Origin of the sequence: Streptosporangium carneum (assembly GCF_027922005.1) — a bacterium.
GTDB lineage: Bacteria > Actinomycetota > Actinomycetes > Streptosporangiales > Streptosporangiaceae > Streptosporangium > Streptosporangium carneum.
On record NZ_BSEV01000010.1, the window covers coordinates 29,272 to 86,942 of the forward strand.

Sequence of the window (57,671 nt, forward strand, 5' to 3'; positions counted from 1 at the left end):
CCTCACGCCCTCACGCCCTCACGCCCTCACGCCCTCACGCCCTCACGCCCTCACGCCCTCACGCCCTCACGCCCTCACGCCCTCACGCCCTCACGCCCTCACGCCTGGATGCTCAAACCCAGCCAGCCGCCCGTTCAACCACTTGGCCACCTCGACACCCGACTCTTCCCGCCTGACGGAGTCATTCATGCGCGCCATTCACAACTCCGCCCCCAACTCCCCCCTCAACCACACTGGCAGTTCCCCCGTCCGCCGCCTCACCGCGGTCCGCCGCCTTGGCGGTCGACGCCACCGCCTCATCGCCACCGTCGTCGCCGCTCTGGCAATGATGTGCGCCGTGCTCGGGCTGAGGCCGGAAACCGCGTCGGTGACCGTGCTCGCCGCGGCCAGAGACCTCTCCGGGGGCACGCTGGGGGTCACCGACCTGAAAGCCGTCGCCCTACGTCCGGGCACGGTCCCCGACGGCGCTCTGAGGCCCGGCACACCGATCGCCGGAAAAATCCTGACCAGTCCCATGCGACGCGGGGAACCGCTGACGGACGTCCGTCTTCTCGGTCCCGGCCTGCTGGCCACCCAGGGACCGGGAAGAGTCGCCACCCCTGTCCGCGTCGCCGATCCGCAGACGGCGCGCCTGCTGTCTCCCGGCGACGTCGTGGACGTGCTCGCCGCTCCCTCCACCTGGGACGGCTCCGCTCCCGCCCGCACCGTGGCCGAGGACGTCACCGTGCTGGCCGTTCCAGGAGGCGAGCCGGACCGGGACGCGCTTGTCGTGCTGGCCACCACCTCGACACAGGCTGTGGAACTGGCCTCGGCCCAGGCGGGTGGTCGCCTGTCGATCACCATCGGTTCTCGCGTAAGGTGATTTTCTCAACACTCAGAGTAATCATTCTCTTGTGACGCCGACACACGGGCGGCGGCCAGGAGCCCGGAGTGAGGGGTGGCCATGATCAGTGGATTCAAGAAGTTCCTGTTACGCGGCAACGTGGTGGACCTCGCCATCGCGGTGGTCATCGGCGCCGCCTTCACCGCGATCGTGAACTCCTTCGTCAAGGACGTCCTCACCCCGCTGATAGCCGCCATCGGCGGACAGCCGGATTTCTCCGCTCTCACCCTGCGGATCGGCGCGGGCGAGATCAGGTACGGACTCTTCCTCAACGCCCTGATCTCGTTCCTGATGGTGGCGGCCGTCATCTACTTCCTCGTCGTCCGCCCTTACGAGAGCCTCTCGGCCCGCTTCACCAGACAGGAGGAGAGCGTGCTGCGTGACTGCCCGGAGTGTCTGTCGGAGATCCCCAGGGCCGCCGTACGCTGCGCCAGATGCACCTCTCCGGTCGTTCCGGTCCCATGACGACGCCCGCGGGAGAGGTCGCCGCAGGAAACCTCGCCCCATCGACCTCACACCGGAAATCAGGCACAGTCAGGCTCCGCAACCAGCGGAGCCCCCGCTCCCTGTTCTGTGCGATGCCTACAGCAGAGACCCGAGCTTCGGGTCATACTCCCAGTGCCACGGCTCGAAAGGACTGACATAGGCCCATCTCGGATGCATCCACCCGAACTTCTTGCTGTTGGCCTCCAGCCAGTTGAACTCCGCCGACCGGAACCGCTCCACCCCTCCGCACAGGTCGACGGCGAGTCCGAGGCCGTGGTTGCTGCGGCCGGGGACCGCGGCGAAACCTGGCCTGCGGTAGTAGACCGACTGCTGCTCGGCAAGGTTCCGATAGCTGTCCGTCACGCACATGGGCCTGCCGAACCGCCTTTTGTACGCCTCGTTCATGCTGATGAACGCGAGCGCCGCGTCGCCTCGCAACTCGTTGCCCCGCTGTTGCAGCGGACAGAGATAGGCCTTCGGGATCAGACCGTTGGGAAACTCGTTCAACGAGGCCGCTCTGGTCGGGGCGCATCCCGCCGCGGGGTTCCCGGACTTGTCGACCTTGACCCCCAGCTTCACGAGCGCCTGGGTCAGCGACTTCACAATCTTGGAGGAACGCGTCCTGAGTGTCTCGATCTCGGCGCCCATCTGGGCCTCCGCCAGGAGGTTGCCCGCCCGCAACTCCTGCGCCTCTGCCGCCAGCCGCTCCCGTTCGGCCTGCAGGCGGGCGCCGTCATCGAGAACCTGGTTACGTTCGGCCACAAGCTGGCTGACGTCGGCCATGGCTCTGAGGGTCGAGGCGTCGGAGTCGCCCGACAGGAAGAAAGCCGCGTCGCCGCCGATGGGCCGTTGGTAGAACTGGCTGACCAGGTCCGACAGCGGCTGCCGCACCTGGGCGAAGGCCCTCTCCGCGACCTGCAGCTCTCGCAGCTTGGCGGCGAGCTCCTTCTCCGAGGCCTGGATCTTGGCTCTTCTCTGCTCCAGGGCCTTCGTGGCGGCCTCAAGGTCCTTGGCCGCCTTCTCCGCCTCACGGCGCAGCTCGGTGAGGTTGACGGGTTCACGTAGCCGCTCAGCGAGGTTCGTCGTTCCGGCGAGGGGCGTCGACTCGGCGGCGGCGACTGACCGGGACTCCGTTCGCCCGTGGCTCGCGGCAGCCGCCCCAGGAAAAAGGGAAGACATCGTCGCGACGACGGCGATCAGACCCGCTGATCGACGAGGTGGCACGTTCGACCCCTCCGTTTGCGAACTCGTGACCTGGGTCAGGCACGCACGTTACTACAGCTCGCCGAGTACCTGGGTCGGACTCACTGCAGCCGATATGTGCCGAACACCCCATTTAGCTCTCCTGCCACTCAGGTCGCTCGTCGCGCTTGCTCCTTACAGACCTCCCACAACCAGGTCTCTCGCCACTCACCCGGACAGCCGAACGCCTCGTCCGGCCGCTCAGATCGCGGCGCCTGCCTCACATGCGGCGCCTGAGATTCGCGTGGCACAACCCTCCGTGTGACCGATGGAGGCGTCTTCCCGGTAGACGTGTCAGCCGCGGGAGGCCTCCTGTCCACAGAAACCACCGGCGGCGTCCAGCCCCCGTAGACCCGCTTGGGCCGATAGGGAGGAGGAACGACTCTCGGCTCGAGCACCGCGCCTCGAACCGGCGCGGCCGCGACCGGCAGCATGGCGGCCCCACCCTCAGGGGCCCCGCCTCCCGACACCCCGCCCTCCCCGTCCCCCGCCAGCCCCAGAGGCTCCCCACCTTCCCAGAGCCCCTCCTCCTGCCCGAACTCCCCGAGCTGCCCGAACTCCCCGAGCCTCTCCCCTCCCAGAGACCCGGATCCCCCCTCTTCCCAGGGATCCCCTCCGGTCTCCCAGCGGTCTCCTCCGGCGACGACCCCTCGAACAGCCGCCCGGTATCCGGTGAGCTCCGCCACCAGAAGACCCGCGGCCAGAAGCGCGGGCGCCAACATCGCCCCACACAGCACCAACGGCCGCAGCGCGCGATGCCCCCGTATCCGCCTCCGTCGCCGCTCCATCACAGAGCGCGACCCTAGCCACCCCACACCCCACGACACTCAGCCAGTTGCCGCCCTTTTACCGCAGCTCAGCGAACCAATAACCTGCGGATCGCCAACCAACCCCCCTCCAACCGCACATCCACTCCACACTTTCGCTACTCTTACAGGGAGTCCCTGCCTCCGTAGCTCAGGGGATAGAGCACCGCTCTCCTAAAGCGGGTGTCGCATGTTCGAATCATGCCGGGGGCACTCTTCTGGCCAGCGATCATGCCCTTGACCTGGGTGTGTTCTGCTTCTTGTTCCCTGGCTCTGTGCAGCCGTGTGTCGCCGTAGGCAGTCGCATGTCAGCGACTGTGGGATATGCGCGGGATGGATCTTGGCGTGTTTCCGCAGGTCGGCCCCAGTCGGGCCGACCAGAGCCGGATAGCAGCCGGGACGCCGATCAGCAGCGAGAAGTCAGCCTCACCTAGGATCGATCATCGTGCAGCGACTGGCGCTCTTCGACCTGGACAACACGCTCATCGACTTGGACGCCGCCTTCCTGTTGTGGGCGCAGGAATTCGCCGAAGAGCATCGACTCAGCCGGAAAGCCGTCGACCACCTGATCAAGCTGGACCGCAACGGCCTACCTCATCGTGAGCTGTTCTTCGCCAAAGTGCGCGAGCGGTTCAAGCTCTCCAATTCGGCAGCGAACCTGTGGGCCGCGTACCGCCGCCGTATGCCCCATCTTGTCGAGTGTCGTCCTGAGGTCATAGCCGCGCTGGCAGAGCTACGCGCGCTCGGATGGCGGGTCGGGATCGTCACCAACGGCACGGCGGACAACCAACTCGGCAAGATCCAGCAAACGGGCTTGGGCGATGCCGTCGACGGCTACGCACTCTCGGGCATCGAGGGCATCCGCAAACCCGACACGGGCCTGTTCGAGATCGCCGCAAGGCGATGCGGTGTGAGTCTTGCCGCTGGAGGATGGATGGTCGGAGACCACCCTGTCGCGGACATCGGCGGAGGACACACGGCAGGCCTGCGAACGGTCTGGATCGACCGCGGAGCCGGGGTCGGCCATGAGCATTCTCCGGACTACGTGGTCACTGACGTGATCGACGCGATGGAGATCCTTTGCACCGTCAGCAAATGATCTTCAGAAGGCTGCCGGCCTGCAGCCGGGGCACGGAATCCTGAGCCACAAGCCTCAAAGAGATCTTGATTGGGAAGATGGGCATCATGTCCTCGCATCAGGAGCGACTCCGCGCCCGTTTGCGCACCGCCCCGCTTCAACCTCCACCCACTCCTTGGCAGCCGCTGGCCCCGATAGCGGTGGGCGGCCTGTCCTGTGTCGGATTCGGCAGAGCTCACAGTGGACAGGGTGATCTTTTGCTTGTCGTCTCAAGTAGTGGCAGAGGGCTGTTCGACTGCTCTACAGGTGCCCGGATCGCTCGTGACCCGGCCCCTGACGCCGGCTGGCCCGACACTGACGAACTCGTGCACGAGGGGATCGGTCCGCTGTCCGGCATCACCGTGCCCGTGGCGGGACTGTGGGGAGGCGGTCTGCACACCACCGCACCCGGTGGCTGGGCGGTTGATGTCGTGGCCCCAGACTGGCCCGTCGAGAGCGTGATGCTGTCCTTCGACAGCAGCCCCTATCAAGGCGAAGCCGGCTCGTCCTGGTGGCACGTACATCGGGAGGAATCCTGCGAGCTGCGTGCTGTCGGCTTCTCCCCCAGCGGCAGGACCCTCGTGATCGCCTCAAGCTGCACCCTGACGCTCTTCACTCGATCACCTGGAACAGGATGAAGTTTTGAATACCTCTGGAATGAAAGCCTGTCGGTAGAGTCCTGAGCTTGAGCCGCCGGATCGACTTCTACGACGCCCCTGCCGCACCCAAGCCCAACAGCCTGGTTCCGTCAGTGAACGTCGTGGTCACCAACGAGGCGGGCGAGATCCTGATGATCCGTCGCAGCGACAACGGCAACTGGGCCGTTCCCGGCGGCGCGATCGACCTGGGCGAGTCCCTGCCCGAGGCCGCGATCTGCGAGACGTTGGAGGAGACCGGCGTCAGGTGCGAGATCACTGGTCTTGTCGGAACGTACACGGATCCCAGGCACGTGATTCTCTACACCAGCGACGGCGAGGCCCTGCAGGAGTTCTCTACCGTGCTCGCCAGCCGAGCCGTCGACGAGAAACCAACGCTGAGCGACGAATCCCAGGAAGTGCGTTGGGTGCCGCGGGACGCGGTTTGCTCACTGTCGATGGACCGCTCAATGCGGCTGCGGATCGGCCACTTCCTCGAAGGATCGGGCAAGCCGCACATAGGTTGAGGCCCCGGCTTGCGCCGAGGCCTGGAGGCGAGCATCTATGGGAAGCATTCGCCGAGAGCGTTGCCGATCTTCCCGTTCATCCGTTCCTGCCGGCCCTCCATGCACTTGGCGTACACCCGGTGGAGGACCTCCACGCTGTGCCCGGCTCGTTTGGCTACCTCAGTAGCCGGTACACCCGCATTGAGCCAGAGGGACAGGGCAGCATGTCGCAAGTCATAGGGTCGGGCGGCGAGCGGTGACCTCACCTGCTCATCGGTGAAGACGAGCGCTCGCGCTTCCTGCCAGACGTAGGAGCATGCCGAGTTGGAGTAGGAACCTCCCCTGGTCGTCCGTAAGAGCCAGCCGTCGTCCTCGGTGACGTAGGCGTCGATGTGTTCACGGAGGATGGCGACCAGGACAGGCGGGGTGGGGATCTCCCTGGTTTCCTTCTTCGCCCGGTGCCTGAGGCTGCGCGACTCGTGGGTCTCCGGTCGATCCGGAACATCAGCCACCAGCGCCCGGATCAGCGACAACAGCGCGTACGCCTCAGTTTCCCGATTTCGAGGAGCCGTCCTGCGCCACCGGCTGACCACGTACGACTGCGCGAACTGCATGAAAGACGGTCCGTCGTACCGTAGTCATCATCCCTGTCGGTGTATCAAAGTGGAGGTATGGGGTCAGGTATGGCCCGCACCTCCACTTTCCCCAAGCCAACCGACAAGAGGTCAATGATGCAGAATTCCCGTCACGCCCTTCCTGCGGAAGGTCAGTGGGATCTGCTGACCGAACACGATCTGGAATCGTGGTTCAGCTGCCTGTGGGTAAGCACGGAAGACGGCAACGAGATCGCCCGACGGCTGGGCGTCGATCCCCAGAACGGCACATTGTGCGACTTTCAAACAGCCATGCAATCATACGAAACCAGCCTGGAAGAACTGATCGTATGGGTGGGAGAGCACTCAGCCGGCTGGTCCACCATTCTCACCATCAGCGGCGGAACGGTGCCGCCACGGCTGATAGAGGCGCTGAGCGCAGACGGACAACGCGTACTCGAAGCCTATTATGTGGAAGAGGCCGATCCCGGAAAACTGCTGTACACTTATGACAGGGAATACCGTGGAGAGATATTCCCTCCTTCCTCCCCTGGGGGATGGATGGAGGTCCCTGAGTTCGAGGCGCACGCGAGCGGACTGGAGCTCAGCGACGAAATCAGCGACGCTGAAACCTTTGACCGCTACATGTGCATGGCAGGACGGATCACCGGCCGGTTCATCGACCGTGCCTGGTTCGCATCAACGCGAACCCTGTACCACGTTCCACACGAAGCATGACGTCGATGAACGCGTGAACGAGTTTCTCCAGCACGTCAAGCGGCACTTCGCTCTCCTGGAGGCGGTACCGGCGGGTCCCGCCGGTACCAGCAAGTCCTTCGTGTGCGGCTCCTTCTGCGGGACCGATCTGATATCGCTCCGCGTACCATCACACGCCTGACCAGCGCACAAAGCTCGGGATCGCGGCCCCGCCGTTGACTCGTAACAAAGTGCTCTGGTGATTTGGGGGTGCTCTGTGGCTGCTCTCCTCTGATCCATGTGACAGCAGCGTTGACAGCAACGTCCCCACATGCAGGCTCACGCCGGCCACCGTCCCCCTCTGACCATGATGTCCGCAGCCTGACGAGGGCGATCGCTCCGCCTGAAGAGCGAACGGTCATCCTGCTGACGACCCCACTCGACGGATGCGGGACATCCGCGGGATAATCTCGTAGACGGTGCAGGCTGCACGAAGTGTTTGCACAGCTCAAAGCCCATAAGCTGACCGTACGGTCACCGCTCCCCTAAAGCGGGTGTCGCATGTTCGAGTCATGCCGGGGCACTCTTCTTACCAGCGAAAACCCCGATCCACCTGGGGCTTCGCACGTCTTCCTCTTAACAGCCACAGGTAGCCAGACGCCCCTGCGGGCAGCTGTATGTCAGTGGTCGCGGAGCGTGCACGTGATGATCTTGGAGCTGTTCTGCCAGCTCAGGTCACCCGAATGAGCATCGGCACGGAGCGCATGAGCCAAGGAGGCAGCGCCGGACGGGCTCGGTTCCCGTGCAACGACTGGCCCTCTTCGATCTGGACAACAGCCTCGTGGAGCTCGATGAGGAGTTCCACGTTTGGGCCGTGGAGTTCGCCCAGGGACACGGTCTTGGACACGATGGCGTGAGTCGGCTGATTGGCCTTGACCGTTCCGGCTATCCACATCGCGAAGTGTTCTTCACCAAGACAAAAGATCACTTCGGACTCCCCGGCTCGGTTGACGAACTCTGGAGCCGGTACCGCAGGCGCATGCCGTATATCGTCCGCTGTCGCCCCGAGGTCCTGAGCGGGCTGTCTCACCTACGGGTATCAGGGTGGCGAGTGGCGATCGTGACCAACCGGACGGCGGACAAGCGGTTGAGGAAGATCCGGCGGACGGGGCCGGCCGAGGCTGTGGACGCCATGGCGCTGTCGGGCATCGTGGGTGTCCGAAAACCCGAAACGAGGCTGTTCGAGATCGCGGCCGAGCGATGCGGGATGGCTCTGTCCAGCGGCGGTTGGGTAGTCGGTGACAGTCTCACAGCGGACGTCGCCGACGGACGGTCGGCAGGTCTGCGAACGATCTGGATCGACAAAGGCACCCGGCAGACCAGGAGCGCGAGGCGGACCACACCGTCACCGATGTCCTGGAGGCCATGGAGAGCCTGCAGAGCAGTGATCCTTTGATCAACTATGGTGACCGGCCATGAGATTCCTCATTGTCGGTGGCAGCGGTTTTCTCGGCGGCGAACTCGCCCGGCAGTGTTCGGCGGCCGGGCATGAGGTGACCGCGACCTACCTCGCCCGACCAGGAGAGATCGCGGGTGTTGAGTGGTCGCCGCTCGATGTGCGCCGACGAGAGGACGTCGACGCGCTGGTCAGCGCGTTCCGTCCAGAAGTGGTGATCAACGCCGCGTACCGGCAGGCGGATTGGGCGACCACGGCGACGGGAGCCGCGAACGTGGCTCTGGCCGCCTCTGCGGCAGGTGGGCGGCTGGTCCATGTGTCCAGTGACGCGGTCTTCTCCGGTGCCGCGATTCGCTATGACGAGACGTGCGTCCCCGATCCGATCAGCCCGTACGGTGCGGCCAAGGCCGCCGCCGAGACGGTGGTGAGCGCGATCGCGCCGACCGCGGTGACAGCCCGGACATCCCTGATCATCGGCGACGGCGGTTCCCCACACGAGGCGCTGGTGCACTCCCTGGCCACCGGCAGGGCGCAAGGAGTGCTGTTCACCGACGAGGTGCGGTGTCCCGTGCATGTCGCCGATCTCGCCGCGGCGCTCCTCGAACTCGCCGCGTCCGAGTATCACGGCATCCACCATGTCGCCGGAAGCGATGCGATGAGCCGATACGAGCTGGGGCTGCTCATCGCCCGACGTGACGGCCTCGACGCCGACCGACTGCCTTCGGGCCTGCGAGCGGACAGCGGCGTGCCCGGCCCGATAGACGTGCGTCTGGAGTGCGGCATGACTCAGCGACGGCTTCGGACCAGGTTGCGTGGCGCGCGGCGGTTCCTGGGTGAGGCGCGTCGGTGATCAGTAGCCCGTTGCGCCTGTCCGTCCCCATGCAGCCGAGGGCGGTCGTGTGCAGCCGTAGGTGTGATCACGGAGCACAGACGGGACAATCTTGAGGGCGTTCGCCCACTTCACCGGGCGGTTTCCGGGCGTTTCGGGACCGCTTCGCCGTAGGGCGGGGACGCGCCTCCGAGAAGGTGCTGTTCGGCACTCTCCAGCTGGGTCAGACAGGTCGCATGACAGAGAAATCAGCAGCTGAACGCCCCCTTCCACCGATCGCCGATCGGCAGACCTGGCAGGCGAAGATCGACGAACTCCGGGTCAGGGAGAAGGCCCACACCAGGGCCGGGGACGCCCTGGCCGCCGAACGCCGTCGGCTGCCGATGGTCGAAGTCGATCCGCAGACTCCGCTGATCGGAGCCGACGGTCCGGTGCCGTTGGTCGACGTCTTCGACGGCCGGTCCCAACTGATCGCCTACTTCCAGATGTGGCACACCGGCAGGCCCGCGGCGGAGCAGTGCGAGGGCTGCACCCTCTCCACGGCCCACATCAACGAGTTGTCCTACCTGCACTCGCGGGACGTCAGCTACGCCACCTTCTGTCAGGGACCGTACGAGGAGAGCTCTCGCTATCGCGACTTCACAGACTGGACGATTCCCTGGTACTCGGTGCCGCAGGACGCCGTGGACCGGTTGGTCGCAAACCGGCACTTCGGCATCCTGGTCACCTGTCTCCGGGACGACGACAAGGTCTACGAGACCTACTGGACCACCGGCCGCGGCAACGAACCGATGGCGCCGTCGTACGGACTGCTGGATCTGACCGTCCACGGCCGACAGGAGTTCTGGGAGGACTCGCCGGACGGCTGGCCTCAGCATTGGGGTTCCAAAGGTGGCCGGTTTCGGCTGGACGGCCGACCGACCGCCCAGTGGTCACGGATCGAGGCCGGACGCAACGACGACCTCGGCACCTCACCCGATGATCATCACCAACCGCACCGCCACTGAGTGAGCGTCCAAGAACTCCGCGCTCGACCGGAGCGGCCTTCCGCGTCGAGAGGCGTTCTTCGGCAAGGTTCGGGAGCGATTCGGACCCCCGATCCGGTGCGTCCTTCGGGGCGGGGCGTTCAACGCGCTGTCACCTGCCGAAGCTCGGAGGAAGTGCCCGTGGAAGCGGTAGCCGTCTTGCCCTGTGACCGGCTTGTCCTCGTAGCGGAAGATCTTCGTGCCGTTCATTCCAGCGTCGATTCCTAGATGTTGATCTTCAGATGACCTCGATGACAGCCTGTGGGCGGTGACGGAGGCAACGGGCCCCGCACCGTCTCATCGCTGTTCGGAAGGTGATCGACCCATGCGTTCCCTCGTCCTGTCCGCCGCCGTGGTCTCCACGGTCGCGGCCTTCGGCTTGGCCCTCGCGCCCGCCGCGGGCGCCACCCCGTCCCCCTCCCCTTCGCCTTCCGACTCTCCTTCCGCCTCTTCCAGCGGCGTCGGGCAGACCCCGCAGGGCGAGCAGCACTGCGTGATCCGCCCGAGCACCAGCAAGCGCCCCGTCAACGCGACCTGCTACCGCACTTTCGCCGAGGCCGTCGCCGACGTCACCGGAGGGAGGGTCACCGACGCTCCCGACCCCGCCACCATGACCAGCGCCGACCGCGCCGACCTCGACCGCCGCATCGACGCCGCCAACCGGGCCAACAAGCAAGTGAGCGCGCAGGCGGACGAGTACCCGATCCGTGTCGCCACCGCGTGGGAGCACGAGAATTATCAGGGCTCCAGCATGATGTTCGCGAGCAAGCAGGGATGCTACGGAAACTACAACGTTTACAAGTACGCGGAGCTGGCGTACGGATGGAACGACAGGATCTCCTCGATCCAAACCTTTGAGGGCTGCCGGGGCCTGCTCTACGAGCACACATACTTCGGTGGTTCCTACACCCAGCGGTTCGACAAGCTTGGGAAGCTCAAGGGAATGAACGACCGGGCCTCTTCCGCCCAGATCGGTTGGATGCCGAACGAGTAGGCGCTCGTCGCTCGGCCGGCTGAACGGCCGCCTGTCCCCGCAAGACATCCTGTTCGTGCCGCACACCGGCATCTCCTGGGAGCGCCTCTCCCAAGAGCCGGGGTGCGGCTCGGGCATGACCTGCCGGCGGCGGCTGATCGAACGGAACAAGGGCGTGTCGGAACCGGCCGAACAGGGCCCAGAGGACTGTTCCCGGACCGAGCAGGGCCGAGGGGGTGTGGCGCGGTCACCGCCTGGCCGGCTGGGCGGTGCCGCGCATCGGCCGAGCCCTCTTGATCATGTTGTCGTACGGTATGCCCCATGAGCATCCTCCATGTCCCCAGTGACGCGCTTTTCCCCTGGCGCGACCTTCTACGACACGTGGGCCGGCTGGCCGTTGAGCGTGCGTACGGGGATGACCTCGAACACCTCACAGCTGAGGATTCCCAAAACTGGCCGGGCTCGCCGGGGGCCGCCGAATCCGAGCTCGTACGGCACGAGCAGCGCCTCGGTGTCCGTCTGCCGCCGAGCTACAGGGAATTCCTCCAGGTCACCAACGGCTGGGACGAGTACGGCATCGCCGGTGGCCCCCTGCTGCCGCTCACTGGGATCGGCTGGCTTCGTGATCTCGATCCGGGGCTGGCCGACATGTGGTCATCCCCGGACTGGAAGCCCGTGAGTGTGCCCGATGAGGACTACTTCGTTTATGGGGAAGAGCAGGACACGGTCCATCTCCGGCCGGAGTACCTGCCGGACACTCTCCAGATCGGCGAGTACGACGACGGCACATATCTCCTCAACCCTCACATCAAAACCCCGGATGGTGAGTGGGAGGCGTGGTACCTCGCGCCCTGGCTGGCCGGGGCCGAACGCTGCCGCTCCTTCTGGGATCTCATGAACAGTCAGTTGCGGGAGTACGTAGAGGCTCCGTAGGGACTCCTGTGGTCCGCCGACGACCTCGGCCTCGCCGTGGAAGAACCGGCGCAGGCGCGTCTGGTCGCCGCACTCGTCCCGAACGAGGGCACGAGACGGTGCGTCCCTCGAGTGGAACACCCGATGACCCGCCGTCTGGGCGGCGTTCGCCCGGTGACCAGGCGTTTTTGCTGACCTTCAAGTGAGACACAAGGGCGTTCTGCGACTTTTGGCAATGGATGCCGAGATCGCAGGAGATTTTCTATGGGGGTTCGTAACTTCTTCCCGGCCGGCCGGACGCGCGGGCAGACGACGCCGTTTCTGTCGTACGCGTCCGGACTGGGAAGGGGCCTGGAGACCATGCGGCTCGATCCGCGGGCCATCGGGGAGACGAAGGAGATCTCACGGGGAGAGAGGGTGCACTTGCACGGGCCCGTCGAGACCACGCTGGATCCGGAGACCCGGGTGGAGCCGCCGCGCTCCCGGCGAACCGCCTGTGTGGCGTACTCGGATGTCCTCGAAAAGGACGACGAGAAGGCGACCTTCGTCCCGCCGGCGAGCGGAGAAGCCGAGACGTCCGGCGGGACCACCGCGGCGTCCGGCGGGACCACCGCGGCAGACGCCTGGCAGGGTCTCAGAAGCCGTGCGCCTGCCCGGCCGAAGACGGCTGCCATCGCTGTCTTCACCGCGGGCGCCACGATCGCACTCGTCACCCTGGTCGCGTTCGGCGCCGCGCTGGACCAGGTCTGGCTGATGCCCCCGCTCGTCGCCAGCGCCGCTCTGGTCTTCGGCGCGCCGACTCTGCCGCTGGCTCAGCCGCGAAGCGTGATCGGCGGTCAGCTGCTGGCGGCGCTCACCGGCTTCGCCGTACTGGCCGTCGCCGGCTCCTCCATCTGGGCCGCCGCCGTCGCCGGCGGCCTGGCCCTCGGGGTCACGGCCCTGACTCGTACGCCGCACTCGCCCGCCGCCGCCACCGCGACGATCGTGGTCGCCCAGCAGCAGCCCTTGGTGCCGTTCCTGCCGATACTCGTCGCCGCGACCGTCGTCCTGGTGATCTTCGGCATGCTCATCGGACGCAGCGGGGTGACACCGCGCTACCCCACCTACTGGTGGTGACGACCACCGACGCCGAAGATCCTGAGTGCCTCCGCCGCCGGCGGAAACCCAGCCCCGATCTGCCGGGTGAAGCATGCCGGTCGTCCACCGCGCCGCCATGGAGTCATGAGACGACGCTTCAGGTTCGGCCCGGCGGCCGCCGCCCCCACTCGCTGAGCCGCAGCTCCTGATCGCCACGGTTGTCGGCGCAGGCCACGGCCCGCACCGCCGCCTCCCGTCCTGGTCCGACGAGCCACCGAGTACGGCGAGCTGTCTCCTCAGCTGCCGTGTCCCCGGGGGAAACGGCCTCGGAGGTCGTCGCTCGGGGTACGTTGGGGCCGGTGAGGGATCAGCGCGCGGGGTTCGCACGGACGGAGTGTGGCCGCGGGACGAGCAAGGAGACGGCGCCCGGGCGACCGGACGCCTCGGGCAGGACGGCGGGCACGGACGTGGGGACGAGCACACGCGTGGGCGGGTGGCGTGGGAGGCCGGTGGTCGCCTCGCTCGTCGGCCTGACTGTGGCGATCTCCGGCTGTGCCCCCTCGCAGGGGGCCGCCTCGCCGGTCGCCCCCGCGCGGACGGTGACACAGTCGGCTCCCGCGCAGTCGGCGACACCGTCGGCGAAGGAGAAGGCGGAGGAGAAGGAACCCCCGCGTCAGGCCCCGGCCCTGCCCGCTCCGGACGAGGCGATCCCCAAGGACCCGGCGCAGCTGGCCCGTTCCCTGTCCGGCACCGTCACGGAGCTCCGGCGCGCCGTGGACGACTGGAGACGCGAGGGAGACCCCGCCAAGGGGCAGCCGCCCGAGGCGGTGGTGCTGCTGGCCCTGCACCAGCAGCGCGTTTACCGCTACCTCGCCCGCAACCCGAAGGTCGCCTCCCGCACCTACGCCAAGCTGCCGAAGGCCCTGGCCGGGCAGGCGAAGGACAACGTGACAGCCGCCAGGAACCTGCTCTCCCTCGTCCATCCGGTCAGCAAACCGGCGAAGTTCCGCGTCCAGCCGCCCGAGCCCGCGGATGTCCTGCTCGGTCACTTCCGGCACGCCGAGCGCCGGTTCGGCGTCGACTGGGAGGTGCTGGCCGCGGTGATGTTCGTCGAGACCAAGTTCGGCCGGGTGAGGTCGCCGAGCTACGTGGGCGCGAAGGGGCCCATGCAGTTCATGCCGGGAACCTGGGCCGCCTACGGCATGGGCGGTGACATCCAGGACACCCGGGACGCCCTGCTCGCCGCGGCGAACTACCTGCACGCGTCGGGGGCGCCGCGTGACTACCGGCGCGCGCTGTACGCCTACAACCACTCCCAGGCGTACGTCGACGCGGTGCTGCTGCACGCGGGCCAGATCAAGAAGGACATCAGAAACTACTACGCCTACTACAACTGGCAGGTCTTCGTGGTCACCACCCGCGGCGACCGCCGCCTCACCGGCCCCTGACCTCGAGATCGACGCCACCCTTTCCGGCACGCGGCACGCGGCACGCAGCACGCGAGACGCGGGACGCGTACGGGTCGGCTGACGCCTGGGGAGCGGTCCTTCAGCCCGTACGGCCAGGCGCGGGGAAACTCACCAGGCGCGTGCCATAGGGAATGTCCGCGGCGACCGGAGTGGCGGCTCCCGTGTCCACGTTGACGCGGTAGTAGTCGCTGGGCCCGTAGCCGATCGTGCGGATCACGAACTCGTCCGCGCTCGCCCACCCCTCGAAGCTGTCGAACTTCGCTGTGGCGGGCAGGGCCATGTCGCGTCGTCCGGTGCGCTCACCGTGCCGGATGAAGCCGTTCCTTTTGTCGTCGACCTCCAGCGCCGTCCTCCCGTCGGGGGAGATCTCCACGTCGAACTCGTCGTCCTCGGCTTCGAACACAAACCGTTCCCTGCCGTTGAGACCGACCGCCGCGGCATGGGAGGGGCCGGTGAACAGGAGACTTTCCGTGGTCGTCGACCATCCGGACAACGATCTGAGAAAGCTGTCGGCGGGAACCCGCCGGAGGGCGCCGTCCCATACATAGAGGAAATCGTTGAGGTCGGCGTCATAGGTGTCGACGGCGAGCCGCCTGCCGTCCGGGGAGAAGGCGAAGCCGCCTTCGCGTCCCGTCACCACGGTGGTCCTCCCCGACGGGAGGTCGACGATGACGATCTTGTCGCGCTTCCGGCTCCGGTAGGCCAGCCGGTGGCCATCCGGGCTGATCGCGAGATCCTCCTCGGCGTCCTCGACGAGCAGCCGCTCGCCGGTCTCGGTGACCGCCACCCAGACGCTCCCCTCGGGAAAAGCCGCGGGGACGACGCTTGTGTCTCCCCGCTCGTCGAGGAAGGCGTGCCGGACCGCGGCCCGCGTGGGAAGGCGCAGCGGAGTCGCGCGCTCGGAGAAGGGGATCCGCGCCAGGGCGGGCCAAGACTCGGACGGCGAACTGAAGGACAACGGTGAGCCGGGAGACATGAGTGAGACGACGAGGAGGGTGAGCAGGACGGCGAGTGCGAGGCAGACGAATACCGGTCCCCACCTGCCGCCGGGCTTGCGTTCGCGGGGTTCCGGCAGGTCCCCGGTCATGGCCTGGAGTTCGGCGGCCAGGCTCGCGGCGTCCGTGCCCAGTGTGAGCAGCCCCTGCCTCTCCGCGCGTCGTACGGACTTCCTGCTTCGTCCGCACAGGTAGGCGGTCTCCTGCTCGGTCCGTCCGTCGTGGTGCAACGCGACCAGTACGGCCCGCTGCGTCCGGGACAGGCCGTCTCCCCAGGCGGGGTTCGGCCAGCGGCGAAGGCGGCTGAGGAAAGACCGGTAGAGCGTGAAGAACCCGTCCTCGCTGTGGCGGATGTTCGCCCTGTCCGCCATGCGGTCGGCGTATTCGGTCGGCCCGCCGAGCAGCGACGCGGTACGGCGGATCCGCTCGTCCCATTCGGACATCAGCGGACCTTTCCAAAGACGACGGTCGAGGAGTAGGGGATGCCGGTCGGGGTCTGTTCGCCTGTCGTGGCGTCGACGGCGACGACGTCGTCGTCCCGTGCCACCAGGGTGTCGCTGTCTGCCCACATGAGAGGCTCGAGCCCGGCCGGAAGGCGTTTCACCAGGCGTCCGGTGGACGTGTCGAAGATCGAGAAGCCGTCGAAGCCGATGTACCGGCGCAGGTCCGGTGAGAGGTCGCGTACCGCCGTCGGCGGGCGGAAGGGGGTCGCGGCGCCGTCGGAGCGGATGGAGACCGCCTTGTCGGCGTCACCGTTGCAGGCAGCGTTCCCCACCAGCCTGTCATCGTCGAGCCCGTACACGAAGCACACCCGGTCCAACGTTCTGGTTCGCCCCGTCTCGAAGTCGGTGACGAAGGTGCGGCGGTTCGCCCTGGTGGACACGGCGAAGTGACGGCCGTCGGCGGAGCTGACCACGCTGGTGATCCCGACCAGCTCCTCGGCCGTCAGCACGGGGGTGATCGGGCGCGCGGAGCCGCCGCGAAGGTCCGTGGCGAGGTATCGGAGTTGCCTGACGTCCAGGTAGGCGACACGGTGACCGTCGGGGCTGATGTCGATGGGGATCACCTGCCGCCCGCCTGGTGAGGGGGTCCGGATGACGCTCACAGCCGTTCGCAACGTGACGTCCACGCCGAACGGCACGTGCAGCGTCCAGCCCGCGCACGTGACCACAACCTCTTCGTAGGCGGGTTCGGGTTCGGGGGCGAAGAGGCCGAGCATCGAGTCTGCGCACTCGGGCGACGACGGCTCGCCGTACGTGATCGCCTGGAAGGTGAGGCCGGTCGCCCCCTGGCAGGCGATCAGAGCACACAGAAGCAGTGCGACGGCGCCCCATCTTCTGGCGATTCTCCAGCGCGCGAGCTTTGCCCACGAATGTGCCACGAACCGAGAACATATCCCTGCTCGCGAACCGCCGACAAGGCCATTTTCGCGACCTCCGAGCCGCCCTCGAATTGAAGGCGGAGTTTCTCGGGCCCTCCCGGGGAAGGCGGCCGGGCCTCGGCGGCGATCGTCCAGGTCAAAGCGTGAGTCATACCTGTCAGGCCGAGACTTCTCCTTGCCGGGGAACGGGATTTTTCACCGCGTCCTTTTTCCATACTGAAAGCGACGGCCTGGATTAGACATAATGTGGGTGTGCTGAGATTCGTGCTCGACGCCCTGCTCGGCAAAGGGGCCGCGGACGACAAGACGCCCTCCGAGTCCGGTCACCTCACCGACGAGGCGGTGATGGTCTACATCGTGGCCGTGCTCACCGATGCCAGAAACGAGATCGGCCGCGCCGACCAGAAGGCGGCCGCCCTCCTGGCGGCCTCGGGCGTCGGCGTCGGCGCCCTGATCGCGGGTCTGCTCGGCGGCCAGTGGTCGCCCACCCGGCTGCCGGGCTCGGTGCAGTGGCTGTGGTGGGTCGGCATCGTCCTCTGCGCGCTGGGCGTCCTGTCGCTCGGCTTCGCGATCTACCCCAGGTCGAGCCGCGGAGCGGCGCGGATCGTCCGCCGTCGAGGAGTCTTCCTCGGTGACTTCGCCTCGGCGGTCAAGGCGGAGCTGGGCCGGGCGAAGCTCGGCCGCGACGCTCGCGTACGGATCGAGCTGGTCGTGAGTCAGGTGGAGCATCTCGCCTCAATCGTGGACGTCAAGTACCGGCACATCCGCCGGGGGATGCTTCTGCTGCTCGCCGCCATCCTCTGCTGCGCGTCCGCCGTCGTCCTGGCCCCGCTGCTCGTCTGAGCCGCCGCCCCACTGTCCGTCCGAGCCCTGAGCCTCCCTGGTCCGTCTGTTCGGGTCCCGGCTCGGCCCGTCCGGTGCGTGCGACCGCTCGCACAGCGCCGCGAACCGGCTGTCCAGTCGTAGAGGGTGACAGCGGATGAGGCTCCACAGGATCACGGCGTAGGGACCGTGGAGGTCGGCCCGCGGGACCAGCGCCTCCTCGTCGCGCGCGCCGATCAGACCGGCGACGACGGCCTGGTCGTCCGCACCCGCCTGCAGCGCGCATTCGTGCGCGATGGCGCTCCACCGCCTCCGGTGGCGGCGCAGCCGTCGCCGAGCCCTTTCGCGGTCGGCCCGCACCTGCCGGAGCGGCCGTGCGGTGGGCGCGGACGGGACCTCCGCCCGGATGAGCTCGCCGAACCGCATCCGGCTCAGGAAGAACACCGCCAGGACGACGAGTGTCAGAACCACGCCGCACGCCGCCACCGGACCGGACAACCCTTCCGCGTTCAGCCAGAGCGCCGTCCACCCGGCGCACGCGGCCGAGCAGGCGAAGAACATCACGTCCGCGGGCATGACCCCGGTGGAGCCTCTCCGTCCGGCCCGTGAAACGGAGGCGAGTGAGGCGGAGGCAGGTGAGGCGGAGGCGAGCGAGGAGGAGGCGGGTGCGGCGGAACGCTCACCCCGCGACGGGCGGCCGCTCCTTTGGACCTTCGCCCACAGCAGGCTGTGACCTCCGCCCGCCCACGAGGCGGAGGAGATGAGCGTGAGAGCGAGCAGCGCGCCGCAGAGGGCGGCCAGGGCGGCCGGAGTCACCTCCGCGAGAATCCTCAGGGACTCCCAGGTGAGCAGAGCGGCCAGGAGGGTCGCGAGGAGCGCGTACTGCCAGGTCTCCGCTCTGCGGTGCAGACCTGGTCTCCTGACCGGCCGCGCCGCCTCCTCGCACGCCGTCCCGAAGTCGTCCAGGGCCCTCGACGCCGCGTCGAAGTCCTCGGCCAGCCTCTCGCCTTCCTTGACCAGCCGCCAGCGACCGTGTGGGACGCCCGCCCGCGGCGCCGCCGACGGTTCGCGAGCGGTCACCTGTCCTCCTCGGGAGAAGCCTCGGGGGACGCCTCGAGGGATGCCTCCGGGGACGCCTCCGGGGACTCGGGGAGACTCCCTGGGAAACTCCTCGCAAGACCCTCCGGGGACTCCGGGAAACCCTCCGGAAAGCCCTCAGAGGACTCTGGGAAACCCTCCGGAGAACCCCCCGCAAGACCCTCCGAAGACTCGGGAGAACCCTCCGGGGAACTCCTCGTCCAGCTGAGCTGTGCCTCCAGCCTTCTCACCAGGTCGGCGAACTTCTCACGGGTGGTCACGGGATCGAGTTCGACGAGCGTGCGCACGGTCTCCGCGAGCGGTCCGCGACCGGGTTGGGGCTGGTGGACGCCCTCGAAGATCTGGTACGGCAGGCCGGCCGCGGCGAGCCACTCCGCGGTCGGCGTCGTCGCGATGTCGCCTTGGGTGAGCGGTTTCGGCGGCTCGGGTCCGGCCTTCCCGTGCCGGAGCCTGGCGGGAAGGATCACGTCGTACCACGGCTTGGCCAGTTCGGCCCTGATCACGCTGGCGACCTCGTCATGGCATGAGCGCAGGTCGCGCCATGTGTGCTCGTAGGCCGACACCGCCTTCTCCACGTCGCCGCTGAGCGCCGTGGCCCTGGCCGCGGCCCGTTCGAAGGCGCGCTCGGCTCCGCGCATGTTCTCGTGGTGCGGACGGTGGATCAGCGCCTCGAGGACGACCACCGTCGCCGCCAACACCATGATCAACAGCAGGACCGCCCAGTCCGGCGGCACGGAGACGATCCCTCCGGCCTCGTCGGCCGCGAGCTGTCCCCTGATGTACGCCCACAGGGCGTAGACAGCGAAGATCAGCAGAGGGAAGGCCAGGAGTGCCAGGGCTCTGCCGAGGGTGCGCAGGACCCTGGGACGCTCGTCGGCGGACGCGGGACGCCGCCGGGCGTTGGTCAGCCGTGCGATCGGGTCGGCGAGGATCCGGCCCGCGGTGACCAGGCTGACGGCCAGGACGACGGCGGCGACCAGTCCGACGCTGCGCTCCAGCAGTGGCGCGTGCAGCTCGATGTTGAGCAGGTCGAGAAAGACCCGCTGGAAGAAGTACGCGTCGAAGATCGCCACGAAGACGATCGTGGCCAGCGTCAGCAGGCGCAGCCACCGGGGGGCCGGGCCACGCTCGTGGAACGCCGCCGAGGCGAGCGCCCGGTCCGCCTCGATGAGGGCCTGCCTGGCCCGGAACACCATGCCGCCGTCGAGGAAGACCTTGAACGTCCTCAGCGCGTTCTCGGCGTTCGCCTTTCGCTGCTCCACCGCCCCGCGCTGGCGGCTGAGATATCCGTGGTAGTCGTTGAGCCGCCGCGTCGCGCTCTCGCTCGCCTCGGTGAGGTGCGTCATCTCACCGTTGTCCAGCACGTGGGGCGGGCGTCTGTCCAGCAGGCTCCCGTACACCACCTGCTGGTGCAGTCCGCAGGTGCAGCCGTGGTGGCACGGCAGGATGACGGCGTCGGGGGTGATCCCGGACCTGGGGACCACTTCGCCGTTCACGATGGTCGTCTCGTCGCTCATGTCTGCTTCCCGTAGACGATCTCGACCCGCCGGTTGGCCTGCAGGCATCGGTCGTCGGGCGTGCCGCCGGGGAACTCGTCGGCGCACTTGAGCCGGGTCTCGCCGAGTCCGACGGACTCGGTCTCCGCGTCCGCCACGCCTTTGGTGACCAGATAGTCCAGTACGGCCCGCGCCCGGCGCTCCGACAGGCTCTTGTTGTAGGCGGCCGAGGCACGGGAGTCCGTGTGCCCGATCACACGGGCGACGGAGCGTTTCGCCCGCCTGGTGACGGCGGCGATCTGGTCGAGGACCGCCCGCGCCCGGTCGCCGAGTGCCGCGGAGCCGGTGGCGAACAGCAGTTCCGAGGGGATCTCCAGCCGGTCGCCCTTGGTACTGATCTCGGGGAAGACGACGTCGGGATCGTCGACGCGGTCGATCTCGCCGGTCACGTCGGAGGTCTTGCCCGGCGGTTGGACGCAGGTGGAGGCGTTCTCGGTGCGCAGGGAGGCGCAGACGTCACGCCAGAACCCTTTGAGCCATTCCGCGTGTTCGCTCGCCAGCGGCCTGCCTGAGGCCTGCATGCCGATGCCGTACAGGCTGACCCGCACTCCCTCCAGGCTGTTCAGGCCCTTGGCGTTCCCGCACGCCCGCAGGGCGGCGCCTGGCTCGTTGCCCTCCTTGAGGATCTTCCGCAGGTCGAGGCAGCCGGAGTTGGACAGCCCGTCGGTGATGACGACCAGCCGCCGGTGCGGCACGGCGGCCCGCGCGAGGATCTCGCCGCCCTGGGCCAGCGCGCCCAGCACGTCCGTGCCCTCGGCCATGGGGGTGCTCCTCCAGGTGGCGCTGACGGCGGCCGCCACGCAGTCGACCACGGACTCCTCCTGCGCGGCGCGCCGGGCGTCGCCTCCGGAGGCGTACGGCAGGGCGGCGTCGACCGCCTGCCACCCCGTCTTGGGTGAGGCCCCGTCGAACGTCCCGATGGAGACGAGCCGTTCGCCGTCGGCGGTGAACTCGGGCCCGATGGCGTCGGCCACCAGTGACGTCACGTCGGCCATGCGGCCTGTGACGCCCCGGGCGGGCGACGCGGAGGCGGAGACGTCCACGAGGAAGACGGTCTGCGAGGTGACCTGCCTGGCCGCGTCGCCTCGCTTCGGGCGGTTCAGCCAGGCGCACCGCTCCTGTCCCGCGCCCTTCTGGGCGGGAGCCGTCACGGTGCACGCGCTCACGGGCAGGCAGGCGAGCGCCAGCGCCGCGAGCGCCGCCGAAGTCCTAGAGCGCATAGTCGTCCTCCGTGGGGTCGCCGTCGGACTCGTCGTCTGGCCGGTCGTCGTCGGACTCGGTCACCGTCCCGACGTCGAGCGGCTTGGGAACCGGCACTCCCAGGTGGCGCAGCAGCGCGTGGAGCGCCGAGTCGCTCTGGACGATGAAGTCGAACTCGTCGAGCCGACGCCGTTCGATCACAAGGTCGCTGAGGTTCTTGAAGAGCTGGTTCGTCTCCGTGACGCGCTCCTGGAGCATCACCTCGAGCGTCGCGGCTCCGCTGATCTCCGCGTCCTCGGCGAGGGCCATCGCGTACGGGGCGATCCAGGTCGCCTTCTCCGTCTCGACGTCTCCCACGCCGCGCAGCGACTCCAGCAGGGTCTCCTGCCACCGGTCCCTGAGGGTGCGGATCTGCTCGACGTAGACCTCCCGGATGTCGCCGTAGTTGTCCAGCAGGAGCCGCTCGTGCCAGAGCTCCTGCAGGTCCTTCCGCACGGGCTCGCACACGTCGACCCAGACGCGGATCGCGCACTTCACGTCGCCGTCGTTCATGCAGTTCACCAGCTCGCGCCCGATGGCCTCCTCGACCTCGGCCGCGCGGTAGGGGGGATACCTGCGGCCGATCGGGCGGACGCGCCGTTCGATCATGTCCTGCGCCTCGGCGCTGAGCTCCTTGATGCTCTTCTCGATCTCCCGCGTCCTGTCGGCCATCGCCTTCCTGTCCGCGGTCGCGTCCGTGTGCCAGTCGCATCGCACGCGCACCGTGAACGGGAAGGCGTCGCCCATGGCGGGGGTCGTGAAGGTGAACTCCTGCCGTGACTTCTTGACCACCACCCGGGAGAGCTCGCTGCGGGGCGGCATCGAGGGAAAGTCGTCGCCGAGGTTGAGGAGACGCCTCGCGCCTTCCCACTGGGCGCTCCACCACGCCTTCGTGAAGGGCTTGCGCCACCAGGAAGTGGTTCCCGGGTCGGAGGAGTCCCACCCGGAGGGGGAGGTGGTGTCCCCGCGTCGCCTCCTCTTCGGCCGTTCGGTGCTCATGTCGTCTCCTTTCTCCACCTTCTGGTCCACATCTGTCGGTAGACGCCGAGGCGTCCGCGGAGCGGCTCGAACTCCGCCAGGCGCTTCAGGAGGTCCTCGAATCCGGGCCTCAGGTCGGCGTTCCTACGGCTGCTCAGCTCCCACCTGCTGAGCAGCTGCCACGCCACCTTCAGGGAGTCGCGCTCGGTGCAGGCCATGGCCCACAGGAGCGCCAGCATCTCGGCGTCGAGGAGGCCGGGCTCGTGCGCCTGACGCCACTGGATGTCGAAGACGGCGGACGTCCTCTCGGCGGGGGTGGCGCGCAGCCGGGCCAGCCTCACCCAGGTGCGGGCGGCCCGGCGGCGCATCGGAGCGAGGACCGTCCAGTTGGTGATCTCCTCCAGCACCTTTCCGTGCAGTCCCTGGAGGTACATCTCCGTCAGCGCGCGTTCGACCAGGCTCGCGAAGTTCTGCCGGGGGTCGGCGGCTCCGATCCGGACGCCCCTGATCGCCTCCTCGGGGAAGGCGGTGGCGATGTGGGTGCCGTACGAGCGGATGGCCACGGCCTGCTTTCCCAGCTCGGTGGACCTCGCCCACCTGCGCAGCAGGGCCCGGACCTGCTTCACCCTGTTCTCGTGGGCGCGTCCCTCCTGCCAGGAGATGACCAGGGCCTCGAGAAGCCAGGCGGCGGCCCGATGGACGTCCGGGTTCTCCGACTTTCCCCAGGGCTCGATGACCTGTTCCCTGATCACGTCGAAGTCGTCGGCCGCGATGACGGCCAGTGACTGCGCGTAGCGCACCTGGACGACCTCGCTTCCGGGGTTCTCGCACAGCTCGACGAGCCACTTGATGAGCGGGGCGCGCGCGTGGTCGTAGTCCGTCCAGGCCACCCAGAGCAGTTCGCGCGCGAGGCGCGGCTCCGGCATGTGCACGTACACCTTCGACTCGGAGCCGGTGACGAGCTTCACGTGTTGCAACCGGTGCGGCAGCGGTTCGGCGAAGACTCTGCGGCCCGCGTTCCCGACCGGCCGCTCGACCTTCAGCAGCAGGTCGGCCAGACGCCGCGCGGCGGCGACGACGTGCGTCATCGGCATCCGGTCGAGGACGGCGGTGGCCAGCACGTACGCCTGGTGGACCGGCGAGCCCGCCTCGTTCGGGACGGCCAGCAGCTTCCTGGCCTGTTCGATCAGGTGCGCCGCCCGGCGTTGGAGGATCAGCCGGTCGAGGTCCTCGGTCTTGCCGAGCTGGTGCCAGTCGCAGATCGTCTGAGCCAGCCGGGCCGCGGTCGACGGCGCGACCGTCCTGTCGTCGACCAGTTCCCTGTGCCAGGCCGCCGCCTCGGCGCTGCCCTCCAGTGTCTCGGAGATGAGCCGGTCGGCCAGGGCGAGGGACGCCTCGGCGACACGCGTTCCCGGCTCGAACAGCAGGGCCGCCACATGGTGGCGCACCACGGTGACGGGGTCCGGCGGAACGTGCTGGACCAGACAGTCGCGCACCCAGTGCTCGGCGCTCTGCTGCCTGACGAGGACCACCAGGAAGGCCTGTTTCTCCTCCAGGCGTTTGACCAGGTGGGCGAGCTGCGCCTCGCTCAGGTCGTACGGCCACTGCGCGTCCGTGGCGTCGACCAGATGCCCGCCGTCCTGGATCAGCCCCTCGATGACCGCGGTCAGCCCGCCCGCGCCGTCGACGACGTTGACCGTCCCCGGTCCGTGGTGGAGCGCGACCACGGCCGACGACCTGCGACCGGTGCGCTCGCGACCGTTGAGGAAGACCAGCCTGCCGTGCCCCGTGAGCAGCAGGCGAACCCTTTCGTCGGAGTCGGACGGCACGTGGACCCGGACGCAGTCGTCGATCTTGTCCGCTCCGAGTGAGCCGCTGACGTGCGCCTCACGCCGGGCCGAGACGCCGCCGGAGGCGAAGTAGCTGATGTTGTAGACGTCGCGGCCGACCCAGTCCCGCCCGTACCACTTGTTGGCGCGCATCCGGCGGGCGATGTCCTCCACCGCGCGGTCGTGCAGGGACTCCTCCTCCTCGGTGGAGGTCCTGGGGGCCTCGCGCCGTTTCTGGCCGCGTTCTTTCTGCTCCTTGCCCGAAGGGGACTGCCGCTGGGGCGGCATGCCGGGGGGCGGCTGTTCGGCGCGCGCCGCCTTCAGCACGGGCGGGCGGTTGATGGCGGGCGGCCCGGCGGGCGAGGGGGCGGAACGGAGGCCGGGCAGCCGCGGTACCGGCTGCTCGGCGGGCGCGAGGGCCGCGGGTGTCCCGGGGGTCGCGGACGGGGACGCCGTCGCGTCCGGCTCGGGCGGCTGCGTCGGCGGCTCCGCGGGGGGCGGCTCGGGGGGAGGTCCGTTCTCCTTGCTCACCTGCCGCCCCCGTCCCACCGTCCGGGGTCGTGGAGGTTGTAGGCGTCACGGCCGACCACGTCCCGCCCGTGCCAGTCGCCGCCGACGTGCATCACGACGCCCCCCTCCGTCTGCTTGGGCGCGGACCCGTTCTCCGCGGGCGCGGGCTCGTCCCGTCTTCCCGGGGAGTCCGTGCCTTTTCCCGCCCGGCGTTCCCTGCGGCACGGGACGGTGATCCAGGCCTCGGCCGCGAATCCCTTCTGGGGGATCTCCACGGACACCCGCCGGAAGACGTCGGCGGGCAGGTCGTAGAGGTCGTGCTCCACGATCACGTCCTCGTAGATCCGCTGGGAGACGACGAGCGCGAGCAGGGCGTCGGGGTCGTCGTCGAGCGCCTTCCTGAGCGGGGGCGCGTCCCTCAGCCTGCAGACGGTCACCACGGCGCTTCCGGCGAAGCCCTTGCCCGCGACCAGTGTGAGCCCCTCGTGGATGGCGACCCGCATCCGCAGCCGGGCGTCGTCGGCCAGGGGCCGGTTGATCCTGTGCAGGGCCGCGCCCAGTGACCGGACGAGCGTGGGCACGAAGTGCGACTCGTTGATCCCGGGCGGCAGCAGCGCCAGCTCTCCGTCGCCCTGGTCCTGGGTGAGCCACCTCTCCCTGCCCAGGTCCGCCGACAGGTTGTCGAGGATCTCCCTGAGTTCGTGCTGTGCCCTGTGCTGCTCGACGGCGATGCGGGAGCTGTATCTCTCGAGATCGACGGCGACGCACACCCTCCGGATGGCCTGCATCCTCTCCTCCACCGGTCCCTCCCTTCTTCGACGTTTCTTCGGCGCTTCTTCGAGGTGCGATTCTCCAGATGTGCACTGGAGTTTCGGTTGAGGCGAAAGTCGGCAAAAAGTCGGTGAATCGCAGAGTAGGTCGCGGCGGTGCGGCGGGACGTCATCGCACGATGGGATCCGGCGGATTCGAGACGAGTCTCGTGCTGGAGGACGGGTGGATCAGTCGGCTCCGGCCAGCGCGGTGAGAGCGTCCAGGTCGAGGATCAGCAGTTTGCGGTAGCGCGTCATGACGACGCCCTGGTGGCGGAGATCGGCGAGCGCGCGGTGCACCGCCGGCTCGGAGGCCCCGATGATTCCCGCCAGTTCCGGCTGGGTCAGCGAGACGGTGATCTCGAACCCCTCGCGGGTCTCCTTCCCGTAGGAGCCGAGCAGTTCGATGAGCACCCTGGCCAGGCGTCCCTTGACCTCGTGACCGCCGAAGTCGACGCGCCGCCTGGTCGCCCATCTGAGCTTGGCGGCCACCACGCTCCCCAGGGCGATGGCGGTGGCGGGATGCCCGGTGAGGAACTCCCGGAGGTCCGCGGCGCCGATCCGGTTGGCGACCACGGCGCCGACCGCGGTCGCCGTCGCGATGCGCGGCGCCTGGTCCATCGCGGCCAGCTCACCGATCACGTCGCCGCCGACACGAATGGCCAAAAGGGCGGTCCGCCCGTTCTCGGTCACGGCGGTGATCTTCACGCAGCCGTCGAGCAGAAGCAGAACGAACGTCGAGGTGTCGCCTTCGACGAGCAGGGACTCGCCCGCGCCGTACTGGCGCAGCGCGCCGAGGTTCAGCAGGGCGCGCCGGTCCTCGAAGGGGATGCTCCCGAGAAGGCTGGCGGGGGGCCAGGGTCTGTTGAGGAACCGATCTTGTCGGCCGTGTGACTCGGATGATGGGTGTGTCGCCATCTGTCTCCGCCGCATCGCTATGGTGACCATGCCGAACGTGGACAAACTTCACGCTCGGCATCGGAGTGAGGCCATTACGGTGACCGTATGTGCGGCATGTTATGGGAATCACCGGGACTTCACACGTCTCAAATTGAGATAGATAGGCTCACTATTCCATATCTGCGCGTACCGAAATAGCAGATGTCGACGGCCCGAATCAATTTTCGCCGGACGAAACCAGCTATGAATCTGGTTATCCCCTCAACCGAGACATGAAAGTCACCCGCGGGTCGTCGCACGGCGGATCTCCGACGTCACGTGGGAAATCATGGGAAATCATGAGAAGGAGTCAGCGATGACCGTCGAACGGATCGGCCCGCCCCTGATCGCGGGTGAGCGCGAGATGCTGCGCGCCCACCTCGACTACCACCGCGCGACGCTCGCCATGAAGTGCGACGGTCTCTCCGACGAGGACCTGCGCCGCCGGTCGATGCCGCCCTCCGCGCTGTCGCTGCTCGGCCTGGTGCGCCATATGGCCGAGGTGGAGCGCGCCTGGTTCCGCCGGACGATCGACGGGGAGGACATCCCGCTCGTGTGGTCGGACGAGGGCGACTACCAGGTGGCCTACGACACGAGCGCGGCCACGGGGCCGGAGGCGTTCGACGCCTGGCAGACGGAGATCGGGCACTCGCGCCGGATCGAGGAGGCGGCGGAGTCGCTCGACGTGACGGGTCATCAGCCCAGGTGGGGCGAGGACGTGTCACTTCGGATGGTGATGTTGCACCTGATCCACGAGTACGCCCGACACAACGGGCACGCCGACTTCCTGCGCGAGGGAATCGACGGCACCGTGGGCGCCTGAGACGGACCGGACGGCGTTCCTCGCGAGAGGCCGGTCGCGCGGAGCGCGGATGAGGGTGCCGACCAGCGCGGAACCTCCGTACGGCGGCGCCGGCCTCGCCCTGGGGGCCCGCCCGGGTCCGCTGGCAGAGGGAGTGACGATCACCCTCGTGACGGACGTCCCGCCGTGGCACGCCTGCCTAGCCTTCTCGGTGAACGGATCGCACCGGGTGATCCGTCCAGCAGAAAGGCAGGGATACGCATGGGCAAGTCGCGTACCACGCTCGACGACATCGCGGCGCTCGGCCCCGAGCTCGACGAGGGCCAGCTCCTCCAGGTCAACGGTGGCGTGCGGAGCCAGGTCATCGTGATCCACGGCGGCCACACGCACACCTCCGGCGACAGCAACTGACGCGCCGCGGGGGCGCGGACACCGCGCCCCCGCCCGGGAGCCGCAGCGATGATTCTCGTTCTGACCTCTGACGGAGACGAGCACGCCGACCGGGTGGTCGACATGCTCACGGCCTCGGACGCCGACGTCGCCGTCTTCGACCCCGCCTCCTACCCGACCGCCGCCACCCTGGAGATCGGCCACTCGGGGGACGGCTCGACCCGCAGGACGCTCGTCGCCGACGGCCGCGAGGTCGTGCTGGACGAGCTGACCGCGCTCTGGTACCGCAGGCCGCTGCCTCCGGTCGCCGACCCGCGGGTCACCGCCCGCGCCCACGTCGAACAGGAGTGCCTCGTCGTCGCGGAGAGCCTGTGGGACAGCCTCGACTGCCTGACGGTCCCCGCGTCCAGGCCGGTCATCGACCGCGCGGCGCGCAAGCCGTACCAGCTCGAACAGGCTCGCCGCCTGGGCTTCGAGCTTCCCGCGACGCTGATCACGACCGACCCGGAGAGCTTTCTCGACTTCTACGACCGTCACGAGGGGCGTGTGATCACCAAGCCCGTGCACGGCAACCAGCTGGAGGCGGGCGGAGAGCGGTTCGGCCGGTTCGCGGCGCCCGTCTCCCCCATGGACCTGGCGCACGCGGACGCGCTGCGGCTGTGCCCGGTCATCGTCCAGGCCTACGTGCCCAAGCGGGTCGAGGTGCGGGCGACCGTGGTCGGACGGGAGGTCTTCGCCGCCGAGATCCACTCCCAGGTGAGCAACCACACGCGTCACGACTGGCGGCACTACGACCCGGGCGCCACCCCCATCAAGCCGCACGAGCTGCCCGCGGAGGTCTCCGCGCGGTGCGTGGCGCTGGTCGAGCGGCTCGGGCTGACCTACGGCGCGATCGACCTGATCGTCACGCCGGAGGGACGCCACGTCTTCCTTGAGATAAACCCGAACGGCCAGTTCCTGTGGATCGAGGCCGCGACCGGGCTGCCCATCGGCGCGGCCGTCCGCGACCTGCTCATGAGCGGAGTGAAGTGATGGCGGACGAGCGGATGCTGGCGGAGGCGCTCGGCGTGCTCAGCGGCGGCTCCCCCGAGCGGGACCTGGCCGCCTTCAGGGCGGAGCACCCCGGCGTGCGGGTACGGCTGGTCCGGCAGCGTGAGGAGTACGACGGCTCGATTCAGCACGCCCTGCTCATCAAGAAGGGCGACGGCGCCACGATCTCCCTGTCGTGGTGTCCCGAGCGGGAGTTGCCCTGGCCGCTGCGCGGCGTGCACCGGGCCGGCGAGCACCTGCTGCTCCGGGTCAACGGCGTCGAGACCCCGGTGGCCAGGGCTGTCGCCTGCCTGGACTTCATCTGGGACGAGAGCAGGCTGGCCGACCGCCTCGTGACCGACAGCCTGGTGCGCGAGGCGATGGAGGAGGCGTGGGAGCCGCTGACCGACGCCGAGCTGCAGGAGGCGATGAACGCCTTCCGCAGGGCGCGCGGGCTGCTGACCGGCGCGGAGACCAGGGCCTGGATGGAGCGCAACCGCATCTCCCACCACGAGCTCGAGGAGCTGGTCTCGGTCGAGGCGTCGATCGCGCGGCTCCGCTCGCGGATCGCCGCGGAGAGTGTCGAGGACTGGTTCGCCGAGCACGGCCGCGACCTCGACGTGGCCCGCGTCGCGAAGGTCGTCCTCGTCCCCGGGGCCGTCCTGTCCTCGGCGGATCCCGCCGGGTTCCTCGAAGGCGTGGAGCGGGCGTTCGCGGACGGCGCGGCCGTGCCGGGCGAGGTGTTCGCCACCCTGCGCAGGCAGGAGCTCGGCCCGGAGACGGCCGACGCGGTGTTCTCGGCCGAGCCGGGGACGGTCGTCGGCCCCTTCCCGACCGAGCGGGGCGACCTGATGATCAAGGTGCTGGCGGTCGAGCCCGCCGTCCTCGACGACACCGTCCGCGACCTGGCCGAGCGAAGGATCTTCGCCGAGTGGGTCGAGCGGCGCAGGAGCACGGCGAAGGTCGAGTGGTTCTGGGGCACCGCCGAGCGGACCGGCGCCTGAAGCCCGGCTCTCCCGCCCCCGCGCTCCCGGAACACGCGGCATGGAACACGAGCCCGGAACACGGGGAGGTCAGGGGCGCAGAGCGGGCGAAGGGACCGGGCGGGCGAAGGGGCAGGGCGGTCAGGGGCCCGGCGGCTGCTGGGCGGACTCGGCGCGCCGCCGTAGCTCGGCGTTCAGGCGCAACGCCTCGTCCAGCTGGTCCTCCAGGACGATGATGCGGCAGGCCGCCTCAAGCGGGGTGCCCTGGTCCACCAGCTGACGGGCGCGGGCGGCGAGGCGGAGCTGGTAACGGGAGTATCTGCGATGGCCACCCGAGGAACGGAGCGGTTCGATCAGCTTGGCGGCCCCCAGGCTGCGCAGGAACGCCGGAGTGACGCCGAGGATCTCCGCCGCCCGCCCCATGCTGTAGGCGGGATAGTCGTCGTCGTCGAACTTGTCGGACAGCGCTGATCGGGCTGGTTCCATCGCACCTTCCGTGACGCGTGCCAGGGCCCCGGCGCGAAAGCACCGGGGCCCGAAGAGTTCAACACCATCTACCGGCTATTTTGCCGGTTTTCCTTCGCCGCACACACCCACGGGAAAGACTGGGTGTGCGGGAATCGCGTATGAGTAACCGGAGACCACCTTCCAATCCGTGGAGCTGCGGTACCCGCGCAGCGAAACCGAACCGCGGCGGGCGATCATCGTGGCGTCCAACTCCCCTTTCCTCTGGATGGCTCTTCGTTGGTCCTTCGTGCTGTCACAAGCGCCTTGGGGTCGCTCGCGCCGGTGCGGAGGATGCCCGCCTCCTCGCAGGTCCCGCGCACCCGCCGATCCTCGGTCGGACTTCACATGACCAGTTCGGCATCTGCCACATGCGGTTTTCTCCGCCTGTGGCACTACAAAGGCTACTTACGCCATAGTCGAATGTCTACTGTCGCCACGACAGATTTGGGCCGGCCGCCGGATCGCCCCAACCCAGGCGGCCGCGCCCCTCAAGGCCCGGAGCCGCCTGCCCGACTCGACGGCGCACCCAAAGGGAACTTTGTCCTGATTTGATTGGCGTTTCATTTCCAGGGAATGTCAACCACCCGCCAGGGAGTCTCGGCGACAGGACAGTGGACGGATACGGTCAGCTCATGTCTCAGCGCAGCATGCCGCACGACGCCGCCTCATGGGCGTGCCCGCACGGGCAGGACGCCCGCCGAGGTTGTGCGAACTGTTACGAGGAGTCGGTCGACCCGGGCCTCGCACTGCCGTTCTGGGACGCCCTCGCGTGGTTCACCAGCGAGCGGCCGATCCCCATCAGAACCCTGCAGGACGCCCACAACCACAGCCGGCGCTTCGCGCTCGACCAGCCGTCCGCGCCGCTGGTCTACCTCCTGAGCGGAGAGACGCGTGCCCGCGACGGAGTACAGGCCGTCGCGGGCCTGGTCGGGTTCCTCCTGCACAACCGGCACGTGGTCACCGACTTCACCGTGACCGAGACCAGGGCGACGCCCAGGGCCCGGACCGGCGGCACGGCCCGCCAGACGGATGTGTGGCTGCACCGTCGAGGGCCCTGAGCACCCGGCCTCGGCGTCTCCCCTCGGGGTGCCCGGCTCCGGTCAGGCCGCGGCTCCGGTGCGGCGGGCCTCAAGGGTCTGGGCGCCGACGAGGTCGTCGGGAAGGGCGTCCGGCGTCTCGGCGTCGAACCGCGCCAGCCGCCGCACCCGCAGCGACCCCACGACGACCAGTGCCATCCCCAGGGCGCAGACCCAGTACAGCAGGCCGATGCCCCGCCCGGGACCCACTCCGATCACCGCGCCGACGGTCGGGGCGAGCACCCCGCCGGGGGCCAGCATCGGGTCGAACAGGGCCGCGCCCAGCGGGGCGACCAGCCCCATGCCGATCGGCAGGGTCGACCAGGCGACCAGGGTGTTCAGCGCGAAGACCCTGCCGTGGTAGCGGTGGGGCACCTTGATCTGGACGATCGTCGAGTAGATCGCGTTCATGAGGGTCAGGAAGTAGGTCAGCGTGAACGCGCCGACGCCGATCGTCACCAGTGACGGGCTCAGGCCGGTGACGACGCTTCCCACGGCCATGGCCAGCGTGGTGACCAGGACGCCCAGGAATCGCCGCCTGCTCGGCCCGCCCCAGATGGCCATGGTGAGCCCGCCCAGCAGCACGCCGAGGCCGCTCACCACCGATATCCGGCTGACGTCCGTGAGGGTCGCGAAGGAGAGCACCAGCGGGGAGACCAGCAGCAGCAGGGGCGAGAGGAACAGGTTGAGCACCGCGAAGAAGCCGAGGATGGAACGCAGGCCGCGCTCCTTCCAGGTGTAGGCGAACCCCTTGGCGATCTCGGTGCTCAGCGGCTCCCTCGGCCTCCAGGGCAGGGTGTCGGGGAAGCGGACGAGGATCACGACCGCGATCGCGAAGACGTAGCTGGCGACGTCGAGGGCGACGATGCCGCCGAGCCCGATCCAGGCCAGCAGGCCCGCGGCGATCAGCGGGACGATCAGCTGGGCCACACCGCCCGTCATCTGGGTGACGCCGATCGCGTGGCCGAGGTAGTGCTTGGGAACGAGTTGCGGGACGGCCGAGCCGAAGGCGAGCCGCTGGAAGCTGCCCGCGATCGACAGCGAGACGACCAGCAGGTAGACGTGCCAGAGCTGGAGGTCGCCGAACAGGATCAGCCCGGCGAGCACGGCCTGGTTGGCGGCCGAGGCGCAGTCGGCCAGCAGCAGCACCCTGCGCCGGTCGCCCCTGTCGACGATCGCGCCCGCCAGGGGCGAGATCAGCAGCCCGGCGAGGTTGAGCACGGCCAGGATCGAGAACTGCGCCAGCGAACCCGAGTCGACCAGGACCGTCAGCGGCAGCGCCCACCCCGTCAGCGCGGAGCCGATCATGGATATCTGCTGGCCCGCCGCGACGACGAGGAAGCGTCCCATGCTGGGTCTGACGGCCGGGGCGTCGGAGCCCGGTCCCGGGGGCGTCGCCGTGCCCACCGCGTGCACCCACCAGGTGTCGGCGGGCCCGCGCTCAGGCGGCGCGTCGAGGCAGGTGTGGAGCTGCAGGATGTCGGCCAGTTCCTCGGCCCGGTAGCGCAGGAAGAAGTGTCCGCCCTCGTCCAGCACGACCAGGGCCGTGGTGTCGGTGAGGAAGCGCCATTCCTCGAAGCGCTCCTCGTAGAAGTCGGTCGCGGGGTCGCGCTCGCCGATCACCGAGATGATCGGGGCCCGCAGCCGGTCGCGGTCCGGGGTGTCGAACAGGTCGGTGAAGTACTTCTCCGCCGCCTTCGAGTCGTGACGCATCGTGCGGACGATCCGCTCCGCCACCCCCGGATCGAGCTCCTCCAGGTCGATGCCCCTGGCCTTGAGCCGGTTGATGTCGGTCTGGCTGCGGCTGAGGTTCCCCAGGTCCCCGAGGCGCGACAGCGTGCGCATCAGCCCCCTCGGCCTGGCGAAGGGGAAGATCGCTCCGATGTAGACGGCCTCGACGTCGCGGCCCGCCGCCTCGACCCGGCGGGCCAGCTCGGTGGCGAGCGCCGCCCCGACCCCGCAGTGCCCGTAGATCACGACGGGCCCCTCGACGGTCCGCAGGATCTCCTCGGCGCAGCGCCTGGCGACCTCGTCGAACTCCTCCGGCTCCTCGTCCAGCCCGACGTCGTTGCCGGGGATGCCGACCGCGTAGAGGGCCTGGTCCTCGGGGAGGGCGTCGGCGAGGGGCTGGTAGACGATCGCGCTGCCGGAGCCGTACGGCACGCAGACGTAGGCGCGCGTCGGCACGCCGCGGCGGGGCGTGAGCCGCTGCAGCAGCGGCCTCGGCCCGTCGGCGGCCGGTCCCGCGACGAACCCGGCCAGCTCGCGCACGGTCCGGTAGGAGAACAGGTCGACGAGACCGACCTGGTGGCTGCCCTCGGGAAGCGCCCTGCGCAGCTTGGCCACGACCTGGATCGCCAGCAGCGAGTTGCCGCCCAGGTCGAAGAAGTCGTCGTCGACGCCCACCCGCTCGACGGACAGCACCTCGGCCCAGACGTCGCAGATCGCCCGTTCCGTGTCGGTGCCGGGCTCGACGTACTCGGCGGCGGCGCTCTCCGGCGCGGGCAGGGCCTTGCGGTCCAGCTTGCCGTTCGGGGTCAGCGGCAGGGCGTCCAGCGTGACGAACAGCGAGGGGATCATGTAGTCCGGCAGGACGCCGCGCAGGGCGGCCCGCACCTGGGAGACGTCGGGCACGGCGTCCGCGCCCGCGTCCTCGGCACCGGCGGCGTCCGCGGCGAGGTAGGCCACCAGCCGCCTGTCCCCCGGCACGTCCTCCCTGACGATCACCGCGGCCTCGCGCACGCCCGCCCGCTCCCGCAGCGCCGCCTCGATCTCGCCCAGCTCGATCCGCAGGCCGTGCAGTTTGACCTGGTCGTCGAGGCGGCCGAGGAACTCGATCGTGCCGTCGGGCAGCCAGCGGGCCGCGTCGCCGGTCCGGTAGACCCGGTCCGCACCGAGCGGGAAGAACCGCTCGGCGGTCAGCTCGGGCCGTTCGTGGTAGCCGAGGGCGACGCCGACCCCGCCGATGTGCAGCTCGCCCGGAACGCCGACCGGAACCGGACGGCGGTGCCGGTCGAGGATGTGGAGCGCGACGTTCTGGATGGGCGCGCCGATCGGCACGCTCGTCCTGCCCGCGAGCGCCTCGGCGGTGCACTGCCAGGAGGAGACGTCGATCGCCGCCTCGGTCGGGCCGTACAGGTTGTGCAGCTCGGCGGCGGGGAGGGCCTCCAGGCAGCGTCTGGCGAGGTCGACGGGAAGCTCCTCGCCGCTGCAGACGACGCGCCGCAGGGACGTCAGGCGTCCCACGTCCTCGGCGAGGAAGAGCGCGAGCATCGAGGGAACGAAGTGCAGTGTGGTGACGCGCTCAGCGGCGACGAGGTCGCGCAGGTAGGCGGGGTCCCGGTGCCCGCCCGGCTCGGCCAGCACCATCCTGGCTCCGGTGATCAGCGGCCAGAAGAACTCCCAGACCGACACGTCGAAGCCCGCGGGCGTCTTCTGCAGGACGGTGTCCCGCGCGGTCAGGCCGTACCGTCGCTGCATCCAGTCCAGGCGGTTGACGATGCCGCGGTGGCTGTTCAGGACGCCCTTCGGCTTTCCCGTCGACCCCGAGGTGTAGATCATGTAGGCGGCCGTGCCCGGCTCGCCCGCGGGTTCGGGAGCGGTCGCGGGCAGGCCCTCCCAGAGGGCGGGATCGTCCAGCGGGAGGACCACCGCGTCGCTCTCCGGCAGACGCTCCGCCAGGCGCGTCTGGGTCAGCACCACGGGGGCGGCGGCGTCGGAGAGCATGAAGGCGAGCCGCTCCGCGGGATAGTCCGGGTCGAGCGGGACGTAGGCGGCCCCCGTCTTGAGCACGCCCAGCAGCCCGACCACCAGTTCGGCTGAGCGCTCCGCGCAGACCGCGACCAGCGTTCCGGCGCCGACCCCGAGCGCGCCGAGCCTGTTCGCCACCCGGTTGGCCCGCTCGTCGAGCTCCCGGTAGGTCAGGGACACCGGCCCGCCCGCCGGTCCGGCCCCCGTCCCGGCCGCGGATCCGAAGGTCACCGCGACGGCGTCGGGCGTCCGCGCCGCCTGGGCCTCGACGAGGCCGTGCAGCGTCATGTCCGAGGGGAAGGGACGGGCGGTGGCGTTCCACTCCTCGGTGACGAGGCGGAGCTCCGCCTCCTCCAGCAGGGTCAGCTCGCTCACCGGCACGTCGGGGCGCGCGACGGCGTCCCTGAGCAGGGTCTCGAAGTGGCCCGCCATACGGCCGACGGTCGCGGCCTCGAACAGGGCCGTCCGGTAGGTGAAGGCGGCGGTCATGCCGCCGTCGGCGCCGGGGACGAGATAGAGCTCCAGGTCGTGGCGGGACGAGCCGGGCGGCATCGTGAAGTCGGTGATCTCCAGGTCACCGCCCGCTCCCGTGTCGGGGGCGAAGTCGTGCATGGAGAAGAGCGTGTCGGTCAGGGGTTGCCTGCTGGGGTCCCTGGGCACGTCGAGGGCGTCGACCAGCCGGGCGAACGGCAGCTCCTGGTGGTCCAGCGCGTCGATCACGACGTCGCGGGTGCGGGTGAGGAGATCGGCGAAGCCGGGGTCTCTGTCGAGCCTGGCCCGCAGTACCAGGGTGTTGACGAACATGCCGACCACGTCCTGCAGACCCGCCTGGGTGCGCCCGCCGACCGGCGTGCCGACCGCGACGTCCCGCTCACCGCAGTAGCGCGCGAGCAGCACCTGGAAGGCGGCCAGCAGCGTCATGAACGGTGTCGCGCCGTGCCGCCTGCCCAGCTCGGTGAGCGCGGTGACCAGCTCCGGGTCGAGTCGGTGCACGTGGGAGGCGCCGTCGTAGCTGAGCAGGGGCGGGCGGGGGCGGTCGGCGGGCAGCTCGACGCGGGGCAGCCCGGCCAGCTCCTTGCTCCAGTAGGCCAGCTCGCGGTCGAAGGGACGCTCGCGCTGCCAGAGGGCGAAGTCGCCGTACCGGACCGTGGGCGCGGCCGGCTCCTCCCTCCGGTAGAGCGCGAACAGGTCGGCGAACAGGAGCTGGGCGGAACGGCCGTCCGCGACGATGTGGTGGACGAACAGCGCCAGGACGTGGTCGTCGGCCTGTCCGTGAGAGGAGTCCGCTCCGTGGGAGGAGTCCGCTTCGTGGGAGGGGTCCGCTCCGTGAGAGGAGTTCGCTTCGTGGGAAGGGTCCGCTCCTTCGTCGGAGGGGAGGCGGATGAGCATGGCGCGCAGCAGCGGCCCCTCCGACAGGTCCAGCGGCCTGCCGCTCTCGGCGTCGATCAGCTCGGCGGCCTCGGTCTCCGTCGCGGCCTCCGCCAGCCTGAGCGGCACCGGCGCGGAGGGCACCACGTGCACCGCGGGCCGCCCGTCCTCCGTCGCGGGGAATCGGTGCCTGAGGCTCTCGTGCCTGTCGGGCAGCAGGGCCAGCACGTCCCGCAACCGGTCGGTGTCCAGCGGGCCGCGCAGCCTCACCGCGACCGCGATGGTGTAGGTGGCGCTTCCCGGCGTGAAGTGCTCCATGAACCACAGGGGCTCCTGGACCGGGGAGAGCGGCGGCGACACGCCGTCCGGCCTGCGCGGGATCGCGGGACGGCTCGGGGCGACTGTCTTCAGCCTGCGCCTGAGCAGTTCCCGCTTGGCCTCGGAAAGATCGGCAGCGGACACGCCATCCCCCTACGACGATGTCTTCACGACCCCCGGGAAAGGCGCGGTGCCGGAGACGAGGCCGCGGCACGCTCCCGCTGAGTCCCGGAAGCTGTCGGAGCGCACGCCGCTGTGCGCGAGAACAGTGAAGCAGTTTCTGGAAAGAAACTTTTCTGATCAGTTGGGTGCGTCAGTCTGGCACGCCCCCCTCAGGAGTGGCAAGGTCCCAGGCTCCCGCGCCGCCCGAACCCGCCCCGCCACACCTCGCTGACGTGCGGTTTCGTACGGCGCAGCCCCCCACCCCCGCACGGCCGGGCTTGCGACCCCGCGAAGTTCCGTGGAACACTTCGGCCCGCCCGTAACAGTAAAGGACCTTTCCAGATATCGGGGGAAAGGCATGAAAACCGGCCCGCTCTCCTACGGCCAGGAACGGCTGTGGTTCCTCAACCGCCTGGATCCGCAGGACCCGTCCTACAACACCTCCTACGTCTACCGCCTGCGCGGAGAGCTCGACGTCCCCGCGCTGCGAGCCGCCTTCACCGCCGTGGCCGCCCGGCACGACGCGCTGCGCACCCGGTTCACCGAGCTCGAAGGACGGCCCGTCGCGGTCGTCGAACCGCCCTCGCCCGTCGAGGTCGAGGTGGTCGAGGCGGCCTCCGTCGAGGACGCGGAGCGGATCGTCAGCGCCCGCACCAACGTCGCCTTCGACCTGTCGGAACGCCCTCCCCTGCGGGTCACCGTGGTCCGGCTGGGCCCCGGCGACCACGTCCTCTGCGTGACGTCGCACCACGTCAACGTCGACGGCTGGTCCTTCAACGTGTTGCGCGCCGAGGTGGCCGAGCACTACGCGGGCCGGAAGCTGCCCGCCGACCTCCCGCCGCAGTTCAGCGAGTACGTCAGGACCGAGCGCGCCGACGACGCCGACCTGGCGTGGTGGACGGGGCGGCTGGCGGGGGTCCCCACGCTGGAGCTGCCCGCCGACCGTCCCCGCCCCGCCCGGCGCGGCACGGCGGGCGGCGAGGTGCGCTTCCCCATCGCCCCCGACCTCGTCTCGGCCGTCTCCGAGCTGGCCAGGAAGTCCCGCTGCACGCCGTTCATGGTGCTGCTCGCCGCCTACCAGGTGCTGGTCTCCCGGCACAGCGGCCAGTACGACTTCTGCGTCGGCACCCCCTCCTCGGGACGGAACCGCACCGAGCTTGAGGGGATGATCGGCTTCCTGTCGACGACGATGGTGCTCCGCTGCGACCTGTCGGGCGACCCGACCTTCGCCGAGTTGCTGCGCCGTACCCGCCGGTCGGTCCTGGAGTCGCTGGGCCACGCCGACGTGCCGTTCGAACGGCTGGTCGGCGCTCTGGGCGTGGAGCGGGACCTCAGCAGGACGCCGGTGTTCCAGACCATGTTCGCGCTGCACACCCATGGCGAGCACAACACCGGCCTGGCGGGCCTGGATGTCGCCCCGTTCCCGCACGGCTGGCACCCGGCCAGGTTCGACCTCTCGCTCGACGTCCACGAGGAGCCCGACGGGAGCCTGCTGGGCGTTCTCATCCACAGCGAGGAGCTGTTCGACCGCGAGAGCGCAGAACGGCTGGCAGAGCGGTACCTGCGGCTGCTCGCCTCGGCGGTCGCCGATCCGGGGCTCCCGGTCGAGCGTCTGGAGCTGCTGCCCGAACGGGAGCGGGTCCTGCTCGAGCAGTGGAACGACACCGCCGCCGAGCTGCCCGAACTCACCGTCGTCGACCTGTTCCTCGAACGGGCGAACGCCACCCCTGACGCGGTCGCGGTCGTCTCGGGCGAGACCACGCTGACCTACGCCGAGCTGGCGAACCGGGCCGCCGCCCTGGCCGAGCGGCTCACACGTCGCGGCGTCGGGCGCGGCTCACTGGTCGCGGTGCGGATCTCCCGCGGCCCCGCGATGCCGGTCGCGCTGCTCGGCGTGGCCATGAGCGGCGCCGCCTACCTGCCGGTGGACCCCGACTACCCGCAGGCCCGCGTCGCCTACGTGATCGAGGACTCAGGCGCCTCACTGACCCTCACGGACGCCGACCTGAAGGACCTGGTCTCGGCCCCGACCGGCGTGGAGGCCGCGGAGACCGGGACCGGAGGCGGCACGGGCGACGCCGGGGCCGGTACGGTTCCGATCCCGGCCCCGACCGGCGTGGAGGCGGCCAAACCCGGGGGCGGTACGGCGCCGATCCCGGGAGGCCGTCCCGGAGGAGCCGGGCCGGACGACACCGCCTACGTGCTCTACACCTCCGGATCCACCGGCAGGCCCAAGGGCGTGGTGGTCCCGCACCGCGCGCTCACCAACTTCCTGCTCGCCATGCGCTCACTGGTCGGATCGGAACCCGGCCACGCCTGGCTGGCGCTCACCTCCCTGTCGTTCGACATCTCCGCGCTGGAGCTCTACCTCCCGCTCGTCACCGGCGGCCGGGTCGTGGTCGCGGACGCCGAGACGGCCAGGGACGGAGCCGCGCTCGCCCGCCTCGTCGTGGAGCGGGGCGTGACCCACGTGCAGGCCACCCCGTCCGGCTGGCGGGTGCTGCTCGTCGGCGACCTCCCTCCGGTCGTCGCCCTCGCCGGAGGCGAGCCGCTCCCGCTCAGGCTCGCCACCGAGCTGAGGTCACGGGTGAGCAGGCTGGTCAACGTGTACGGCCCGACGGAGACGACGATCTGGTCGACCGCCTGGGAGGTGCCCCGGGAGCCGGACAGGATCGTCATCGGCGCGCCGATCGCGAACACCACCGTCCACGTGGTCGGTCCCGGCGGCGCGCAGGCGCCCATCGGGATCCCCGGCGAGCTGCTCATCGGCGGGACCGGCGTCGCCACCGGCTATCTGGGCAGGCCGGAGCTGACCGCGGAGCGCTTCGTCGACCACCGGGGGGAGCGCGTCTACCGGACCGGCGACCTGGTCCGCCTGCTCGGCGACGGCACCCTGGAGTTCCTCGGCCGCACCGACAACCAGGTCAAGCTCCGCGGGCACCGCATCGAGCTGGGCGAGATCGAGTCGGTCCTGGAGGCCGCCCCCGGAGTCGCGCAGGCCGTGGTGACCGTGCGGGACGACGCGCTGGTCGCCTTCGTGGTCGAGACGACCGCCACCGAGCACACCCCGGCCGACACGGTCACGTCCGCCCAGGCGGACTCCAGCCCGACCGCGTTCGAGCCGGTCCGTACGGCCGAGGCGGCCCGTACGGCCGAGGCGGCCCGTACGGCCGAGGCGGACGACGTGACCGCGGGGGTGCGCGAGCACGCCGCCGGGCTGCTGCCCGGCTACATGGTGCCGAACGTGATCGTCGTGCTCGACGCCCTGCCGCTCACCCCGAACGGCAAGGTCGACCGTAACGCGCTGCCGTACGCGCCGATCGCGAGGAGCGTCCGAGTCCCGCCGAGAACCCCGAACGAGCGGCTCGTGGCGGCGGTCTTCTCCGAGGTGCTCGGCGTCGCGGACGTGGGCGCGACCGACGACTTCTTCGTGCTGGGCGGCCACTCCCTGCTCGCGACCATGGTCGCCTCGCGGTTGCCGGTACGGATCCCGGTGCGGGAGGTCTTCCTGCGCTCCACGGTCGAGGCGCTGGCCGGGCTGCTCGACGACGCCGACGAGGGGAAGACGGGGACGGGGAGCGGGGGTCCCCGTCCCCGAGGCGCCGGGGTGAGCGCCCCGCTCTCCCACAGCCAGGAACGACTGTGGTTCCTCAACCGTCTCGACCCTGACGACGCCGCCTACAACATGTGGGTGGTGCGGCGGCTGCGCGGCCCGCTGGACGCCGCCGCCCTGGGACGGGCGTTCGACGAGGTCGTGGCCAGGCACGAGACGCTGCGCACGCGCTACCCCGAGGTGGACGGGACTCCCGTCGCCGTGGTCGAGCCCGCCGGACCGGTGCCGATCGAGACCGTCACGGCGGAGGACGGGCACGGTGTCGAGAGGCTGGTCGCGGAGCGGACGAACGCTCCCTTCGACCTGACCTCGGGGCCGCCCCTGCGGGTCACCCTGGTCGGGCTCGGCGCGGACGACCACGTGCTGTGCGTGGTGCTCCACCACATCCTGGGCGACGGCTGGTCGCTCAACGTCATGCTGGACGAGCTCGCCCGCCTCTACTCGGGGCAGGAGCTCGCTCCGCTCCCGCTGCAGTTCGGCGACGTGGCCCTCTGGGAGCGGGAACGGGAGCCGGAGCACGAGGAGTCGCTCGCCTACTGGCGGGAGCGACTCGCCGACCCCGTGCCGCTCGACCTGCCGACGGACCGGCCGCGTGAGACCGCTCGCGCCAGGAGGGGCGCCTTCCACAGCTTCAGACTTCCCGCGGAGGAGGCCGACCGGCTGACCGCGATGAGCAGGGCGCACGGGGCCACGCTCTTCATGACGCTGCTCGCCGCCTACCAGGCGACGCTCGCCCGGCACAGCGGAAGGGACGACGTGCCGGTCGCCACCGTCACCGCGGGACGCAACCGCGTCGAGCTGGAGACGATGATCGGCTATCTGAGCGACGTGGTCGTGCTGCGCGGCGACCTGAGCGGGGACCCGACCTTCGCCGAACTGCTCGAGCGGACCAGGGACACCGTCCTGACCGCCTTCGCTCACCAGGGCGTCCCGTTCGAACGGCTGCGCGTCACGCGGGATCCCTCGCACACGCCGTTCTTCCAGACGATGGCGATCCTGCACACCCAGGACGGCGGCGCCGAACCCGTCTTCGCCGGGCTGGAGACGGAGCCGTTCCGGCACGGTTTCGAGCAGATCAAGTTCGAGCTGACGCTGGAGGCCTGGCAGGACGAGCGCGAGCTGTACGTGGTGCTCTCCTACGACGCGGAGCTGTTCGACGCGGCCACCGTCGCCGCGCTCGCCACCCGTTTCGAACGGCTGCTCCGCCGCGTCTCCGCCGACCCCGGACGGCGTCTGGAGCTGTGCACCGAGGAGGACGCGCGACGGCTGCGCGCCCTCGGGGAGGGACCGCCGCTGCCCGAGGCGCCTCACGTGCCGGACCTGGTGGCGGCCGCCGTACGGGCCCGTCCGGACGCCGTCGCGGTGGCCTGCGGGCCGGCGACCCTGACCTACGCGGAGCTGGACGCCCGCGCCGACGAGCTGGCCGGGCTGCTGCAGGCCAGGGGGGTGCGCGCGGGGGACGTCGTGGGAGTCTGCCTCAGCAGGTCTCCCGAGGCGGTCGCGGCGCTGCTCGCGGTCTGGCGGGCCGGGGCCGCCTACCTGCCGCTCGATCCCGACCATCCCGTGGAACGGCTCGCCTTCACGGTGCGGGACAGCGCCGCCTCGCTCGTCCTCACCTCGACGAACCTGAGCGACCGGCTGCCCGAGGGCGTCCCGGTGGTGCGCACGAGCAATCGGCCCTGTGAGCCGGAGCCCGTGCCGCGCGACGCCGCCGCGTACGTGATCTACACCTCCGGGTCGACCGGGACGCCGAAGGGCGTGGTGGTCGAGCACGACGGGCTGGCCGCGCGGGTGGCGTGGATGCGCGAGGCGTACGGCCTGCACCCCGGCGACCGGGTGGTGCAGTTCGCCTCGCTGAGCTTCGACACCCACGCCGAGGAGATCTACCCGACGCTGGCCGCCGGGGCGCGCCTGGAACTGCTTCCCGACGGCGGCGTCACCCTGCCCGACCACCTGGACGGGGTGACGGTGCTGGACCTGCCCACGGCCTACTGGCACGCGCTGGTCGACCAGATCGACGAGATCGCCTGGCCCGACACACTGCGCCTGGTCATCCTGGGCGGCGAGCAGGTGCACGAGGCCGCGGTCACGCGCTGGCGGGAGCGCTTCGGCGACCGGGTCAGGCTGGTCAACACCTACGGCCCGACCGAGGCGACGATCATCGCCACCGCGGCCGAGCTGGACGGCTCCCCCGGACGGCCGCCGATCGGCGTCCCCGTCGGCGGCACCCGGGCGTACGTGCTCGACTCCGCGGGACGGCTCGCGCCGCCCGGCGCTCCCGGTGAGCTGTGCGTCGGCGGCGCGGGAGTGGCGCGTGGCTATCTCGGCAGGCCCGAACTGACCGCGGAGCGCTTCACGTCCTTCGGGGAGGACCGGATCTACCGGACCGGCGACCGGGCGCGCTGGCGGGCCGACGGGCGGCTGGAGTTCCTCGGCCGCCTCGACGACCAGGTCAAGGTCAGGGGCTTCCGGATCGAGCTCGGCGAGATCGAGTCGCGGCTGCTGGCCCACCCCGGCGTCGGCCAGGCGGCCGTCGCCGTACGCGACGACACCCCGGTCGGCTACGTCGTCGGCGACGCGGACCTCGACGAGCTGCGGGTCTTTCTCGCGGAGACGCTGCCGCCGTACATGGTCCCGCACGTCTGGGTGCGTCTCGAACGGCTGCCGCTCACCGCGAACGGCAAGGTGGACCGGGCCGCGCTGCCGCTGCCCGACGCGCGACGGGAGGCGGAGTTCGTCCCGCCGCGCACCGACGCGGAGGAGCTGGTCGCCAAGGTCTTCGCCGAGGTGCTGGAACTCGACGCCGTCGGCGCCCACGACGACTTCTTCGTCCTGGGCGGCCACTCGCTGCTGGCCGTACGGGTGATCGCCACGTTGAGGGCGGCCGTCGAGCTGGACGTCCCGATCCGCACGCTGTTCACCCACGCCACGGTCGAGACCCTCGCCGCGGCGGTCGAGGAGCTGCTCGTCGCCGAGCTGGACCAGCTGTCCGAGGAGGAGGCCGCCCACCTGGCCCGGGACCTCTGACCCCGCGCCGGACCGGCACACGCGCCCCCGTCGGTCCGGCGCGGCACATCACCACGGCGAGATGACGAGCCCCTGCAGCAACAGTCCCGTGAGGGCCTGGGCGGCGAGCCATCGACGCCCGGGAGCCGCCACCGCGGCGAGGACGATCCAGACCGCGTACGGCACCCAGATGCGCTCGACCTCCCCCCTCGTCACCCCGCTGAGGTCGAGGGCCAGCACGGCCACCGCCGCCGCCACGACCAGCGCGCGAACCCCCGGCGGAGTCCTGGCCAGGCCGACGGCGGCCGCGGGACCGGTCAGCAGGGCCAGCACCGCGACGTCGGCGACCAGGAAGTAGAAGTAGGGCCTGGCCGCGCCGGGATCGACCGACCACTCCGCGTGGGTGGCCAGCACCCCTGACGGCCACAGGAAACCGCTCGCGGCGAAGGCCGCCGTCACCGCCGCCGCCCCGGCCAGGCAGGCGAACACGGTCCCCCTGGGGATCCGCGCGGCGAACGCGGCGACCAGCGGGATCAGCAGGTACGGCACGAGCCCGTAGCTGAGATACGGCAGCGCCCCCAGCAGCACCCCCGCTCCGGCCCCCGCAACGATCCCCGCCCTCGACGGATCTCCGGACCCCAACGCGATCCCGGCCCGCGACGGGCCCCCGGCCCGCGGCAGGGTTCTGGCCCGCGGCGCGATCCCAGCCCACGGCAGGGTTCTGGCCCGCGGCGCGATCCCAGCCTTCGACAGGGTTCCGGCTCTCGGCGCGATCCCAGCCTTCGACAGGGTTCCGGCCCGCGGCGCGATCCCGGCCCCGCCTCCGAGCACCAGCAGCGCCACGCCCCAGGCCCCGACCCCGGCGAAGAAGGCGTCCATGCTGGTGGCGATCCACACAGAGGTGGGGGTCAGGGCCAGGTACGGCAGCGCCGCGCGGGCGGCCTCCTCCCCCGCGAGCCGCCGGACGGTGAGCGCGACGGCGACGGTCGCCGAGCAGCCGACCGCGACGACCAGCAGCGCCGCCCAGAACGGGCCGGGCAGCCCTGCCCTGGCCAGGGCCCAGACCACCAGCACGGGCAGCGGCGGATGTCCCCTGACGTGCGCCGGGTATCCGTGGAGCCGTTCGACGAAGGAGTCCAGCCAGCCGAGCGGGTCGTCCGCCACGGCGGGCAGGACGGCCGGATACTCCCCGGGGTTGGTGAACGGCCTGGCCAGCCCCTCTCCGGAGACGGCCAGCGACACCGTCCACGCGAGTGCCGTGCCGTACGCCACGAGCAGGGCCTGCCGGAAGCGCAGGCGCGCGGTGAGCGCGGGGAGCGTCGCGACCGCGAGGACGGCGAGGGCGAGGGGCGGCAGGAGCGTGATCGACGGCGTGCGGAAGTGACCGTGGAAGGGCGGCAGGTGGTCGATGCGCAGCACGCCCAGCCCGTGCAGGACGGCCCCGGCCGCGCACGCGGCGACGATGAGCGATCCCCAGACGGCGAGCGCGACCGGGATCCGGCGACCGCCCGCGTCCCCTGTCTGGCCGGTTCCGCCTCCGCCGGTCGCGGCACCGGTCGTCGGGCCGGTCGCGGTGTCGGGGGTCAGGTCTCCGGCCTGCTGCAGCGAGTTCACGACCATCTACTTACAGCAGGCCTGACCTGTGTTTCCTTCCCGGAAGCACCATCACTCGGTAAGGGTTGGAGGCGTGGTCCGGTACGGCCCTGCCGAGCCGTACCGGAGTTCGACGGTCACCTCCCCGAGACGTCACCTCGCCGGGGCGGTCACCTCTCCACGGTGGTCACCCTCTCGGGGCGGTCACTTCTCCGAGGTGTAGCTGGCGAAGAAGCGCTGCGGGGTCAGGGCGAGGGCGTTGTAGCACTTGACGCCGCCGACGACGGCGTCGTTGGGCGGGGTGGCCCAGACCTTCAGCAGGTTGCAGTACTCGGGGCCGGGCCCGAACGCGGTCACCTGGACGTGGTCGCGGAGGTAGCCGACCTTGGGGAAGGTCACCTCACGTCCCGGGGCGGAGTTCTTGATGGTGTTGGTCGCGCCCTGGGAGTTGAAGTTGATCCCGGCGGGCGCGGGCGCGTAGGGGCCCGCGGTGGTCGGGGCGGTGTCCAGGGTGTAGCCGAAGTGCTTCGGCGGCGCGGCGGCGCCCGTGATCGCCCGCTGCCGCTGGTAGCTCAGCGTCCATCCCGTCCTGTAGGGCGTGCTCGTCGCGTCGTGGCAGATGACCTTGACGGTCTGCGCCCCCGCGGCCGAGCTCCATCCGCCGACCTTGCAGCGGGCGGGCTTCGCCCGGTCGACGGCGGTCACCTGGAGGCCGCCCTCGGGCCCCGTCGAGCCCAGGCCCGGCAGGGTGACGGTCCAGGTCCCGACGCCGCCGGCGGCGACGGTGTTCGCCGCGCCTGCCGAGTTGAACTGCGTGGCGACGGAGGAGCCGTTGAAGTGCACGTAGCCCAGCGCCTGCGGAGCGGGCAGCAGGCCGCTGCTCTGCTCGAAGACGATGGTGAAGGGGACGAACGCCGGGGCTCCGCCGTACTTGTAGCACTGGACCAGCGCGATCTCGTCGGGACCGGACGGGGCCCAGGTCTGGAGCTGGCACCATTCGGCGTTCGGGGAGACGGCCGTCACGTGCGCCACTCCGCCGGAGGTCGCGATGCCGGGGAAGGCCACCTTCACCTGGCCCGTCGCCCCCGAGGAGACGGTGACGGTGGACGCGGACGACCAGCTTCCCGCCTGGTGGGCCAGGGTGGGAACGCCGGAGAAGACGTCGACGAAGGCGAATCCCCAGCGGTCAGGGACGGCCGCCTGGGCGCTCGTGGTCGCCGAGGCGAGCCCGGTGACGAGCGTGACGATGCCGCAGAAGACTCCGAGGAGCGCTCTTCGTAACCGGCGCATACGATTCTCCATCCATTCTGGGGGGTGTTACGGCCATATATGGAGCGACACCGGTCAACCCGGTGGTTGTATACGTCGGGCATGCCAATGCAGACGTCGCATATGGACGTCACATATGGATGGAAAAGAGCCGGTCGCATCGCCTCTGGATTATTGATAACCCATTCACACCCCGGCGAGAAGACCCAAACCGCCAGATATCATCCTTTTCTTAAACCGGTAATCCGTCGGCAGCGAACAGGGAAACCTTTTACGTCAACTTCTGATATAACTCCGTGAAATCCCATCACGGCATGGCCGGGGAAAGGCGTCTCGCGAGCCCCTCCAGTCCCCCCTTGATCATTTTTCCGTACGGATCGTCGCCGAGCGCGCCGACCGCCGCCAGACCGCGCTCCAGATGGTCGCGCGCGCTGTCGAGTTCGCCGAGCCTGCGATACGCCTCACCGAGGTTGAGGTGCAAAGACGGATAGAAACCGGCCACGGAGCCCGCGACGCCCGCCTGCGCCGCACGTTCGTCCGTGACCTGGTCCGCCGCCTCGAGTGCCCGCAGGTCCCACTTCAGTTCCTCCCGCACGTCGTCCTGGACGTCGGCCATCGAGTGGGCGAGCGCGCAACGGTGAAGCGCGTCGCCCGCCTCGCCGATCTCGTCCCAGAGCTCGGCGAACAGGCGGCGGGCCGCGTCGCGTTCACCCCGATGGCCGAGTTCGACGCCCTGGCCGATCCTGGTCATGACGGCGTCGGGCATGGTCATGGCGATCTCCTTTTCGAAGTCGGCGACGTCTCCGACGAATGAACGCCTCATTCCGAAGGGCGCCCTTTTCGAAGGACGGCGTTTTTCCGGGTGGGTGACGCCCTGTGGTCCCCCTGTCGCGCCTCAGTTCCGAAGAGAGCGCGGAGGCTGGGCGTCCAGGGCGTCCTGAACCGTGGAGAAGACCGGAATGCGCGTCACCAGTCCGGTGATCCACAGGATGCGCGTCGCGCCGCGCTCGGCCGCCACCATGGCCAGCCAGCCGTCCTCGTCGAGGGCGCGCCTCCAGCAGGTGACGATGAGGCCCATCGCCCGCGAGTCGAGCAGGTCGAGTCCCATGAGGTCCAGGACCATATACGGGCCGAACGCGGCGAAGACCTCGTCGAAGAACCTGGTGGCGGGGACGTGCAGCGAGTGGTCGAAGATCCCGTTGATCACCACGATGCCCGCCGTCACCCCGTCTCGCGCCGACAGCTCCGCTTCGAGCGTCTTCAGGTGAAGATCCGTCATCAGCCGTACCGCCTGACGTGCGGCGGGGGCGCGGGCGGCGACAGGGTGCCGGTGACCTGGGCGATCATGAGGCAGGTGTCGTCCGTCTCGTTGCCGGGGACGACGGCCTCCATCGCCGCCGTCAGCCGGTCGCCGGCGGCGATGGAAGGCTGTCCGAGCGCCGTGACCAGTGCCCCGCTCAGGAGGTCCAGTCCCTCGTAGAGATCACGTCCGCGCTTCTCGATGAGCCCGTCGGTGAACATCGCCAGCAGGTCGTCCGGCCTGAGCCGTACGGTGCCGCAGGTGTAGGAGGCGTCGTCGAAGACGCCGAGCAGGACCCCGGGATGGAGCAGGCGCTCCACATGAGTGCCCCTGGCCAGGAGCATCGGGGGGTGACCGGCGTGCGTCCAGCGCAGAGTGCGGTCGGCGGGGTGGTAGCGGGCCACGAGGGCGGTCGCCAGCACGTCGGGCCGCAGCTTGCACAACAGGCGGTTCAGCGTGGTCAGGATCTGCGCCGGGTCGTGGTCGGCGAAGGCCAGCCCGGTGATCGCGTGGCGCAGCTTCGCCATGGCGGAGGCGGCGGCCAGCCCGTGGCCCGCCACGTCGCCGACGGCGAGCAGCACGTCGCCGTCGGCCAGACCGATCACCTGGTACCAGTCGCCGCCCAGGTAGGCCGCCGTCTCGGCGGGCTGGTAGCGCGCGGCGACCCGCAGCCCCGGCAGGACGTGGGGCTCCTCCCGGACCGGCATGATGACGTTCTGCAGGTCGGCCGTCAGCCGGTTCTCCTCCTCCAGACGCCGGTTGGCGGCGGCGAGGTCGTCGGCCGCCCTGCGCCGGTCGGTGACGTCCTGCATGATCCCGTGGATCTCCAGCGGCCTGCCCGCCACGTCGTGGACGGCCTCCGTCGAGACGTGGATGGTGCGGACGCCGTCTCCGATCCGGACCCGGACCTCGAACTCGTGCGGCTCGGGGCTGTTCGCCCACTCGCTCTTGGCCCGCTCGATGACCGGCAGGTCGTCGGGGTGGACGAGAGCGGAGTACTCCTCCAGCGTGAGCGGCCCCTCCGCCGGGTCACGGCCGTGGATGAGATAGAGCTGCGACGACCAGACGATCTCCCCGGTGACCAGGTTCCAGCGCCCCCAGCCGAGGTTGCCGAGACGCTCGGTGCGGGACAGGAGCGCCTCGAGCCGCAGAACGGCGTCGTCACGGGTCCAGGAGTTGAGCAGGCCTCCGGACAGGCGCGCGATCCGCAGACTGTAGAAGGAGCGGTGCGGGACGCCGTCGGTGTCCTCGACGTGCTCGTATCCGCTCAGGCACTCGGTCTCGCCGGTCTCGAGCGCTTGCAGGAAGGCCTGCCAGAGCGGGGTGCCGACCACCGAGGGGTAGGCCTGCCGGGTGCGCACGCCCACCAGTTCGGCGCCCCGCCTGCCGTGGATGTCCTCGGCCTCCGGGGTCGCGGCGAGATGGAGGAAGTCGACGACCGTCCCCGCCTCGTCACGAAGGGGCACGGCCCAGCTCGCCGATCCCGGCATCACGTCGAGCATGACCTGGATGTCCGCCGCGGCCTGGGAGAGGCCGGGATCGACGGCGACGTGGAAGGGGTCAGCGGCGGAATCGGGACCGGGGCCGGGATCGGCGGCGAGGACCGGATCGGGACCGACGGCAAGGGCCGGATCGGGACCGACGGCGACGACCGGATCGAGACCGGCGGCGACGGCCGGATCGGGACCGGCGGCAAGGGCCGGGGCGGGATCGGCGGTGCCGGCCGGGGTGGGACCGCAGGCGACAGCCGGATCGGGACCGCAGGCGACGGCCAGGGCGGGATCAGCGGTGCGCGGGGCCTTCGCGAGTTGCCCGCGCGGGAGCGGCGCGGCGGGAACGCCCCTGTTCAGAACGTCGGCCCCGCCGTAGGGCAGCAGGTCGGCATCGTTTCCTGATTTCAGGATCGTGTCCTTCCGCATGGCCGTACGTCGGCGCGAGATCGGGCGGGAAGCCCGCAATGAGCATGTCAGATCGTGAAGTAGACCCGCACAGTGGTGCCGCCCTCGCCGGTGTGGACGCGGACGAGGTCGCTGAGGAGGTTGGTGACGAGCAGGCCTCTGGAGCCCCGCTGGCGGGGGTCGACGGGCCTGCGCCCCGCGAGGGGGTCGGTGATGTGGCCGGCGTCGCTGACGTCCATCACCACCTGGCCGTTCTCGGCCCAGATGCGCAGCACCCCGTGGCCGCCGCCGTGGTCCAGGCTGTTGGCGGCCAGTTCGCTGGCGATCAACCGCAGGTCCTCGAGGCGCTCGCCGGAGAGTCCCGCGTCGGAGGCGTGCCCGGCGACGAAGTCTCGGAGGTGCATCAGGGCGCTGTCTCCGAAGGAGAGCGTGGCGGCGTCCCGCGGGTCGGGCAGCGGGCGGTTGTGGTCGTGGATGACGCGTTCGGGGGCGTAGGCGTCGCTGAGGCGCAGGCCCGCGCTGTCTATCACGACGGGATGGGTCATCTCCGCGTCCTTGACGATCTCCGGGTCGAGCCCCTCGACGTCGTAGGGACACAGGATGGTGACGGCACGGCCGGGAAAGGCCAGGTTGATCAACGCCTCGTGCTGGACGCACGCGGGATACTCCGTCACCGAGCGTCCCGGCCAGATCGGCTCTCCGATGATCCGCACCCTGCGGTCCGCGTGGCGGTCGGCGAAGGCGCGCAGGACGCCGGGGATGATGCGCCCCGGATTGCGGCCGGCCTTCGTCATGTCGACGAGGTGCACCTCGGAGGCCGCCTCGCCCAACTGGGTCCGCAACAGCCGGAGGTTCCGTTCGGGCACGGCCACCGCGACCGGCTCACCCGCTGTCAGCCCCCCGCGGATGAACGGCAGGGTGGCCTGGAGGTACTCGTGAGTCCCCCGGTAGAACAGCGCAGGATGGACGAACGGATCCAGATCGGCCGTCACGGTGGCCATCATGTCTCCACTTCGATCGGAGAGGGGAACGACCCGATCAAGGCGAGTACGGACCTCAGACAGTAGGGCGGATGGTGCAGGACGACTTTCTTCCCCGTGGGAAGGCTGTACGCCGCCTCCGCGAGCAACCATGTTCCCCGGACGTCGATGAAGGTGAGGTCGGAGAGCTCGAGGTGCATGTCGCGGCCGACGACGACGAGTTCCTCCAGCGCCTGCTCCCAGGGTTTCCTGGTCGTTCGGTCGATCTCACCGCTCACCCGGAGACCGCCGGGCCGCTGGAGCGGGATGATCCGGAGCGCGTGGGAAAGCTGCAGGGGAACATCGGGCACTGGAGCGTCGGGCCTGGCGGCCGGAGGCGGTCTGGGCGATCTCTGCTCTGGCCGAATTGCCATGGCGACACAGTCCTGAAGTAGAGGATGGACAGCATCCAACGTACCCCTTGCCGACTTTCGAAGCGAAGTCGATGAGCATCATTGGCGACGAGAAAACCGCTCTACCTGCCGTTCTCTGACATTTCCCACTGACGGGGCCTCGAGAATTCCCGTTACGACGTCTCCTGAACCGTCACCTTTTCCCGTCTCGCCCTTCCCCGGGCTCTCAAGCGCCTCCTGAGGGTTTCCTCCTGGTAAGCAGGGATTGCGGCCTGCCGTACGAGCCTCGTATAGGACAAAATTACGGCCATGCGGATCCTGATCATCGGCGGAACCCGGTTCGTCGGACGACACATCACCGAGGCCGCGATCGCGGCCGGACACGAGGTCTCCCTGCTGCACCGCGGGCGGACGGGGGCGGACCTGTTCCCCGGGGCGGAGCACCTGCGGGCCGACCGCAACGCGGACCTGTCGGTCCTGAACGGCCGAAAATGGGACGCGACGATCGACGTCAGCGCCTACCTCCCGGCGCAGGTCGACTCCCTCGCCGACGCCCTCTCCGCGGGACGTCCCGCCTCCCCTGCCGACACGCCCTCGGCGGAGCGAGCCGACGCCCCCTCCGAGGAGCGAGCCGCCTCCTCCTTCGCGGGGCGGTACGTCCTCATCTCCAGCACCTCGGTCTACACCGCCCCGTTCTCCCCCGGCTTCGGCGAGGACGCGCCGGTGGCCGAGATCGAAGGGCCGGTCCCCGGCGAGGTGACCGTCGAGACCTACGGCGCGCTGAAGGTGCTGTGCGAGCGGGCCGCCGTCGCCAGGTTCGGACCGGAGACGCTGATCGTACGGCCGACCTACGTGATCGGCCCGCACGACCACACCGGGCGTTTCACCTACTGGGTGAACCGGATCGCCGCGGGCGGCGAGGTCCTGGCCCCCGGCGACCCCTCGGACCCGATCCAGGTGATCGACGGGCGCGACCTGGCCTCCTGGATCATCGCCGTACTGGACGGAACGAACACGGCGGATACAGCCGAAAGCGCGGCGGGGACGGCCGAAAGCGCGGCGGGGACGGCCGAAAGCGCGGAAAGCGGGACCGGACACCGTGCCGGAACGACGACCTCGGGAACCTTTCACGCGGTCAGCCCCGCCCCGCCGTTCTCCTTCGGCGACATACTGGAGACGATCCTGGCGGAGGTCGGGCCGCCGGGAACCACCCTGACCTGGGTCGGCCAGGACTTCCTGCTCGCCGAGGGCGAGGACGGCACGTCGCTGCCGCTGTGGTCGGAGGGCGACGGCTGGATGGCCGCCAACGCCGCCAGTCCGGCCGCCGCCAACGCGGCGGGACTCAGCCCGCGCCCGCTGCGCCGGTCGATCCGCGAGATCCGCGAGTCGGAGTCGGCCTTCTCCGTCGGCGTCACGATCACCCCGGAGCGGGAGACCGAGCTCCTGGCCAGGTGGCACTCCCGCTGACCTGCGGGTCAGGCGGGGGGAGCGCCCCCTCCCTCGTGGTCAGTCCGCCAGGTCCCTGGCGACGTTGTCGAGCCGGTCGGCCAGCATGTCCAGTTGCTGGTCCGTCGCCGTCTCCCCGCCGAGGAACTCCGTCAGCTCGTAGCGCCGCGCGATGATCAGCGGTCTGTGATGGTCGTTGATCTCCCCGTCGGGCAGGACCATGCAGTCACCCTGGACGAACACCAGGGTGGCTCCGGGGTCGGGCGCTTCCAGCAGCCGCCGGACGCATTCCCTGTCGATGAGTCCCATGTCCGCCCCTCCCGTCTTCGGAGGCTTCCACGGCGGGCCATACCCCGCCTCCCGGTGCGCTAACGACGGCGCGCCGAAACGACGCGGGTCGAACCGGCGGCGTGCTGAACGGGCTGAGCAGGATGGGCGGGCTCAGGGGGCTCAGCGGGGTCAGCGGGGTCAGCGGGCTGGGCGGAATGGGCCTGATGGACGAACCGCGTGACCCGGACCCCCTCCAGCGCCAGGCCACGCGGTTCCGTCCGCCGTCCAGCGTGGAGCGACTACGGGCGGACGACCGGAGCTCATCGCTCCGATGACAGGGATTCGTAGCCGTTCCCCTGCCGGATTGGCCCGGCGCGGACCTTTCTCCCGACCGGTCACAGCCCCCTCCCCAAAGGGGGATAAATACGAGTGAGTGAGCTACTCACTCATATAGGGTGATCAACGTGATTTCGACCTCCCCCCGCGCCGCTCCCCTCCCACCGGACGAGCGACGTGCCGCACTCATCGCGTCCACCCTGGCGCTGGTGCTCGCCCAGGGTCCCGACGTCAACACCAAGCAGATCGCCCAGGCGGCCGGGGTGGCGGAAGGGACGATCTTCCGCGTCTTCGCCACCAAGGACGAGCTCGTGAACGCGGCCATCTCCAGCGCCTTCGACCCCTCCCCGCTCCTGCACGACCTGACGGCCGTGGACCGCGCGGCCTCGCTGGACGCCCGGCTCGTCGCCGCGGTCGAGATCCTGCAGCGTCACACGGCATGCGTCTTCCGGCTGGTGGACGCGCTGGTGATGAGGAGAGCGGCCGCGACCGGCCGCAAGGCCCAGACCGGCCGGGACGCCGCCGAGACCGGCGTCGAAACCGGCGTCGACGGCGGACCCGGGCCAGGTCAGGGCGACCCCGAGGCCTGCCGCGACCACGGAGTCCTGCCGGACTCGCGCGCCGCCGAGCTCCAGCGCATCCGCGCGACCCAGCTCGACCAGCGCGTCGTCATCCGGCAGGCGCTCGTCAACCTGATCGAACCCGATCGCGACCGGCTGCGGTGCACGCCCCAGGAGACCGCGCGCCGCCTGCAGCTGCTGACCATCGCGGGCAGCCATCCCCGGATCGTCGAGGACGACCCGCTGACGCCCGAGGAGATCGTCTCCACGTTGCTGGACGGAATCCGCCTGCGCCCCGGCCACGACACGCCCGCCCCCGCTTCCCCCCGGGACGCCTCCCACCCCGAGGCCCCCGTACTCGACCTCCCAGACTCGGGCACCCCGGGCCTGGACACCCCGAGTGGAGATCCCCCATGTTGAGTCGGCTGTTGCGCGTCCACCTGCGCCCCTACTCGTCGGCGCTGACCGCTGTGGTGGTGTTCCAGCTGGTCGGCACCATGGCCTCGCTGTACCTCCCCAGCCTGAACGCCGACATCATCGACCGGGGCGTCGCCACCGGCGACACCGGCTACATCCTGTCCAGCGGGGCCTGGATGCTGGCCGTCTCCCTCGTGCAGATCGCCTGCTCGATCGCGGCGGTCTACTACGGCGCCCGCGCGGCGATGGGATTCGGGCGGGACGTCAGGGCGGCCGTCTTCCACCGGGTCGGCGCCTTCTCCGCCAGGGAGGTCGCCCAGTTCGGAGCGCCCTCGCTGATCACCCGGAGCACCAACGACGTGCAGCAGGTCCAGATGCTCGTGGTGATGACCTGCACGATGCTGGTGGCCGCGCCGATCATGTGCGTCGGCGGCGTCATCATGGCGTTGCGGCAGGACATCGGCCTGTCCTGGCTCATGCTGGTCTGCGTTCCCGCGCTGCTGGTGTCGATCGGCCTGATCGTCTCCCGGATGGTCCCCCAGTTCCGCGCGATGCAGACCCGGATCGACGTGGTCAACCAGGTGCTGCGTGAGCAGCTGACCGGCATCCGCGTCGTGCGCGCCTTCGTCAGGGAGCGGGAGGAGACCCGCCGCTTCGCCGAGGCGAACGACGCCCTGACCGCGACGGCGCTGCGGGTCGGGCGGCTGACCGCGCTCATCTTCCCCACCCTGATGCTGATCCTCAACGCCTCGAGCGTCGCCGTGCTCTGGTTCGGCGCGGGCCGCGTGGACAGCGGCGAGATGCAGGTCGGCGCCCTCACCGCCTTTCTCATGTACCTGGTGCAGATCCTCGGCTCGATGATGATGGCCACCTTCATCTCGATCATGATTCCCCGCGCCGCGGTCTGCGCCGAGCGCATCAACGAGGTGCTGGACACCGAGTCGTCGGTGGGACCGCCCTCGGATCCCGTACGGCAGGTGCCCGCCCGCGCCGAGCTCGAGCTGCGCGACGTCGGGTTCCGCTACCCCGGGGCCGCGGCGCCGGTGCTGTCCGGCGTCTCCTTCCGTGTCTCCGCGGGACAGACCACCGCGATCATCGGCAGCACCGGGGCGGGCAAGACGACGCTCGTCTCCCTGGTGCCCCGCCTCTTCGACGCCACCTCCGGCACGGTCCTGGTCGACGGCGTCGACGTCCGCGACCTCGACCCCCAGGTGCTCTGGGGGCGCATCGGCCTGGTGCCGCAGAAGCCGTACCTGTTCACCGGCACCGTCGCGAGCAACCTGCGTTACGGCAACCCCGACGCCACCGACGAGGAGCTGTGGGAGGCGCTGGAGGTCGCGCAGGCCCGCGACTTCGTCGAGGCGATGCCCGAGGGGCTCGACGCCCCCGTCACGCAGGGCGGCACGAACGTCTCCGGCGGCCAGCGACAGCGCCTCTCGATCGCCAGGGCGCTGGTCAGCAAGCCCGAGATCTACCTGTTCGACGACTCGTTCTCCGCCCTCGACCTGGCCACCGACGCCCGGCTGCGCGCCGCGCTGCGCCCGCACACCGCCGAGGCCGCCGTCGTCATCGTCGGCCAGCGGGTCTCGACCATCGCCGACGCCGACCAGATCGTCGTCCTCGACGACGGCGTGGTCGTCGGCATGGGCACCCATGACGAGCTGCTGGATTCCTGCCCGACGTACATCGAGATCGTCGAGTCCCAACTGACCGCGGAGAGGGCAGCATGAGCGAGCGTCCGGTGACGACCACGCGACCACGCCCCCCGATGGGAGGCGGCCCCTTCGGACGGGGCCCCTTCGGGGGAGCCGGAATGCCCGCGGAGAAGTCGATGAACTTCGGCCCCTCCATGCGACGGTTGATACGGCGGCTGACCCCCGAACGTCCGAGGCTCCTGGCCGTGATCGGCCTCGCCGTGATCAGCGTGGTGTTCGGCGTCGTGGGGCCGAAGATCCTCGGTCACGCGACGGACCTGATCTTCAACGGGGTGGTCGGCAGACGGCTGCCCGCCGGGACGACCAAGGAACAGGCGGTCCAGGCCGCCCGCGCGTCGGGCAACGACAACTTCGCCAACCTGCTCTCGGGGATGGACGTCGTCCCCGGCCACGGCATCGACTTCCCCGCCCTGGGCACGGTCCTGGTGTGGGCCCTGGCGCTCTACGTCGCGGCGTCGGTCTTCTCCTGGCTGCAGGGATACCTGCTCAACGACGTGGTGCAGCGCACCGTGTTCCAGCTGCGCTCCGACGTCGAGGACAAGCTCAACCGGCTTCCCCTGCGGTTCTTCGACGGCCAGCCGCGCGGCGAGCTGCTCAGCCGGGTCACCAACGACATCGACAACGTCTCCCAGACGCTGCAGCAGACGATGAGCCAGCTGCTGACCTCGCTGCTGACCCTGATCGGCGTGCTGGCGATGATGTTCGTGATCTCGCCGCTGCTCGCGCTGATCGCGCTGGTGACCATCCCGCTGTCGACGGTCGTCACCGGCCTGATCGCGAAACGCTCGCAGAAGCAGTTCGTCGCGCAGTGGGCCAACACCGGCGCCCTGAACGCCCAGATCGAGGAGGCCTTCACCGGCCACGAGCTGGTGAAGGTGTTCGGACGTCAGCCCGAGGTCGAGGAGGCGTTCCGCGCCAAGAACGAGGAGCTGTTCAGGGCCAGCTTCGGCGCCCAGTTCATCTCCGGGATCATCATGCCGACGATGATGTTCATCGGGAACCTCAACTACGTCGCCATCGCCGTCGTCGGAGGCGTACGGGTGGCCACCGGCGCGATGAGCCTGGGCGACGTCCAGGCGTTCATCCAGTACTCCCGGCAGTTCACCCAGCCCCTGACCCAGGTCGCCTCGATGGCCAACCTGCTGCAGTCGGGGGTCGCCTCCGCCGAGCGGGTCTTCGAGCTGCTGGACGCCGAGGAGCAGGCCCCGGACCCCGCAGATCCGGTGCCCGCGACCTCCCGTCAGGGCCGCGTCGAGTTCGAGAACGTGTCCTTCAGCTACACACCGGAGCAGCCTCTCATCGAGAACCTGTCCCTGGTGGCCGAGCCCGGGCACACGGTCGCGATCGTCGGCCCGACCGGCGCGGGCAAGACCACCCTGGTCAACCTGGTCATGCGCTTCTACGAGCTGGACGCGGGCCGCATCACCCTCGACGGCGTCGACATCACCGCGATGCGCCGCGACGACCTGCGCTCCCACATCGGCATGGTGCTCCAGGACACCTGGCTGTTCGGCGGCACCATCCGCGAGAACATCGCCTACGGCAACCCCGGGGCGACCGAGGAGCAGATCCAGGCCGCCGCGCGGGCGACGTACGTCGACCGGTTCGTCCGCTCCCTGCCCGACGGCTA

The 57,671-nt window shown here is 69.9% G+C and carries 44 protein-coding genes and 1 tRNA gene (1 of these 45 running past the window's edge); 24 read left to right on the forward strand and 21 right to left on the reverse strand.

Translation table 11 applies throughout. The annotated features are described in order from the left end of the window. Positions 1 to 187 precede the first annotated feature (187 nt). Together PKF00_RS21975 and mscL are read left to right on the forward strand one after the other, a co-directional pair. Positions 188 to 862: an RcpC/CpaB family pilus assembly protein gene (locus PKF00_RS21975; protein ID WP_271219478.1), complete on the forward strand. Its 675-nt coding sequence runs from the start codon at positions 188 to 190 to the stop codon at positions 860 to 862. Positions 863 to 943: 81 nt separating this feature from the next. Further along, on the forward strand, positions 944 to 1,348 hold the full coding sequence (gene mscL / locus PKF00_RS21980; protein ID WP_271219479.1) for a large conductance mechanosensitive channel protein MscL: 405 nt from the start codon (positions 944 to 946) through the stop codon (positions 1,346 to 1,348). Between the two features lie 117 nt (positions 1,349 to 1,465). On the opposite strand, the gene PKF00_RS21985 is transcribed toward mscL, so the two are convergent. Next, positions 1,466 to 2,548 (reverse strand): D-alanyl-D-alanine carboxypeptidase family protein, encoded by a 1,083-nt coding sequence (locus PKF00_RS21985; RefSeq protein WP_271219480.1) that lies wholly within the window; start codon positions 2,546 to 2,548, stop codon positions 1,466 to 1,468. A gap of 1,009 nt (positions 2,549 to 3,557) precedes the next feature. Between PKF00_RS21985 and PKF00_RS21990 the strand changes: the two genes are divergently transcribed. The 3 genes from PKF00_RS21990 to PKF00_RS22000 all read left to right on the forward strand — a co-directional run bounded on the left by PKF00_RS21990 (position 3,558) and on the right by PKF00_RS22000 (position 5,696). Next, a tRNA-Arg gene (locus PKF00_RS21990) sits at positions 3,558 to 3,630 on the forward strand. 232 nt (positions 3,631 to 3,862) lie between these two features. After that, positions 3,863 to 4,516 carry an HAD family hydrolase gene (locus PKF00_RS21995; protein ID WP_271219481.1) on the forward strand — a complete coding sequence of 218 codons (654 nt, stop codon included), beginning with the start codon at positions 3,863 to 3,865 and terminating at the stop codon, positions 4,514 to 4,516. Between the two features lie 703 nt (positions 4,517 to 5,219). Further along, on the forward strand, positions 5,220 to 5,696 hold the full coding sequence (locus PKF00_RS22000) for an NUDIX hydrolase (protein ID WP_271219482.1): 477 nt from the start codon (positions 5,220 to 5,222) through the stop codon (positions 5,694 to 5,696). Between the two features lie 35 nt (positions 5,697 to 5,731). On the opposite strand, the gene PKF00_RS22005 is transcribed toward PKF00_RS22000, so the two are convergent. Further along, the gene (locus PKF00_RS22005) at positions 5,732 to 6,289 is read right to left on the reverse strand and encodes a site-specific integrase (protein WP_271219483.1); all 558 of its coding nucleotides are present in this window, start codon (positions 6,287 to 6,289) and stop codon (positions 5,732 to 5,734) included. A gap of 69 nt (positions 6,290 to 6,358) precedes the next feature. Between PKF00_RS22005 and PKF00_RS22010 the strand changes: the two genes are divergently transcribed. The 8 genes from PKF00_RS22010 to PKF00_RS22045 all read left to right on the forward strand — a co-directional run bounded on the left by PKF00_RS22010 (position 6,359) and on the right by PKF00_RS22045 (position 14,684). Further along, positions 6,359 to 7,006 carry a hypothetical protein gene (locus tag PKF00_RS22010; RefSeq protein WP_271219484.1) on the forward strand — a complete coding sequence of 216 codons (648 nt, stop codon included), beginning with the start codon at positions 6,359 to 6,361 and terminating at the stop codon, positions 7,004 to 7,006. A 760-nt stretch (positions 7,007 to 7,766) separates the two neighbouring features. After that, on the forward strand, positions 7,767 to 8,420 hold the full coding sequence (locus tag PKF00_RS22015) for an HAD family hydrolase (RefSeq protein ID WP_271219485.1): 654 nt from the start codon (positions 7,767 to 7,769) through the stop codon (positions 8,418 to 8,420). 19 nt (positions 8,421 to 8,439) lie between these two features. Next, positions 8,440 to 9,270, forward strand: coding sequence for an SDR family oxidoreductase (locus tag PKF00_RS22020; protein ID WP_271219486.1), 831 nt, complete (start codon positions 8,440 to 8,442; stop codon positions 9,268 to 9,270). Between the two features lie 215 nt (positions 9,271 to 9,485). Further along, complete coding sequence (locus tag PKF00_RS22025) at positions 9,486 to 10,256, forward strand: DUF899 family protein (RefSeq protein ID WP_271219487.1); 771 nt, start codon at positions 9,486 to 9,488, stop codon at positions 10,254 to 10,256. A 343-nt stretch (positions 10,257 to 10,599) separates the two neighbouring features. Beyond that, a complete protein-coding gene (locus PKF00_RS22030; RefSeq protein WP_271219488.1) occupies positions 10,600 to 11,268 on the forward strand; it encodes a beta/gamma crystallin family protein in 669 nt (222 codons plus the stop codon). Between the two features lie 300 nt (positions 11,269 to 11,568). Continuing rightward, positions 11,569 to 12,180 (forward strand): SMI1/KNR4 family protein, encoded by a 612-nt coding sequence (locus PKF00_RS22035; RefSeq protein WP_271219489.1) that lies wholly within the window; start codon positions 11,569 to 11,571, stop codon positions 12,178 to 12,180. Positions 12,181 to 12,423: 243 nt separating this feature from the next. After that, positions 12,424 to 13,275 (forward strand): HPP family protein, encoded by an 852-nt coding sequence (locus PKF00_RS22040; protein WP_271219490.1) that lies wholly within the window; start codon positions 12,424 to 12,426, stop codon positions 13,273 to 13,275. A 470-nt stretch (positions 13,276 to 13,745) separates the two neighbouring features. Continuing rightward, on the forward strand, positions 13,746 to 14,684 hold the full coding sequence (locus PKF00_RS22045) for a lytic transglycosylase domain-containing protein (RefSeq protein WP_271219491.1): 939 nt from the start codon (positions 13,746 to 13,748) through the stop codon (positions 14,682 to 14,684). A gap of 100 nt (positions 14,685 to 14,784) precedes the next feature. Here PKF00_RS22045 and PKF00_RS22050 read toward each other — a convergent pair whose 3' ends face one another. Further along, positions 14,785 to 16,143 (reverse strand): TolB family protein, encoded by a 1,359-nt coding sequence (locus PKF00_RS22050; RefSeq protein ID WP_271219492.1) that lies wholly within the window; start codon positions 16,141 to 16,143, stop codon positions 14,785 to 14,787. Continuing rightward, entirely contained in the window at positions 16,143 to 17,081 is a 939-nt protein-coding gene (locus tag PKF00_RS22055) for a hypothetical protein (RefSeq protein WP_271219493.1), read from the reverse strand. Before PKF00_RS22055 ends, PKF00_RS22050 begins: the two co-directional genes overlap by 1 nt. Before the next feature lie 252 nt (positions 17,082 to 17,333). On the opposite strand from PKF00_RS22055, the gene PKF00_RS22060 reads away from it, so the two are divergent. After that, entirely contained in the window at positions 17,334 to 17,924 is a 591-nt protein-coding gene (locus PKF00_RS22060; protein WP_271219494.1) for a Pycsar system effector family protein, read from the forward strand. On the opposite strand, the gene PKF00_RS22065 is transcribed toward PKF00_RS22060, so the two are convergent. The 7 genes from PKF00_RS22065 to PKF00_RS22095 all read right to left on the reverse strand — a co-directional run bounded on the left by PKF00_RS22065 (position 17,817) and on the right by PKF00_RS22095 (position 26,840). Next, positions 17,817 to 18,983 carry a hypothetical protein gene (locus PKF00_RS22065; protein WP_271219495.1) on the reverse strand — a complete coding sequence of 389 codons (1,167 nt, stop codon included), beginning with the start codon at positions 18,981 to 18,983 and terminating at the stop codon, positions 17,817 to 17,819. The genes PKF00_RS22060 and PKF00_RS22065 overlap by 108 nt on opposite strands. Continuing rightward, on the reverse strand, positions 18,980 to 20,518 hold the full coding sequence (locus PKF00_RS22070) for a hypothetical protein (protein WP_271219496.1): 1,539 nt from the start codon (positions 20,516 to 20,518) through the stop codon (positions 18,980 to 18,982). Before PKF00_RS22070 ends, PKF00_RS22065 begins: the two co-directional genes overlap by 4 nt. Continuing rightward, positions 20,515 to 21,777 carry an OmpA family protein gene (locus PKF00_RS44515; RefSeq protein ID WP_309298427.1) on the reverse strand — a complete coding sequence of 421 codons (1,263 nt, stop codon included), beginning with the start codon at positions 21,775 to 21,777 and terminating at the stop codon, positions 20,515 to 20,517. The genes PKF00_RS22070 and PKF00_RS44515 overlap by 4 nt, the downstream gene beginning before the upstream one ends. Further along, positions 21,767 to 22,795, reverse strand: a complete 1,029-nt coding sequence (locus PKF00_RS22080; protein ID WP_271219497.1) for a hypothetical protein — start codon at positions 22,793 to 22,795, stop codon at positions 21,767 to 21,769. The genes PKF00_RS44515 and PKF00_RS22080 overlap by 11 nt, the downstream gene beginning before the upstream one ends. Continuing rightward, positions 22,792 to 25,134 (reverse strand): hypothetical protein, encoded by a 2,343-nt coding sequence (locus tag PKF00_RS22085; RefSeq protein ID WP_271219498.1) that lies wholly within the window; start codon positions 25,132 to 25,134, stop codon positions 22,792 to 22,794. Before PKF00_RS22085 ends, PKF00_RS22080 begins: the two co-directional genes overlap by 4 nt. Next, positions 25,131 to 25,901 carry a hypothetical protein gene (locus PKF00_RS22090; protein ID WP_271219499.1) on the reverse strand — a complete coding sequence of 257 codons (771 nt, stop codon included), beginning with the start codon at positions 25,899 to 25,901 and terminating at the stop codon, positions 25,131 to 25,133. The genes PKF00_RS22085 and PKF00_RS22090 overlap by 4 nt, the downstream gene beginning before the upstream one ends. 210 nt (positions 25,902 to 26,111) lie before the next feature. Further along, positions 26,112 to 26,840: a Crp/Fnr family transcriptional regulator gene (locus tag PKF00_RS22095; RefSeq protein ID WP_271219500.1), complete on the reverse strand. Its 729-nt coding sequence runs from the start codon at positions 26,838 to 26,840 to the stop codon at positions 26,112 to 26,114. A gap of 337 nt (positions 26,841 to 27,177) precedes the next feature. On the opposite strand from PKF00_RS22095, the gene PKF00_RS22100 reads away from it, so the two are divergent. From PKF00_RS22100 to PKF00_RS22115, 4 genes are all read left to right on the forward strand, one after another. Next, on the forward strand, positions 27,178 to 27,684 hold the full coding sequence (locus PKF00_RS22100; RefSeq protein ID WP_271219501.1) for a DinB family protein: 507 nt from the start codon (positions 27,178 to 27,180) through the stop codon (positions 27,682 to 27,684). 240 nt (positions 27,685 to 27,924) lie between these two features. Beyond that, the gene (locus PKF00_RS22105) at positions 27,925 to 28,074 is read left to right on the forward strand and encodes a hypothetical protein (protein ID WP_271219502.1); all 150 of its coding nucleotides are present in this window, start codon (positions 27,925 to 27,927) and stop codon (positions 28,072 to 28,074) included. Positions 28,075 to 28,122: 48 nt separating this feature from the next. Further along, complete coding sequence (locus PKF00_RS22110; RefSeq protein WP_271219503.1) at positions 28,123 to 29,085, forward strand: MvdC/MvdD family ATP grasp protein; 963 nt, start codon at positions 28,123 to 28,125, stop codon at positions 29,083 to 29,085. Then, positions 29,085 to 30,086 carry a TIGR04500 family putative peptide maturation system protein gene (locus PKF00_RS22115; protein WP_271219504.1) on the forward strand — a complete coding sequence of 334 codons (1,002 nt, stop codon included), beginning with the start codon at positions 29,085 to 29,087 and terminating at the stop codon, positions 30,084 to 30,086. Before PKF00_RS22110 ends, PKF00_RS22115 begins: the two co-directional genes overlap by 1 nt. 120 nt (positions 30,087 to 30,206) lie before the next feature. Here the strand turns inward: PKF00_RS22115 and PKF00_RS22120 are convergent, their stop codons facing one another. Beyond that, on the reverse strand, positions 30,207 to 30,551 hold the full coding sequence (locus PKF00_RS22120) for a MerR family transcriptional regulator (RefSeq protein WP_271219505.1): 345 nt from the start codon (positions 30,549 to 30,551) through the stop codon (positions 30,207 to 30,209). Between the two features lie 653 nt (positions 30,552 to 31,204). On the opposite strand from PKF00_RS22120, the gene PKF00_RS22125 reads away from it, so the two are divergent. Continuing rightward, complete coding sequence (locus PKF00_RS22125) at positions 31,205 to 31,630, forward strand: hypothetical protein (protein WP_271219506.1); 426 nt, start codon at positions 31,205 to 31,207, stop codon at positions 31,628 to 31,630. Positions 31,631 to 31,672: 42 nt separating this feature from the next. Here the strand turns inward: PKF00_RS22125 and PKF00_RS22130 are convergent, their stop codons facing one another. Beyond that, entirely contained in the window at positions 31,673 to 37,228 is a 5,556-nt protein-coding gene (locus tag PKF00_RS22130) for a non-ribosomal peptide synthetase/MFS transporter (RefSeq protein ID WP_271219507.1), read from the reverse strand. Between the two features lie 376 nt (positions 37,229 to 37,604). On the opposite strand from PKF00_RS22130, the gene PKF00_RS22135 reads away from it, so the two are divergent. Beyond that, entirely contained in the window at positions 37,605 to 43,886 is a 6,282-nt protein-coding gene (locus PKF00_RS22135; RefSeq protein WP_271219508.1) for a non-ribosomal peptide synthetase, read from the forward strand. A gap of 48 nt (positions 43,887 to 43,934) precedes the next feature. Here PKF00_RS22135 and PKF00_RS22140 read toward each other — a convergent pair whose 3' ends face one another. The 7 genes from PKF00_RS22140 to PKF00_RS22170 form a co-directional block, all read right to left on the reverse strand. Next, positions 43,935 to 45,479, reverse strand: a complete 1,545-nt coding sequence (locus tag PKF00_RS22140) for a hypothetical protein (protein ID WP_271219509.1) — start codon at positions 45,477 to 45,479, stop codon at positions 43,935 to 43,937. A 183-nt stretch (positions 45,480 to 45,662) separates the two neighbouring features. Next, complete coding sequence (locus tag PKF00_RS22145) at positions 45,663 to 46,748, reverse strand: hypothetical protein (protein WP_271219510.1); 1,086 nt, start codon at positions 46,746 to 46,748, stop codon at positions 45,663 to 45,665. Positions 46,749 to 47,034: 286 nt separating this feature from the next. Further along, on the reverse strand, positions 47,035 to 47,550 hold the full coding sequence (locus PKF00_RS22150; RefSeq protein ID WP_271219511.1) for a hypothetical protein: 516 nt from the start codon (positions 47,548 to 47,550) through the stop codon (positions 47,035 to 47,037). Positions 47,551 to 47,622: 72 nt separating this feature from the next. Further along, the gene (locus PKF00_RS22155) at positions 47,623 to 48,006 is read right to left on the reverse strand and encodes an STAS domain-containing protein (RefSeq protein ID WP_271219512.1); all 384 of its coding nucleotides are present in this window, start codon (positions 48,004 to 48,006) and stop codon (positions 47,623 to 47,625) included. Then, positions 48,006 to 49,946, reverse strand: a complete 1,941-nt coding sequence (locus PKF00_RS22160) for a PP2C family protein-serine/threonine phosphatase (protein ID WP_271219513.1) — start codon at positions 49,944 to 49,946, stop codon at positions 48,006 to 48,008. The genes PKF00_RS22155 and PKF00_RS22160 overlap by 1 nt, the downstream gene beginning before the upstream one ends. Positions 49,947 to 49,993: 47 nt before the next feature. After that, entirely contained in the window at positions 49,994 to 50,917 is a 924-nt protein-coding gene (locus tag PKF00_RS22165) for a sensor histidine kinase (protein ID WP_271219514.1), read from the reverse strand. An 8-nt stretch (positions 50,918 to 50,925) separates the two neighbouring features. Then, positions 50,926 to 51,183 carry an STAS domain-containing protein gene (locus PKF00_RS22170; RefSeq protein ID WP_271219515.1) on the reverse strand — a complete coding sequence of 86 codons (258 nt, stop codon included), beginning with the start codon at positions 51,181 to 51,183 and terminating at the stop codon, positions 50,926 to 50,928. Between the two features lie 423 nt (positions 51,184 to 51,606). On the opposite strand from PKF00_RS22170, the gene PKF00_RS22175 reads away from it, so the two are divergent. Further along, positions 51,607 to 52,764: an NAD-dependent epimerase/dehydratase family protein gene (locus PKF00_RS22175; RefSeq protein WP_271219516.1), complete on the forward strand. Its 1,158-nt coding sequence runs from the start codon at positions 51,607 to 51,609 to the stop codon at positions 52,762 to 52,764. Positions 52,765 to 52,803: 39 nt separating this feature from the next. Here the strand turns inward: PKF00_RS22175 and PKF00_RS22180 are convergent, their stop codons facing one another. Beyond that, positions 52,804 to 53,052 (reverse strand): hypothetical protein, encoded by a 249-nt coding sequence (locus tag PKF00_RS22180; RefSeq protein WP_271219517.1) that lies wholly within the window; start codon positions 53,050 to 53,052, stop codon positions 52,804 to 52,806. A 425-nt stretch (positions 53,053 to 53,477) separates the two neighbouring features. On the opposite strand from PKF00_RS22180, the gene PKF00_RS22185 reads away from it, so the two are divergent. The 3 genes from PKF00_RS22185 to PKF00_RS22195 all read left to right on the forward strand — a co-directional run. Continuing rightward, the gene (locus PKF00_RS22185; RefSeq protein WP_271219518.1) at positions 53,478 to 54,329 is read left to right on the forward strand and encodes a TetR/AcrR family transcriptional regulator; all 852 of its coding nucleotides are present in this window, start codon (positions 53,478 to 53,480) and stop codon (positions 54,327 to 54,329) included. Further along, a complete protein-coding gene (locus tag PKF00_RS22190) occupies positions 54,323 to 56,056 on the forward strand; it encodes an ABC transporter ATP-binding protein (RefSeq protein ID WP_271219519.1) in 1,734 nt (577 codons plus the stop codon). The genes PKF00_RS22185 and PKF00_RS22190 overlap by 7 nt, the downstream gene beginning before the upstream one ends. Positions 56,057 to 56,139: 83 nt before the next feature. Continuing rightward, on the forward strand, positions 56,140 to 57,671 hold the 5' portion of the coding sequence (locus tag PKF00_RS22195; protein WP_271219520.1) for an ABC transporter ATP-binding protein. It continues 376 nt past the right edge of the window; 1,532 of the gene's 1,908 nt are visible here — the first part of the coding sequence; it begins with the start codon at positions 56,140 to 56,142; the stop codon falls past the right edge of the window.

What these genes read in the sequence shown, in the direction of transcription:
- PKF00_RS21975 (WP_271219478.1), top strand. Translation starts at nt 188, where the DNA reads ATGCGCGCCATTCACAACTCCGCCCCCAACTCCCCCCTCAACCACACT.
- mscL (WP_271219479.1), top strand. Translation starts at nt 944, where the DNA reads ATGATCAGTGGATTCAAGAAGTTCCTGTTACGCGGCAACGTGGTGGAC.
- PKF00_RS21985 (WP_271219480.1), bottom strand. Translation starts at nt 2,548, where the DNA reads ATGTCTTCCCTTTTTCCTGGGGCGGCTGCCGCGAGCCACGGGCGAACG.
- PKF00_RS22005 (WP_271219483.1), bottom strand. Translation starts at nt 6,289, where the DNA reads ATGCAGTTCGCGCAGTCGTACGTGGTCAGCCGGTGGCGCAGGACGGCT.
- PKF00_RS22010 (WP_271219484.1), top strand. Translation starts at nt 6,359, where the DNA reads ATGGCCCGCACCTCCACTTTCCCCAAGCCAACCGACAAGAGGTCAATG.
- PKF00_RS22020 (WP_271219486.1), top strand. Translation starts at nt 8,440, where the DNA reads ATGAGATTCCTCATTGTCGGTGGCAGCGGTTTTCTCGGCGGCGAACTC.
- PKF00_RS22025 (WP_271219487.1), top strand. Translation starts at nt 9,486, where the DNA reads ATGACAGAGAAATCAGCAGCTGAACGCCCCCTTCCACCGATCGCCGAT.
- PKF00_RS22030 (WP_271219488.1), top strand. Translation starts at nt 10,600, where the DNA reads ATGCGTTCCCTCGTCCTGTCCGCCGCCGTGGTCTCCACGGTCGCGGCC.
- PKF00_RS22035 (WP_271219489.1), top strand. Translation starts at nt 11,569, where the DNA reads ATGAGCATCCTCCATGTCCCCAGTGACGCGCTTTTCCCCTGGCGCGAC.
- PKF00_RS22040 (WP_271219490.1), top strand. Translation starts at nt 12,424, where the DNA reads ATGGGGGTTCGTAACTTCTTCCCGGCCGGCCGGACGCGCGGGCAGACG.
- PKF00_RS22050 (WP_271219492.1), bottom strand. Translation starts at nt 16,143, where the DNA reads ATGTCCGAATGGGACGAGCGGATCCGCCGTACCGCGTCGCTGCTCGGC.
- PKF00_RS22070 (WP_271219496.1), bottom strand. Translation starts at nt 20,518, where the DNA reads ATGAGCGACGAGACGACCATCGTGAACGGCGAAGTGGTCCCCAGGTCC.
- PKF00_RS44515 (WP_309298427.1), bottom strand. Translation starts at nt 21,777, where the DNA reads ATGCGCTCTAGGACTTCGGCGGCGCTCGCGGCGCTGGCGCTCGCCTGC.
- PKF00_RS22080 (WP_271219497.1), bottom strand. Translation starts at nt 22,795, where the DNA reads ATGAGCACCGAACGGCCGAAGAGGAGGCGACGCGGGGACACCACCTCC.
- PKF00_RS22090 (WP_271219499.1), bottom strand. Translation starts at nt 25,901, where the DNA reads ATGCAGGCCATCCGGAGGGTGTGCGTCGCCGTCGATCTCGAGAGATAC.
- PKF00_RS22095 (WP_271219500.1), bottom strand. Translation starts at nt 26,840, where the DNA reads ATGGCGACACACCCATCATCCGAGTCACACGGCCGACAAGATCGGTTC.
- PKF00_RS22100 (WP_271219501.1), top strand. Translation starts at nt 27,178, where the DNA reads ATGACCGTCGAACGGATCGGCCCGCCCCTGATCGCGGGTGAGCGCGAG.
- PKF00_RS22105 (WP_271219502.1), top strand. Translation starts at nt 27,925, where the DNA reads ATGGGCAAGTCGCGTACCACGCTCGACGACATCGCGGCGCTCGGCCCC.
- PKF00_RS22110 (WP_271219503.1), top strand. Translation starts at nt 28,123, where the DNA reads ATGATTCTCGTTCTGACCTCTGACGGAGACGAGCACGCCGACCGGGTG.
- PKF00_RS22115 (WP_271219504.1), top strand. Translation starts at nt 29,085, where the DNA reads ATGGCGGACGAGCGGATGCTGGCGGAGGCGCTCGGCGTGCTCAGCGGC.
- PKF00_RS22120 (WP_271219505.1), bottom strand. Translation starts at nt 30,551, where the DNA reads ATGGAACCAGCCCGATCAGCGCTGTCCGACAAGTTCGACGACGACGAC.
- PKF00_RS22125 (WP_271219506.1), top strand. Translation starts at nt 31,205, where the DNA reads ATGTCTCAGCGCAGCATGCCGCACGACGCCGCCTCATGGGCGTGCCCG.
- PKF00_RS22135 (WP_271219508.1), top strand. Translation starts at nt 37,605, where the DNA reads ATGAAAACCGGCCCGCTCTCCTACGGCCAGGAACGGCTGTGGTTCCTC.
- PKF00_RS22145 (WP_271219510.1), bottom strand. Translation starts at nt 46,748, where the DNA reads ATGCGCCGGTTACGAAGAGCGCTCCTCGGAGTCTTCTGCGGCATCGTC.
- PKF00_RS22150 (WP_271219511.1), bottom strand. Translation starts at nt 47,550, where the DNA reads ATGAGGCGTTCATTCGTCGGAGACGTCGCCGACTTCGAAAAGGAGATC.
- PKF00_RS22155 (WP_271219512.1), bottom strand. Translation starts at nt 48,006, where the DNA reads ATGACGGATCTTCACCTGAAGACGCTCGAAGCGGAGCTGTCGGCGCGA.
- PKF00_RS22160 (WP_271219513.1), bottom strand. Translation starts at nt 49,946, where the DNA reads ATGCGGAAGGACACGATCCTGAAATCAGGAAACGATGCCGACCTGCTG.
- PKF00_RS22175 (WP_271219516.1), top strand. Translation starts at nt 51,607, where the DNA reads ATGCGGATCCTGATCATCGGCGGAACCCGGTTCGTCGGACGACACATC.
- PKF00_RS22180 (WP_271219517.1), bottom strand. Translation starts at nt 53,052, where the DNA reads ATGGGACTCATCGACAGGGAATGCGTCCGGCGGCTGCTGGAAGCGCCC.
- PKF00_RS22190 (WP_271219519.1), top strand. Translation starts at nt 54,323, where the DNA reads ATGTTGAGTCGGCTGTTGCGCGTCCACCTGCGCCCCTACTCGTCGGCG.